This window comes from Pseudomonas sp. KUIN-1, from assembly GCF_009176725.1.
Classification (GTDB): Bacteria; Pseudomonadota; Gammaproteobacteria; order Pseudomonadales; family Pseudomonadaceae; genus Aquipseudomonas; species Aquipseudomonas fragariae.
The window spans coordinates 3666157-3722500 of the sequence record NZ_AP020337.1; the positions used below are offsets into that span (position 1 = coordinate 3666157).

Below are 56344 nucleotides of genomic sequence, written 5' to 3' on the forward strand. Positions count from 1 at the left end.
CGCTGTGCCTGCTGCTCAACCAGGCTGGGGTCATGTGCACAGCTTCGGGGTTGGTACTGGAAATCAGTGCCTCTCAGGAAAGCGTGCGGACAGCACTGGCCAGGATTGCAGAGCTGGATGCAACCGATGTGGAGCCCCTGTTGAAAGATGTGAAGAATCTGATCCGGGAAAAGTGGGACTGGGCCCTGCCAAAATCGCTGTTGATCAAATCATTTGCCTCCAGCCAGCTGGATATACCCAACGCGATTGCGCTTGCCAAGACATTGACGACTTGACGGCAGGCCTCGCGGCTCAGCCCGCGCCGTCTGATATATTGATGCGCATCCTGTATCAATAGATCAACGTTCAAATGCCCATCAATTTCGACCTCAACGACCTCCAGGCATTTCGTGCCGTAGTGGAGAACGGCAGCTTCCGCAAGGCCGCTGAAACCGTGCAGATCACCCAGCCTGCGCTCAGTCGGCGGATAGAAAAGCTCGAGTCTGCACTGAACGTGAAGCTGTTCGAGCGCACCACCCGCAGGGTCAGTCTGACTACGGTCGGCCGCGCATTTCTGCCTCAGGTCGAGCGCATTCTGGACGATCTGGACAGCGCATTGATGACCATCGAAGGCGTCGGCTCCACGCGAATGGGCAGCGTGACGATTGCCTGCGTGCCTTCAGCCGCCTATTACTTCATGCCGCAGGTCATCAGCGCTTTCCATCGGTTGTTTCCGAAAATCAGAATCCGGGTGATGGATGCCAGCGCCAACGAGGTCAACAGCGCAGTTGCCCTGGGCGAAGCCGATTTCGGGGTGAGTTTCAGCGGCAATCTGGCGCCGGAAGTGGACTTCGAACTGCTGCTGCAGGAACGCTACGTAATGGCCTGCAGGCGGGATCACCCGCTGGCTACGTGCGAAAGCGTCAGTTGGGAAGAGATGTACCGCCACGACTACATCGCCCTGGACATCACCTCGGGTAATCGTCTGGTGCTGGATCAGGCGCTGGCACCTTCGCGCCCGCACAAGGAAAGCATCTGCGAAACCCGTCATGTCACAACCATGATCGGCCTGGTGGAAGCGGGCCTTGGCGTGGCTGCGGTGCCCTCCATCGCCATGCCGATGACCGCTCACCCGTTTCTGGTGAGCGTGCCATTGGTTGCGCCCGAGGTGATTCGCAACGTAGGGCTGATCAAGCGTCGTGGCAGGACCTTGACACCGGCAGCCCTCGAGCTGGAGCAACTGGTCAGGAAAATGCCGTCACGTTCAGCGGGGAACTGAATCCAGACCGGTGGACTGCACCGTGGCCTGGGCTTTCGGGGAGGCCAGGTAATCCAGCAACGCTTTCGCTTCTTTCGGGTGCTCGGCATTGACCGGGATGCCCGCGGCATAACGGGTTACCGACTGAACGTCTTCCGGAATCTTCGCCACGAACGTCACGCCGGGAATCGGCAGCAGCTCGGCAACCTGTTGAAAGCCCACTTCGTAGTCGCCCTTGGCAACCACCGAAGCCACCGGGATGCGCTCGATCATCTTGCCCTTCGGCGCGAGTTCCTTCTCGATACCGAGCTTTTTGAAAAGCTCTTTTTCGATGTACACGCCACTGGCGCTGTCGGAGTAAGCCACAGACCTGGCCTTGAGCAGGGTGGCTTTAAGCTCACTGTCGTTGCCGATCGCAGGCTTGGCCGCGCCCTCCTTCACCACCATGCCGATCCGCGAATCAGCCAGTTCGACCCGCGATGCCGGGTCTACCTTGCCTTGCTTGATCAGATCATCCAGCGCATAGCCGACCATGATCACCACATCGGCGTGCTCGCCCCGGGCCAGACGATTCGGGATGGCCTCGGGTGCCTTGCCCATCGATGGGCCGAGAATGGTGTCCAGCGAGTCCCCGGAAGACGCCGCGTATTGCGGTCCGAGCAGTTTGTACGCAGCCGTAAAGCCGCCGGAGGTCATGACCTTGAGCTGTTCAGCCTGCGCCGCCGCACTGACCGCGATACAGCCGAGAAAAAGCGCTGCCAGTTGATGTTTGTATAACGATTTCATAGTGATTTTTCCTTGATTAAACAGCCAGTTGCGGGCGGGTCGAGATGTGCCGGTAGAGCACCAGTGTGGCGCCCAGCGCACAGGCTGCAGCAAATGTCATCCAGTAAGCAGGTGCAGCCTTGTCGCCGGTCAAGTGGATCAACCAGGTCGAGATCGCCGGAGTGAAACCACCGAAAACCGCCGTCGCCAGGCTGTAGGCCAGCGAGAAACCGGCAACACGCACCTCTACCGGCATGATTTCGGTCAGCGCCGGAATCATCGCGCCGTTATACAAGCCGTAGAGGAACGAGAACCACAACAGCACTTCCAGCATATGGCCGAAGCTGGGCGCCAGGGCGAGGAAAGACAGCGCCGGGTACGCACTGATGATGGTCAGCAGGGTCATCGCGACCAACAGTGGCTTGCGCCCGAAACGGTCACTCAACATGCCGCCGACCGGCAGCCAGATAAAGTTGGAGACACCGACCAGCAGCGTCACCAGAAGCGCATCGGCAGTACTCAGGTTGAGTACGGTTTTGCCGAATGTCGGTGCATAGATGGTGATCAGGTAAAAGGTGGTAGTGGTCATCGCCACCATCAGCATTCCGGCAATCACCACACGCCAGTTTTGCAGCAGCGTCGCGAACACCTGTCGCATGGTCGGACGGTGAGAGCGAGTAGCGAACTCTTCGGTTTCCTGCAGGCTGCGGCGCAACAGGAAAATGAACGGGATGATCAGGCAACCGATGGCAAACGGAATTCTCCAGCCCCAGTCGGCAACAGCAGCAGGTGCCATCCATTGGTTCAGGCCGTAACCCAGTGCAGCGGCGACAACGATTGCCACCTGCTGACTACCTGACTGCCAACTGGTGTAGAAGCCCTTGCGGCCGGGTGTCGCCATTTCTGCCAGATACACCGACACCCCGCCCAATTCCGCACCGGCAGAGAAGCCTTGCAGCAAGCGGCCGACCAATACCAAGGCCGGCGCCCACAGGCCGATGCTTGCGTAACCGGGCACCAGAACAATCAGTAACGTGCCACTGGCCATGATCGAAAGCGTCACGATCAGCCCTTTGCGGCGGCCCACGTCATCGATGTAGGCACCGAGAATGACGGCACCCAGCGGACGCATCAGGAAGCCCGCGCCGAAGACCGCGAAGGTCATCATCAGCGAAGCGAACTCACTGCTGGCCGGGAAAAAGGCGGAAGCGATCTGGGTGGCATAGAAGCCGAACAGGAAGAAGTCGAATTGCTCGAGGAAATTACCGGAGGTGACCCGAAATACCGCGCCTGCCTTCGACCGGGAGGATTCTTTTCGTAATGAGGATGAGCCGTGCATCAGTGTTCTCCAGCGATCTTATTAGAGTGTTGTAAGCGCTTGTGAGGAAGGAGTCTGCCGGACACACTTTGAAACGATAAGTGCTATGTTTTCATCGATTGATGCCCGTTGGACATCAATTGAAACTCAAGCGGTTGCGCCCTGACCCCGCATTTGCGGGTCAGCACGCGCCAAACTCACACGCCTGCCCTTGAATTCTTTATCATTGCGCATGTTTTGTTGGCAGAGCCGATCATGAAATTCGCCATCTCCCTTTTTTCCGCCGCCCATGCGCCCTCCTCTCGGCGAGCCTTGCAGTTCGCCAGGGCGGTGCTGGCAGGCGGGCACGAAATTGTCCGGTTGTTCTTCTACCAAGACGGCGTACACAGCGCGTCGGCCAACGTCGTGACGCCGCAGGACGAGCAGGATGTGGCACTGCAGTGGCGTGACTTCATCGTCGAGCACAAGCTGGACGGCGTGGTGTGCATTGCCGCCGCGTTGCGTCGCGGTGTGCTCGACACGCAAGAGGCCGAGCGTTATCAGCGGCCGGCGGCAAACCTGCGCGAGCCGTGGGAATTGTCCGGGCTGGGCCAGTTGCACGATGCCGTGCAATCGGCTGATCGCCTGATCTGCTTCGGAGGGCCATGAGATGCCCAGATCACTGTTGGTTGTCACCCGCCAGTCGCCGTGGTCCGGCCCCGGTGCCCGCGAGGCGCTGGATATCGTACTGGCGGGCGGTGCATTCGATCTGTCGGTGGGCCTGCTGTTTCTGGACGACGGGGTTTTTCAGTTGTCGCCACAGCAGTCGCCCGACGCCCTGCAACAGAAAGACCTGACCGCAAACCTGAAAGCCCTGTCGATGTTCGGTGTCGAAGACCTTTACGTCTGCGGGCAGAGCCTGGTCGAGCGCGGTATCTCCCCGGGCGCATTGAACGAAGAGATCAGCCGATTGACTACGCGCGCGGAGTTGTCAGCGCTTTTTGACCGGTACGACGAGGTGATTACGATCTGATGGCTACTTTGCATGTTCTCTCTCACTCGCCGTTTGCCGACACCCGGCTGGACAGTTGCCTGCGCTTGCTGGGCAAGGATGATGGCGTACTGCTCTGTGGCGATGCCACCTATGCGCTGATGCCGTCGAGTGCGCAGCTGAAAGCCCTTCAGCCTCTGGTCGAATCATCGCAGTTGTTCGCCCTCGACGAAGACCTCCGCGCACGCAATCTGCCTCTCCCTGCCGGAGTCAACAGCATCGACTACCCGGCGTTCGTTGAACTGTCGCTGCGCTTCGACAAGGTCAATACCTGGTTATGAAACAGTTGAACATTGACGGGCGCAGCATCGAACTGGACAAGGATGGTTTTCTACAAGACCTCAGCGACTGGTCGCTGGACGTCGCCCACGCCCTGTCCGCCGAGGAAGGCATCGAGCTGAGTGCCGAGCACCTTGAAATCCTCGAATTGCTGCGCGGCTTTTACGCCGAGTTCCAGCTTTCGCCCGCGACACGGCCGCTGATCAAATACACAGCGCTGAAGCTGGGTGCGGAAAAAGGCAACAGCATGCACCTCAACCGCCTGTTCAACGGCACTCCCGCCAAACTCGCCGCCAAGCTGGCGGGCCTGCCCAAACCGACCAATTGCATATGAATGATTACGCTGCGCTTGTCACTGAAACACCTGAAGAACATCCCTTTGCGACCTTCGTTCGCATTCTGGGCAAAGGCAAACGTGGCGCGCGCAACCTGACTCGCGAGGAAGCACGGGAAGCCATGGGCATGCTGCTCGATGAGAAAGTCGAGGACACCCAGCTCGGGGCTTTTCTGATGCTGCTGCGCCACAAGGAAGAAAGTCCCGAGGAACTGGCAGGGTTTACCGAAGCGGTGCGCGAACGTCTCAACGCTCCCGCCATGCAAGTCGACATCGACTGGCCAACCTATGCCGGGAAAAAGCGTCACCTGCCGTGGTATTTGCTGGCGGCCAAATGCCTGGCGCAAAACGGCGTCAGGATCCTCCTGCACGGCGGCGGCGCGCATACCGCAGGGCGTCTGTACACCGAGCAACTGCTGGACCTGCTGAAGATTCCTCTGTGCCGCAACTGGTCAGCGGTCAAGACCTCGCTCGAGCAAGAACAGCTGGCGTTCATTCCGCTCGCCGACTGGGCACCGCAGTTGCAGCGCATGATCGACCTGCGCAACACGCTGGGGCTGCGCTCGCCCATTCACTCGCTGGCGAGGATTCTCAATCCGCTGCAGGCGCGTTGCGGCCTGCAAAGCATTTTTCACCCGGGCTATCAAAGCGTGCATCGCGATGCCAGCAGCCTGCTCGGCGACAACGCCATCGTGGTCAAAGGTGATGGCGGCGAAATCGAGATCAACCCCGACACCATCAGCCACCTGTACGGCACCACCGGCGGCCAGCCGTGGGATGAAGAATGGCCAGCGCTCTCACCGCGCCGCCACGTAAAACCGGCAACGCTCGACCCGCAGCAGCTGCTGGCCTTGTGGCGAGGAGAAATCGAAGACAGTTACCCGCAACTGGCCTTGATATCGACCATGGCGCTCGCCTTGCGCGGCCTGGGCGTCGATCGCGACGAGGCCTTCGCCCAGGCGCAGGTATTCTGGGATCGCCGCAACATCAATCTGTGACCCGCCGGCCTTTCGACAATGAAAGGCCGTAATCCAGTCGAACCGATGCACCCGCGCTGACCTCCAAGCTCTATCACCTGGAAATGGGAGTCAGACATGGGCCTTCTGGTCGAAGGACACTGGCAAGACCAGTGGTACGAAAGCAGCAAAGATGGCGCATTTCAGCGCGAAAATGCTCAGCGACGCAGTTGGGTCACGCCCGATGGACAGCCGGGACCGTCCGGTGCAGGCGGTTTTGCTGCGCAGGCGGGCCGCTATCACCTGTACGTGTCTCTGGCGTGCCCGTGGGCACACCGCACGCTTATCTTGCGCAAGCTCAAGGGCCTGGAAAGCCTGATCAATGTTTCGGTAGTCAGTTGGCTGATGCTGGAAAACGGCTGGACCTTCGACCAGCAGAAAGGCTCCAGCGGCGATGCACTGGATGACCTGCAGTTCCTTCACCAACGCTACACCGCCGACGACCCTCGGTACACCGGCCGTGTCACCGTTCCGGTGCTGTGGGACAAGCAGCAGCAATGCATCGTCAGCAACGAATCTGCGGAAATCATCCGCATGTTCAATTCTGCATTCGACGAGTTGACCGGCAATACGCTGGATTTCTACCCGCAAGCGCTACGCGCGAGCATTGACGAGCTTAACGAGCAGATCTACCCGAAGGTCAACAACGGCGTATACCGGGCTGGTTTCGCCACCTCGCAGGGCGCGTATGAGGAGGCGTTCGACGATGTGTTCGCTGAACTGGACGTGCTGGAAAACCTGCTCGGCGAAAAGCGTTACCTGACAGGCAAACACCTCACTGAAGCAGACATACGCCTGTTCACCACCATCGTGCGCTTCGATGCGGTGTATTACAGCCACTTCAAATGTAACCTGCGGCGCATCGCGGACTACCCCAATCTCAGCAACTGGCTACGCGAGCTGTATCAGTGGCCGGGGATCGCAGAGACGGTGAGTTTCGAGCACATCAAAGGGCATTACTACGGGAGCCATCGCACCATCAACCCGACCGGCATCATACCGAAGGGGCCCGCACTCGATCTGCAGGCCGATCATGACCGTGAGCGACTGTCCGGTGAAGGTGTCTGGAACAACTGACGTATGGGAAGAAGGGGTGGATAGCCCGGACGGGCTACCCACCATTGGCATCAGAGAGTCGCCTGAGCGCCCTCGAACCACGCCAGCTTTTCACGCAACTTGACCACCTCACCGATGATCACCAGCGTCGGCGCATGAACATCATGCTCGGCGACCAGTTGCGGCAGGTTTGCCAAGGTACCCGTGAACACACGCTGATTGACGGTGGTGCCCTGCTCGACCAGTGCAGCAGGCGTGTCGGCAGAGCGACCGTGCCGGATCAACTGCTCACAGATGACCGGCAAACCGATCAGCCCCATGTAAAACACCAGTGTTTGCGCAGGCGCTACCAGGTCTGACCAAGGCAGATCTGTCGTACCGTTTTTCAAGTGCCCGGTGATAAAACGTACCGATTGCGCGTGATCACGGTGCGTCAGCGGTATACCCGCATACGCCGCGCAACCGCTGGCAGCGGTGATGCCAGGCACCACCTGGAACGGAATGCCATGCGCCGCCAGCTCTTCGATTTCCTCGCCGCCACGGCCGAAGATGAACGGATCACCGCCCTTCAGACGCACCACTCGCTTGCCCTGCTTTGCCAGCGCAACCAGTTGCTGGTTGATCTGTTCCTGCGGAACGGCATGTTCCGCACGGCGCTTGCCAACGTAGACACGCTCGGCATCACGACGGCACAGGTCAAGAATCGTTGGCGCGACCAGGCGGTCGTACAGCACCACATCCGCCTGCTGCATCAGGCGCAAGGCCCGAAAAGTCAGCAAATCCGGATCACCGGGACCCGCACCGACCAGATAGACCTCACCGGTCTCGGGAGGCGGCTCGCCGGCAATCTTGGCGATCAGCATGCGCTCGGCCTCGGCGCCCTGCCCGGCCAGTTGGCGATCGGCGATGGCCCCCTGAAAAACTTCTTCCCAAAACGCCCGACGCTGCTGCACGTTCGGAAACAGGCCTTTGACCTGATTGCGAAAACGAGCGGCCAGCCCGGCGAGCTGACCGTAGGAGGACGGAATCCAGGTTTCCAGCTTGGCGCGAATCAAACGTGCCAGCACCGGCGCATCGCCGCCACTGGACACGGCGATCACCAGCGGCGAGCGGTCGACGATGGCCGGAAAGATCACCGTACACAACGCCGGGGCGTCGACGACGTTGACCGGAACGCAACGCAAGCGGGCATCGCGGGACACCTGAGCGTTGAGCGGCTCATCATCCGTCGCAGCAATAATCAGCACGCAACCATCAAGGTCGCATTCGCTGTAGCCGCGCAGGATCATCTCACCGCCGCTCTGGACAACCAGCTCGCTCAGTTGCGCCTCGATTTCCGGCGCAACCACGCGCAGCACTGCCCCGGCGTCGGCAATCAGACGTGATTTGCGCAGGGCAATTTCACCGCCGCCAACCACCAGCACCCGGCTGCCACGCAGGTTATGGAACAGCGGCAGAAATTCCATTTAACCGATGACCTCAAGGCCGCCCATGTAAGGCTTGAGCACCTCAGGCACACGAATCGAACCGTCCGCCTGCTGATAGTTTTCCAGCACCGCCACCAGTGTGCGGCCTACCGCCAGGCCCGACCCGTTGAGGGTGTGGACCAGCTCCGGCTTGCCGGTTTCCGGGTTGCGCCAGCGAGCCTGCATGCGGCGCGCCTGGAAATCACCGCAGTTGGAGCAGGAAGAGATTTCGCGATATTTGTCCTGGCTCGGAATCCAGACTTCCAGGTCGTAGGTCTTCACCGCACTGAAACCCATATCGCCGGTGCACAGCGCCAGCGTGCGATAAGGCAGTTCAAGCAGTTGCAGGACGCGTTCGGCGTTGCCGGTCAGCGACTCGAGCGCGGCCATGGAGTCGTCAGGCGCAACGATCTGGACCATCTCGACCTTGTCGAACTGGTGCTGGCGGATCATGCCGCGGGTATCACGCCCGGACGCGCCCGCTTCACTGCGGAAGCAAGGGGTATGGGCGACAAACTTGAGAGGCAGCTGTTTGGCGTCGAGGATTTCACCCGACACGATATTGGTCAGCGACACTTCGGCAGTCGGAATCAGGTACAGGTCGGCTTCACCTTCGCGGGAGATCTTGAACAGGTCTTCCTCGAACTTGGGCAGCTGACCTGTGCCCTGCAACGCTGGAGCCTGCACCAGATAGGGCGTGTAGGTCTCTTCGTAGCCGTGCTCGTTGATGTGCAGATTGATCATGAATTGTGCGAGGGCACGGTGCAGACGTGCGATCGGGCCACGCAGCAGCGCAAAGCGCGCGCCGGACAGCTTGGCGGCAGTCTCGAAATCCAGCCAGCCGAACTTCTCGCCCAGCGCAACGTGATCCTTGACCTCGAAATCGAATGACGTCGGCGTACCCCAGCGACGTACTTCGACGTTGCCTTCTTCGTCGGCACCGACCGGCACGGACTCATGAGGCAGGTTCGGAATGCTCAGCACCAGCGCATCCAGTTCGGCCTGAATGCCGTCCAGCTCGACCTTGCCTTCGCTCAGCTCGTTGCCCATGCGCTCGACATCAGCCATCAACGGCGCAATGTCCTCACCGCGCTGCTTGGCCTGACCAATGGATTTGGAACGGGCATTGCGCTCGGCCTGCAGCTGTTCGGTGCGGGTCTGCACTACCTTGCGCTGGGCTTCCAGCGATTCAATGCGCGCCACATCCAGAGTGAAGCCACGGGAAGCCAGGCGATCCGCTACGTCCTGAAGTTGAGTACGTAACAGTTTGGAATCGAGCATATCGTTCTCTCGTCTATCAAAGTCTGGTCAGGGACAGGCCAGCCCAGGTTGCGAGCAGCCCGCCGAATACACTGATACCGGCATAGCCGAGGGCCAGCGGTACCTGCCCGCTTTCCAGCAGGCGCAGCGTATCCAGTGAAAAGGATGAAAAGGTCGTCAGACCGCCTACAAAACCGACAATCAAGCCGGCACGAATTTCGATGGGTACTTCCGGACGCAGCAGGAACAGTCCGTACAGTACACCGATGATCAGGCACCCGACGATGTTGACTGCCAGCGTCGCCGCGTAAAAATAACGTGGCCAGTTGGCGCTGACCCAGGTGCCTGTCGCAAAGCGCAATAATGTACCAGCGATCCCGGCAATCGACACCGCAAGAATAGTCTGAATCATCACTTTCTCCGCTTGCGAGGGCTGGCATCGTCCAATGCGTTCAGATGCCTGAGCTTTTCACCGATCTTGAGCTCCAGACCGCGAGGCACAGGCTGGTAATACTGCCGTGGCTCCAGCTCATCTGGAAAGTAGTCTTCGCCAGCTGCGTAAGCATCAGGCTCATCATGGGCATAGCGATATTCTTCGCCATAACCGAGCTGCTTCATCAGCTTGGTAGGCGCATTGCGCAAGTGCAGCGGAACCTCCAGCGAACCGTGCTCACCCGCTTCACGCATGGCCGCCTTGAACGCCATGTAGACCGCGTTGCTTTTCGGCGCACAGGCGAGATAGACAATGGCCTGTGCGACCGCCAGCTCGCCCTCGGGGCTGCCAAGGCGTTCCTGTACATCCCAGGCGGACATGCACAAGGGCAGCGCACGAGGATCGGCATTGCCGATATCTTCACTGGCCATGCGCACCACGCGGCGCGCCAGATACAGTGGATCACAGCCGCCGTCGATCATCCGCGCAAACCAGTACAGCGCCGCATCGGGATTTGAACCGCGAATCGACTTGTGCAAGGCCGATATCTGGTCATAGAACGCCTCGCCGCCCTTGTCGAAGCGGCGTCGACTGTCACCCAACAGGCTTTGCAGCAGCCCGACGTCGATTTCGCTGCCGTCTTCGGCCAGATCCGAAGCGTTCTCCAGCAGGTTGAGCATGCGCCGACCGTCGCCATCGGCGGCAGACATCAGAATCGCAAACCCCTCATCGCTCAGGGTCAGTTGCCGCTTGCCCAGCCCGCGCTCTTCGGTCAGGGCACGATTGACCAGCTTGCGCAGCGCCGCTTCGTCCAGGCTTTTGAGCACGTAGACACGCGCCCGGGACAACAAGGCGTTGTTGAGTTCGAACGAGGGGTTTTCGGTGGTCGCGCCGATAAAGATCAGCGTACCGTCCTCGACGTAAGGCAGGAAGGCGTCCTGCTGTGACTTGTTGAAGCGGTGCACTTCGTCAACGAACAGGATGGTGCGCTTGCCGTACTGTCCGGCCTGCTGCCTGGCCACTTCCACTGCCTGACGGATTTCCTTGACCCCGGCGAGCACCGCCGAAACCGTCTCGAAGTGCGCGTCCGACACCTTGGCCAGCAGCTTCGCCAGGGTGGTCTTGCCCACGCCGGGCGGCCCCCAGAAAATCATCGAGTGCAGTGCGCCTTGCTCCAGCGCCTCACGCAGAGGCTTGCCGTGGGCAAGTACATGTTCCTGACCGACATATTCATCCAGGTTGGTAGCACGCAAACGTGCAGCCAGAGGCTGGGCTATCGGTTCGCGGCTGAACAGATCCATGGTCAGAAATCGGCCCTTTTACTCTTGAATGACATCAGCGCCCTTGGGAATCTGGAACTGAAACTTGCTGGCTGCGATCGACTCGTTGGCCTTGACCCCGGTGAACAGGATATTGGTGCGCTGCCCGACGCTGTCGATCAACTGCATGTCGTTGATGATGCCGTTGCGAAACGACAGGCGCAGGCTGTCGAACAGCGTGTCCTTGGTTTTGGGCTTGAGCGTGAAATCGATCACGCCACCCGCTTCTTTCGCGGTGATGTCGAAGCTTTCGCTGATCTTCGATACGTCACCGGACAGCAGCAAGGCTGGAGTCTGGGTCAGGCGCTGATCGAGTTTCTTGATCGTGACCTGCTCCAGATCAGGGTCCCACAGCGAAACTTTCTTGCCGTCCGAGACCATCAACTGTTCCTGTGGCGCATCGGTGTGCCAGTTGAACAAGCCGGGGCGCTGCAGGGCCATTTCGCCGGTGGTTTCCTGCAACTGGGTACCGCCACCATCCAGCGTCAGTTGCGAGAAGCGGGCGGTCAGGGTCTGGGATTTCTCCAGCAACTGGGTCAGGCGCGCCACGTCCTTGCTGTCGGCATGGGCGGGGATCATGGAGAAGGTCAGTGCGGTGGCCAACAGCATGCGGATAAGGCGCATTGGATTCCTCTTTGAAGTCGATGATGATGCGACGGCGTGGCGTGCACGCCGTCGCCGCAATACGGGGTGGTAAAAAATCAGTCGCGCACCGGCCCGGGGGCCAGGACTTCACGCGAACCGTTGGTATTCATGGAGGTCACGACCCCTGCCATTTCCATCGCTTCGATCATGCGTGCTGCGCGGTTATAGCCGATCTTCAGCTTGCGCTGTACGGCGGAAATCGATGCACGGCGGCTTTCAAGCACAAACTTGACGGCCTCATCGTAAAGCGCGTCGCTTTCGCTGTCTTCACTGCCCTCGCCACTACCGCCATCAAAGCCGCTGCCGGGCTCTTCGACGCCAGCGAGAATATCGTCGTTGTAGTCCGGGGAACCTCGCAGCTTCCAGGCTTCTACCACACGATGCACTTCTTCGTCGGAAACGAACGCGCCATGCACACGAATCGGCAGGCTGGTGCCTGGCGGCATGTACAGCATGTCGCCGTGGCCCAACAGTTGTTCGGCACCGCCCTGGTCGATGATGGTCCGCGAGTCGATCTTGCTCGACACCTGGAACGCCATACGCGTCGGAATGTTGGCCTTGATCAGGCCGGTGATCACATCCACCGAAGGACGCTGGGTCGCGAGAATCAGGTGGATACCCGCAGCACGCGCTTTCTGGGCGATACGTGCGATCAGCTCTTCGACCTTCTTGCCGACGATCATCATCATGTCGGCGAACTCGTCCACCACTACGACGATGGTCGGCAGCTTGCTCAGCAGCGGCGCTTCGTCATGAATGCTTTCGCGCTTGTACAGCGGATCGGCAAGCGGCTCACCGGCGTCCTGGGCTTCCTTGACCTTCTGATTGAAGCCGGACAGGTTACGCACGCCCATCTTCGCCATCAGCTTGTAACGGCGCTCCATCTCGGCAACGCTCCAGCGCAGGGCGTTGGCGGCGTCCTTCATGTCGGTGACCACCGGACACAACAGGTGCGGAATACCTTCGTAGATGGACAGCTCGAGCATTTTCGGGTCGATCATGATCAGCTTGGCGTCTTCCGGGCCGGACTTGAACAGGATCGACAGGATCATGGCGTTCACACCCACCGACTTACCGGAACCGGTCGTACCGGCTACCAGCAGGTGGGGCATCTTGGCCAGATCGGTAATCACCGGCTTGCCGCCAATGTCGTGGCCCAGCGCCAGGGTGACGGGCGACTTGGCGTTATCGTATTCGGGGGTCGACAACACTTCGGAGAAGCGCACGATCTGGCGGTCTTCGTTGGGGATCTCGATACCGACCGTGGTCTTGCCCGGAATCACCTCGACCACACGCACGCTGGTCACGGCAAGCGAACGCGCAAGGTCCTTGGCGAGGTTGGAAATGCGGCTGACCTTGACGCCGGCGGCTGGCTGGATCTCGTAACGAGTAATCACCGGACCGGGATGGATGGAGTCTACCGACACCTCCACACCGAATTCCTTGAGCTTGATTTCCAGCAGGTGGCCGACAGCCGCCAGAGACTCCGGCGAATAGTTGAGCTGTTTCTTCTCCGCAGGGTCGAGGATGGAAATCGGCGGCAGAGTACCCTCAACTGCGCTGTCCACGAACAACGGGGCCTGCTTTTCCTTCATCACACGCTTGCTGGGCTCTACAGGCTTCGAAGGCGCTGGCGCGATGACTGCGGGCACGTGCTTTTCGCGCTCGGTCATGTGTTTGCTCAACGACGCTTCACGCTCCACCAGACGCTCTCGGGCCTTGGCCTGCTCGCGCCGATCGGGCGCTACAGGCGCGACCACATCGTTGACGCGCATGTCCACTTCACGCAGCTGCGCAACCATCTGCTTGCGCTCGGCGCGGGCAGTCCACCAGCGGTTTGCAGCGCCCTGAAACAGTTCGAACAGGTCGAGGGTGATCTTGCCGGTGACATCCATCACCTTGAACCAGGACAGGTCGGTAAACACGGTCAGACCGAATAGAAACAGGGCGATGAATAGCAAGGTGCTGCCTTGAATATTCAGCGCTTTCTTGGCCAGATCGCCGAGCACTTCGCCCAGTACACCGCCTGCCGAGCCCGGGAAGCCGGCCGAGAAATGGAAGTGGATATGCGCCAGCGCAGCGCCCGCCAGGATCAGGAACACCAGCCCGATCAGACGCCAGGAGAAAAGCCAGCCGCTCCATTGCCAAGGCTCATGGCGATGGCGAAACACCTGCCAGGCCTTGATCGCCAGCAACAGCGGGAAGATGTAGGCGAAATAGCCCAGAATCATGAACAGAATATCGGCACAGAACGCACCTGCACGTCCTGCGGCATTCTGCACCTGTGCCGCATTGCTGCTGGTGTGGCTCCAGCCGGGATCGCTCTGATCGTAGGTCAGCAAGGCCATCATCAGATACAGGCACAGTGCGCCAAAGGCGATCAGGGCCCCTTCCTTGAGCCGGTAGTGCAATTGCTGTCGCCAGAGCGGGACAGCGCTGGGTGCTGGGGTGGATTTCTTCAAAACGCTTTATTTCCTGCGCGGTAGCGCGAACATCTCGTTGATTGACCAGAAACGGCTGTCGGACGGCACTGACTGCTCCCGCATGGACAGGGAGTACAGACAGCGGGAAAGCCTGTCGACAGACGCTTGAATGATAACGCCCAAAACAGGCATTGTACGGTTTTACAGCCACTTGAGTCTGTACGAAAACACACCAGATCCACTTCAGACGGTTCCGCAAGCCGGAACATGCCTTCACCTTCACTGACGATGTTCAATTTGAGCATGCATTACGTTTTGTGACAAAGGCTTATGACGTGTTTCTATCAACAGTCTGCAACTTGAACGGCCACATGGCCGCTGCGCGGCTCGCGCCCTACCGCATGCACAAGGTACGCGCCATAATGACAACCGCTTGTGACCACACCTGTCGCACAGAGTTGCACTCACAGACAGGTGCGCCCTCCCCTTCCGTAAAGTTGTGATGCCATGCTGACCTGGTTGAACCGCAACAGCCTCGATTTTCCCCCATTGGAAAAAGCCCTCCGTGAACCCAACGGTTTGCTCGCCGCAGGCGGAGACTTGTCAGCCGATCGCCTGATCAGCGCCTATCGACACGGCTGCTTTCCCTGGTTTCAGGACGGGCAGCCGATTCTCTGGTGGTCTCCCGATCCGCGCACGGTGCTGTTTCCCGAAGAACTTCATATTTCGCGCAGCCTGGCCAAGGTTCTGCGCCAGTCGCGCTATCGGGTGACCTTCGATCAGGATTTCGCCAGCGTGATCAAGGCCTGCGCCGCCCCTCGCAGTTATGCCAACGAAACCTGGATAACCGGCTCGATGCAGGCGGCCTATGTCGAACTGCACCGCCGCGGTCACGCACATAGCGTCGAGGTCTGGGATCAGGATGAGCTGGTCGGCGGGCTGTACGGCCTGGCAATGGGCCAGCTGTTTTTCGGCGAGTCGATGTTCAGCCGGGCAGACAATGCCTCGAAAGTCGGTTTTGCCACCCTGGTGGAACATTTGACTGCCTGGGGATTTGTCTTGATCGACTGCCAGATGCCCACGCAACATTTGCATAGCTTCGGCGCGCGCTCCATTCCCCGGCAGACCTTCGCCGATTACCTGTCCCGCCATCTGGATCAGCCGACCGACGCCGACTGGTCAGCTAGGCGAGTTTGACAGGCTGGCATACACTCATGGGTAAGGATTCACCATTAGGCGACGACCATGACAGAGCTGGCGAGGCTGAAGTTTTATGCCACTCAACCGCACACTTGCAGTTACCTGCCCGAAGAGCAGGCGACGACCCTGTTTCTGGACCCCAGCCAGCCGATGGACGTACAGGTCTACGCTGACTTGTCGGACATGGGGTTTCGCCGCAGCGGTGACCATCTCTATCGCCCGCACTGCCAGAACTGCAGTGCCTGTGTGCCTGCGCGCATTCCGGTGAACCTCTTCGTACCCGACCGTCAGCAAAAACGCATTCTGAAACGCAATGTCGACATTCAGGTGCAAAGCGCCAAGCCCGCGTTCACTCAGGAATACTTCGATCTTTATCAGCGTTATATTGAACAACGTCATGCTGACGGCGACATGTTTCCGCCGAGCCAGGAGCAATTTTCGACATTCCTGGTTCGCGATCTGCCTTTTTCGCGCTTTTACGAATTTCGTGTCGATCAACGTCTGCTGGCAGTTGCCGTCACCGACCTGCTGCCCAACGGACTTTCCGCGGTCTACACGTTCTACGAACCCGATGAAGAACGCCGCAGTCTGGGCCGTTACGCCATTTTGTGGCAGATCGCCGAGGCTGCCAGACTTCAACTGCAGGCGGTGTACCTGGGCTACTGGATCAAGAACTGCAAAAAGATGAATTACAAGACCCAATATCGCCCCATCGAGCTGCTCACCAATCAAAGATGGGTCACTCTGTATTGAACCCCTTGGCTTAAACTGGTTTTTTCGGGCACAATGCACGCCGCTTTTGCCTGGCGCCACTTGCACCGGGCCACTCATTTGTATACCGAGGGCTTTACTGCATGTCGAAAGAAGACAGCTTCGAAATGGAAGGCACTGTCGTCGACACCCTGCCCAACACCATGTTTCGCGTGGAGTTGGAAAACGGGCACGTCGTAACCGCGCATATCTCCGGCAAGATGCGCAAGAACTACATCCGTATTCTGACCGGTGACAAAGTGCGTGTAGAGCTGACGCCCTACGACCTGAGCAAAGGGCGCATCACCTACCGCGCTCGTTAAACAGGCATTAACAAAAACGCCCGGCATAAGCCGGGCGTTTTTGTATGCCTGTTTTTTACGTCCGATGCCCTCGACCTGCCCCGCATCGATCAATGATGCGGGGCGAGGCGTCGGCTATCAGGCCATTTCCGCCGTGGTTTCGAAATCGAAGGTGATCTCGCCATCCTTGATATCGATGTGAACCACGCCGCCATGCTCTGACAGTTCGCCGAACAGGATCTCTTCGGCGAGTGGCCGTTTGATCTTGTCCTGAATCAGGCGAGCCATCGGTCTGGCACCCATTGCTGCATCGTAACCACCCTGCGCCAGCCAGCTTCTCGCCGCCTCGGACACTTCGAGCAGTACGCGCTTGTCTTCCAGCTGGGCCTGAAGCTCGGTGAGGAACTTGTCGACCACACTCTTGATGACTTCGTGGCTGAGGCGACCGAACTGAATGATGGTATCCAGGCGGTTGCGGAACTCTGGCGTGAAGCTCTTCTTGATCACTTCCATCGCGTCGGACGAATGGTCCTGATGCGTGAAACCGATCGAAGCCCGCGCAGCAGACTCGGCCCCGGCGTTGGTGGTCATGATCACGATCACATTGCGGAAGTCCGCCTTGCGCCCGTTGTTGTCGGTCAGCGTACCGTGGTCCATCACCTGCAGAAGCAGGTTGAAGACTTCCGGGTGAGCCTTTTCGATTTCATCGAGCAACAGCACGCAATGTGGCTGACGGGTAATGGCCTCGGTCAGCAGACCGCCCTGGTCGAAACCGACATAGCCCGGAGGCGCGCCGATCAGACGGGAAACGGTGTGCCGTTCCATATACTCGGACATGTCGAAACGGATCAACTCGACGCCCAGTGCCTTGGCCAGCTGACGAGCGCCTCGGTCTTGCCGACGCCCGTAGGACCGGCGAACAGGAACGAACCGACCGGCTTGTCAGGCGACTTGAGACCTGCGCGAGACAGCTTGATCGCCGTCGACAACGAGTCGATCGCCGCATCCTGTCCGAATACAGTGAGCTTGAGATCGCGCTCCAGGTTACGCAGCAGTTCCTTGTCGGAGCTGTTGACGTGTTTTGGCGGAATACGCGCGATCTTGGCAACGATGTCTTCAACCTCGGGCACATCGATACGTTTGGCGCGCTTTTCGACCGGCTGCAGACGCTGGTACGCACCCGCTTCATCAATCACGTCAATGGCCTTGTCAGGCATATGACGGTCGTTGATGTAGCGCGATGCAAGCTCGGCGGCAGCGCGCAGGGCTTCGTCGCTGTATTCGATGCTGTGATGCTGCTCGAAACGGCTTTTCAGGCCACGCAGGATACCGATGGTGTCCTCGACCGAAGGCTCGGACACATCGACTTTCTGGAAACGACGCGCCAAGGCACGATCCTTCTCGAAAATCCCGCGAAACTCCTGGAAGGTGGTCGAACCGATGCAACGGATCTCGCCGGAAGACAGCAGCGGCTTGAGCAGGTTGGAAGCATCCATTACCCCGCCAGAAGCCGCGCCGGCACCGATGATCGTGTGGATCTCGTCAATGAACAGGATCGCCTGGGGACGCTTGCGCAGCTCGTTGAGCAACGCCTTGAAGCGCTTCTCGAAATCGCCGCGGTATTTCGTCCCGGCCAGCAACGCGCCCAGGTCGAGCGAGTAGACGACACTGTTGGCAAGCAGGTCAGGCACCTGATTGTCGACGATGCGTTTGGCCAGACCTTCGGCGATGGCCGTTTTACCGACACCCGCTTCACCGACCAGCAAAGGATTGTTCTTGCGACGACGAGCCAGAATCTGTGCCACCCGCTCGACTTCGCTTTCGCGGCCGACCAGTGGGTCGATGCGTCCCTGACGCGCCAACTCGTTCAGATTGCTGGCATAGGCATCCAGAGGATTGCCTGAGGAAGATGCTTCACCGCCCTCGTCGTCCTGCATATCCTGCTCACCTTCAGAAGAGTGTTCGCCATGCCCTGGCACCTTGGAGATACCGTGGGCGATATAGTTGACGACATCGATCCGGGCCACGCTCTGCTGTTTAAGCAGAAATACGGCCTGGCTTTCCTGCTCACTGAAAATCGCAACCAGCACATTGGCGCCGGTCACTTCGCGCTTGCCGGAGCTCTGCACATGGAAGACTGCCCGTTGCAGCACGCGCTGGAACCCGAGCGTCGGTTGTGTCTCGCGATCCTCGTCATGAACGGGGATCAGCGGGGTGGTGGAGTCGATGAACTCCTGCAGATCATGCTTGAGTTTATCGAGGTTTGCGCCGCAGGCACGCAGGACAGTGGCTGCAGCCTCATTATCCAATAGAGCCAGCAGGAGATGCTCGACCGTCATGAACTCATGACGCTTCGAACGTGCCTCCTTGAAGGCAAGATTGAGGGTGACTTCGAGCTCACGGTTTAACATAGCTTCACCTCATACCCAAGTGGTCGGCGTTTAACCGTCCTTCTCGATCTCACAGAGTAGCGGATGCTGGCTCTCCCTGGCGTATTGATTGACCTGCATTGCCTTGGTCTCGGCGATGTCGCGGGTAAACAATCCGCAGACTGCCCGTCCCTCTGTATGGACGGCCAGCATGACTTTGGTGGCCAGCTCACGATTCAGGTTAAAAAACACCTCGAGCACTTCTACGACGAAATCCATCGGGGTGTAGTCATCGTTGAATAAAACCACCTTGTACATCGGTGGCGCCTGCAGGGTCGGCTTGGCGTCCTGCACCGCAATGCCCGCCGAGTCGTCCTCGTGCGACTGCGGATCATCCTGATTGAATGTTAGTCGAATCTTGCTGAATGCATGCATGGAAAGAAATGTTCGTTTGAGGGCGGATTGAGCAATTTAGTCGCAGTCTGGACGGTTTTTAAATGGGCTGCCACATGACCTTGACTATCAGCTAAACGGTGTTACAAACAATAGAGCCCACATTGGGTAAAAAGGGTCCGCGCAGTCAACCAAAATTTTTTTGGGTGGGGAGCGGATTGAAGTGGATGATACTCCTGACGGAGTCCTTTGCAGAGGGAGATGGTGATGATTGAAGGAAAAGTCAAGTGGTTCAACAATGCAAAAGGGTTTGGGTTCATAAACGCTGAAGGCAAGAGTGACGAGGATCTGTTCGTTCATTTCTCGGCCATCGAAATGGACGGTTACAAAACTCTCAAGGCTGGCCAGAAAGTCAGATTTGAAGTCGCCCACGGCCCAAAAGGGCTTCAGGCGATAAAAATCAACAGCTCGGAAGAAAAAAAGCAGGATCCGGCAAAAGATACCCAGCCGCTGCTTCAGCAGGACCACGCTCACGCGGACGCCTGATGCTCGTGTTGAAAAAATCAGTTGATGTATAACGGCAGCCATCAGAGCCCGCCGAATTGGCAGAAGCATGCAATGAGCTTTGCCGGACACGTAAAGAGACAGAGACATTGGTCTGCTTTATACCCGTCGCGCTCCCCGGGGTATCGTATTAGCGGTTATTGCACCGCGGATGCCCAGACTCCAATCCAGAACGTTCACTTCGTTTATCCCGAGCCATCCTGAGCAACGAAACTCTGCCCTTCCCCATCTGACCCCCCCCCTCAAGGCGTGCAGGCCCACATGCAAGCATTCCCGACACCGGCCTGAAAGACCGCGCGTTCGACCAACGGCGGATATTCATTTTTCGATAGCTCGCATAGCATTAATGCGTGGTGCCAATGGTTTGATATACTCGCGCCGTGACCGCAGAGTCATCAAGGCCGACCCGTCTGGATTCTGACCCTCGGCCTTCCTTATGCGTCGGGCTGCTACCTGACCCGACAGCTTGACGCTCGACTGATGCACCCAACATCACCGCGAATAAACCTCGACCTGGCTCATGGCCGAACCGTGGGCAAGCGCGCCTACAATGCGCGTATCGAGATTTTGTGCATGCTCAGCAAAAGAGAGTTAATACGAATGTCCAACCGCTCGAAGATCATCTACACCTTCACCGACGAAGCTCCGGCCCTCGCCACCTACTCCCTGCTGCCCATTATCGAAGCGTTCACAGCGACCTCCGATATCGACGTGGAAACACGCGACATTTCTCTGGCGGGCCGTGTTCTTTCCAGCTTCCCGGAATTGCTTGCCGACAAAAAAGTGCCGGATCATCTCGCCGAGCTGGGCAAACTGGCTACCACGCCAGAGGCCAATATCATCAAGCTGCCTAACATAAGCGCCTCGGTCCCGCAATTGAAGGCGACCATCAAGGAGCTTCAGAATCAGGGCTACAACATTCCTGACTACCCTGAAAACCCTGCCACTGACGCGGAAAAAGAAACCCGCGCACGCTACGACAAGACCAAGGGCAGCGCCGTGAACCCGGTTCTGCGCGAAGGCAATTCCGATCGCCGCGCCCCGCTGTCGGTCAAGAATTATGCGCGCAAGCACCCGCACAAGATGGGCGCCTGGTCGGCTGACTCCAAGGCTCACGTTGCACACATGAGCAACGGCGACTTCTACGGCAGCGAAAAAGCCGCCGAGATCGCGGCCGACAATACCGTTAAGATCGAACTCGTCGCTCAGGACGGCACCACCACCGTCCTGAAGGAAAAAACCGCCGTCAAGGCTGGCGAAGTCGTCGACTGCTCGGTCATGAGCGCCAAGGCCCTGCGCAGCTTCATTGCTGCCGAAATCGAAGACGCCCGCAAGCAGGGCGTGCTGTTTTCGGTGCACTTGAAAGCCACCATGATGAAGATCTCCGACCCGATCATGTTTGGCCAGATCGTCGACGAGTTCTATAAGGATGCGCTGACCAAGCACGCTGATACGCTCAAGCAGATCGGCTTCAGCCTGAACAACGGCATCGGCGACCTGTACGAGCGCATCACTGCCCTGCCCGCTGACAAGCAGGCAGAGATCAAGGCTGACATCGAAGCGGTCTACGCCGTTCGCCCACAGCTGGCGATGGTCAATTCCGACAAGGGCATCACCAACCTGCACGTGCCGAGCGACGTCATCGTCGACGCCTCGATGCCGGCAATGATCCGTGACTCCGGCAAGATGTGGGGCACAGACGGTCAGTTGCACGATGCCAAGGCCGTCATTCCGGATCGCTGCTACGCCACCATCTATCAAGCGGTCATCGAAGACTGCAAGAAAAATGGCGCATTCGACCCGACCACCATGGGCAGCGTACCGAACGTCGGCCTGATGGCTCAGAAGGCCGAAGAGTATGGCTCCCACGACAAGACGTTCCACATTCAGACCAACGGCGTGGTTCGCGTAACCGACATCCAGGGCAACCTGCTGATGGAACAGAACGTCGAAGCCGGCGATATCTGGCGCATGTGTCAGGCCAAGGACGCACCGATCCAGGACTGGGTGAAACTGGCCGTCAACCGTGCCCGCGCCAGCAACACCCCGGCTATCTTCTGGCTGGACTCATCCCGCGCCCACGACAGCGTGATGATCGAAAAAGTGCGCAAGTACCTAGGCGACCACGACACCTCGGGCCTGGATATCCAGATCCTGTCACCTGTCGACGCGATGAAGCTGACCCTGGAACGCACGCGCGCAGGCAAGGACACCATTTCGGTGACCGGCAACGTTCTGCGCGACTACCTGACTGACCTGTTCCCGATCATGGAACTGGGCACCAGCGCGAAGATGCTGTCGATCGTTCCGCTGATGAACGGCGGCGGTCTGTTCGAAACAGGCGCCGGTGGGTCGGCTCCGAAGCACGTGCAGCAGTTCGTCGAGGAAAACTTCCTGCGCTGGGATTCGCTGGGCGAATTCCTGGCCCTGGCGGCGTCCCTCGAGCATCTGGGCCATGCCTACAACAATCCGAAAGCGCTGGTTCTGTCCAAGACCCTCGATCAGGCCACTGGCGAGTTCCTGGACCGTAACAAGTCGCCTTCGCGCAAGGTCGGCGGTATCGATAACCGCGGCAGCCACTTCTACCTGACCCTGTTCTGGGCCCAGGCACTGGCTGCTCAGAACGACGACGCAGACCTCAAGGCGCAGTTCGCGCCGCTGGCCAAGACCCTGACCGACAACGAAGAAAAAATCGTTGCCGAGCTGAACGCCGTTCAGGGCAAGCCGGTGGACATTGGCGGCTACTACTTCCCTAACCCGGAAGTCACCAGCAAGGCCATGCGCCCGAGCGCCACGCTCAACGCGGCCATCGCCGCGCTGTAAGAGGCAATCCAAGGCGGCGCATAAAAAATGCACCGTCTCACAAAAAAATCTCCGGCCTGTTGCCGGGGATTTTTTTATCCATGGAAAATGTCAGCTACCTGTGTAAGCCCGGGCACCAGGGAGATGCCTGCTCAAGCACACCACCACCCCGCTCAGCCTTTCAGCGTGCGCGAAAGAAAGTCGCGAATGTATTCGGCGACCTCCGGCGCGTGTGTTTCCAATGCAAAGTGGCCTGCATCCAGCAGATGCACCTCAGCAGCCGGGACGTCCTTGCGATAAGCATGCGCGCCCGGAGGTATAAACGCCGGATCGTGCTTGCCCCAGACCGCCAGCAAGGGAGGCTGATATTTGCGCAGGTATTCCTGAAACGAGGGGTAAGCCGCTACGTTACTGCGGTAGTCAAGAATCAGGTCAAGCTGGATTTCCTCTGCGCCCGGCCGCGCCATATACAGGATGTCGAGGTTGTAGCCATCGGGAGAAAGCTTTTCAGGATCGGCTCCCGTACCGTATTGCCAGTCCCGGATGACTTGCGGTGACAACGAGGCGCGACAGGCTTCGCGATTGGCTGCCGAAGGCTCGCGCCAATAGGCTTGCCACGGGCCCCATTGATCGCTGAATCCTTCCAGATAGGCATTGCCGTTCTGACTGATGATTGCAGTAACCTTCTCCGGGTTCGCCGCTGCGAGCCGCAAGCCTGTCGGTGCGCCATAGTCGAATAGGTATAACGCGTATTTCTTCAGGCCCAGTGCCTCGGTAAAGCCCTCGATCACCGTGTAAAGGTTTTCGAATGTGTAATCGAACTGCCCGCGCGGTGGTGCTTTGGTATTGCCGAAACCGGGCAGATCGGGAGCGATCAGGCGGTACTGACTCGCCAACAATGGCATCAGGTCACGAAACATGTGGCTGGAACTCGGAAACCCATGGAGCAGCAGAAGCACCGGGGCGTCCCTGGGTCCGACTTCGCGATAGAACACATTTACGTCTCCTACCTGCTGAGTGTGAAACGTCACGCGGAAAGCATCATCACTGTTCATTGCATTTTCCCTGAGAGGTTTATTGCTTGCAGAAGCGGCGCTCACCAACGACGCCCCGAGAGCAGAAGCAGCGCCTATCGCGGACGCTTGTAAAACCTTGCGCCGACTGACACCGGATGGGGCGTTTTCAGCGTCGACTGAACCGAAATTTTTCATAGGAGAGTCTGACCGGGCTGGATGAATGAGTTGCTATCCTAGTCATTGCATGTAAGCTGCAGAATCACCGTAAAAATCAATTCACCATTTCAATTTCTGAAATACTGATACGACTCCACATCTCTCGTGGCAGGCAGGCGGACCATGGACCGTATTCAGGAAATGACGCTTTTTGCCGGACTTGCCGAGCAAACCAGTTTTGCCGGGGTAGCCCGCCACTTTGGCCTGTCGACCGCCACGGTAACCCGGGCTGTCGCGAGTCTGGAGAGTCGCCTGGGCATCCTTCTGGTGGTGCGCACCACTCGCAACATGCGGCTCACCGAGGCGGGCCAGCGCTTCGCCGCAGATTGCCGCCGACTGCTTGCCGACCTTGATGAGGCTGAAAGCGCGGCGGGCGGCTTGCATGCGTTGCCAGGCGGCCTGCTGACGGTCACCGCACCTCAGATGTTCGGCGCGCTGCATGTCGTGCCCGTAATGACGAGCTTTCTCGAGCGGTTTCCGGCTGTGGACATCCGTGCCATTCTGGTCGACCGGGTCGTGTCCATGCTCGATGAGGGCGTCGACGTGGCCGTCAGGATCGGCACCCTGCCCGATTCGTCTCTTACCGCAATCCAGACAGGTAGCGTGCGGCGTATGGTTTGCGCATCCCCTGGCTATCTCGAAAAGCACGGAGTTCCGCAGCATCCCGACGATTTGCGACAGCATTCGACAGTTTCGACCAGCACCGCCGAACGCTCGCCTCACTGGCTTTTCCGGATCGACGACAAGCATTACTCAGTAGACGTCGCATCGAGACTCAGCCTGACGTCGTATCAGGCGGCTATCAGCGCAGCATTGCAGGACTGGGGACTGACCCAGGTGCCGTACTATCAGATACGCGAGCACCTGCAGGAAGGCAGGCTCAAGTGTGTTCTGGACACGTTCGAAATAATGCCGGAACCGGTTCACGTTGTTTACCTGGAGGGCCGTCGTCGCTCATCCAAAGTGCGAGCCTTTGTGGACTTCTGCGTCAGCGCGCTGAGGCATGATCTGCAGTTCGAACACCCATAAGCTGCTAAGGCTGACTCAATCCCCTGCAAGGAGCCCCATTATCATGACCTGGCAAGCCCACGTTACCGTCGCCACCATCGTCGAAGATCAAGGCCGCTTTCTTTTTGTCGAAGAAATCAAAGGCGGACGCGCCGTACTCAACCAACCCGCCGGGCACCTCGACCCGAACGAAAGCCTGCAACGCGCCGCCGTGCGTGAAACCCTGGAAGAAACCGGCTGGGACGTCGAATTGAGCAGCGTGGTGGGCATCTACCTGTACACCGCGCCGAGCAATGGCGTGACCTACCAGCGAATCTGCTTTGCCGCCAAGGCCCTGCGCCACCATCCGGAATATCAACTCGATGAAGGCATCGTCGGCGCAGTCTGGCTGACTCGCGATGAACTGGTGGCCCAGCAGGAGCGCTGGCGCAGCGAGTTGGTATTGCGTTGCCTGGACGACTACCTCGATGGCGAACGTTTCAGTCTCGACCTGCTGCGCGACAAGGCGTGAGACTCGACGCCCTCAGCCTGATAGAATCGCGTCCTTTTACAGGTCAGCCGTTGAATCCCCATGCGTGATCCAGCCCCCTCGAACTCAGAAATGAAGCGCGTCATAGTCGGCATGTCCGGCGGCGTGGACTCTTCCGTTTCCGCCGTACTGCTCATGGAGCAGGGTTATCAGGTGGAAGGCTTGTTCATGAAGAACTGGGAAGAAGACGACGGAACGGAATACTGCACCGCCCGCGAAGACCTGGCAGATGCCCAGGCCGTGTGCGACAAGATCGGCATCAAGCTGCACACGGCGAACTTCGCAGCCGAGTACTGGGACAACGTTTTCGAGCACTTCCTCGAAGAGTACAAGGCCGGGCGCACGCCGAATCCGGACATCCTGTGTAACCGCGAAATCAAGTTCAAGGCGTTTCTCGACTACGCACTGATGCTCGGCGCCGACCTTATTGCTACCGGTCATTACGTACGTCGCCGCGATATCGATGGACGTACCGAACTGCTCAAAGGCCTGGACCCGAACAAGGACCAGAGCTACTTCCTGCACGCCGTTGGCGGCGAGCAGATTGCCCGCACGCTGTTCCCAGTTGGCGAGCTGGAAAAACCGGAAGTGCGTGCCATTGCCGAAAAGCACGGCCTGGCCACTGCCAAGAAGAAGGATTCCACCGGCATCTGCTTCATTGGCGAGCGCCGCTTCACCGACTTTCTGCGTCAGTACCTGCCTGCCCAGCCCGGTGAGATCAAGACCACCGAAGGCGAAGTCATCGGTCGTCACAGCGGCCTGATGTACCACACCATCGGCCAGCGTCAGGGCCTGGGCATTGGCGGTCTCAAGGACGCCAGCGACGATCCGTGGTACGTGCTGGTCAAGGACCTGGAAAACAATGAACTGATCGTCGGCCAGGGCAACGATCATCCCTGGCTGTTTTCCCGTGCGCTGGTCTCTTCGGAAATCTATTGGGTCAACCCGATCGATCTGAGCAGCCCGCGCAGGCTCACCGCGAAGGTCCGTTACCGCCAGGGCGACCAGCCATGCACGCTGGAAAAGACCGCTGACGGTTACCGCGCCACATTCGATGACCCACAACGCGCCGTCACCCCCGGCCAGTCCGTGGTGTTCTACGACGGCGAAATCTGTCTGGGCGGCGGCGTGATCGAAATTGCCGAACCCTGGACCACCAAGGACAAGCGTTGATGAGCCCGACTCAGGAACAACTGATCGCTCTGGGCGGTGTATTCCAGGCCGCCGTGCTGGTCGACCGGATCGCCAAGACCGGTCAGATCAGCGAAGCGGCCCTGAGCTGCATGCTCGGCAGCCTGCTGGTGGTCGACCCCAAGGATACGCTTGACGTTTACGGCGGCGACGACCTCAACCTGCACGAAGGCTATCGCGCCATGGCCAGCGCCCTGGAGCGTGACCCGGCAACCTTGCAACGCGAACCGTTGCGCTACGCCCTGTCGATGCTCGGCCTCGAACGCCAGTTGGCCAAGCGCGATGACCTGCTTGAAGTGATCGGCAAACGCATTCCGGTCATTCAGTCCCAGGTCGAGCATTTCGGCATCGCCCACGAGAACGTGATTGCCGCGACCGGCGCACTGTATCAGGACACCCTGAGCACCTTGCGCCAGCGCATTCAGGTACAAGGCGACATGCGCAACCTGCAGCAGCCGAACAATGCCTCGAAGATTCGCGGCATTCTGCTGGCCGGTATTCGCTCTGCCCGGCTGTGGCGGCAAGTTGGCGGTCATCGCTGGCAACTGGTGTTCAGCCGCCGCAAGTTGTTGAAAGAACTCTATCCATTGCTGCACGGCTGACCCGCCGCGCGCCAATGACCTTCACCACCCCAGGCACGACGCTGTCTACGCTGGTCAGCGGGCTCCGGTCCGACTGACTTTTCATGTATGATATGCGCCCTTTTCGTCGCCCGACTGTCCGAGAGCATCCCATGCAGCTTTCTTCGCTCACTGCGGTTTCCCCTGTTGATGGCCGCTACGCCGGCAAAACCCAGGCCTTGCGCCCTATTTTCAGCGAATATGGCCTGATCCGTTTCCGCGTGATGGTTGAAGTTCGCTGGCTCCAGCGTCTTGCGGCTCACCCGCAGATCACCGAAGTCCCGGCCTTCTCCGCGCAAGCCAACGCCATCCTGGATGCCCTGGCTGAAGACTTCTCCGTGGAGCATGCCGAGCGCGTCAAGGAAATCGAGCGCACCACCAATCATGACGTGAAGGCTGTGGAGTATCTGCTCAAGGAGCAGGCTGCCAAATTGCCAGAGCTGGAAAAGATCAGTGAGTTCATCCACTTCGCCTGCACCAGCGAAGACATCAACAACCTGTCTCACGCATTGATGCTGCGCGAGGGCCGCGACACTGTCGTGCTGCCGCTGATGCGCCAGATCGCCGACGCCATCCGCGAGCTGGCGATTCGCTTCGCAGACGTGCCGATGCTGTCCCGCACCCACGGCCAGCCCGCCTCCCCAACCACACTGGGCAAGGAACTGGCCAACGTCGTCTACCGCCTCGAGCGCCAGATCAGCCAGATCGCGGCAGTCCCGTTGCTCGGCAAGATCAACGGCGCAGTCGGCAACTACAATGCCCACCTCTCTGCCTACGCAGACATCGACTGGGAAGCCAACGCGCGCGCCTTCATCGAAGACGAACTGGGACTGGGCTTCAACCCCTACACCACGCAGATCGAACCGCACGACTACATTGCCGAGCTGTTCGATGCCATTGCGCGCTTCAACACCATCCTGATCGACTTCGACCGTGACATCTGGGGCTACATCTCGCTGGGCTATTTCAAACAGCGCACCATCGCTGGCGAAATCGGCTCCTCGACCATGCCGCACAAGGTCAACCCGATCGACTTCGAAAACTCCGAAGGCAACCTGGGCATCGCCAACGCACTGTTCCAGCATCTGGCGAGCAAGCTGCCTGTCTCTCGCTGGCAGCGTGACCTGACCGACTCCACCGTGCTGCGCAACCTGGGCGTCGGCTTTGCCCACAGCGTCATTGCCTACGAAGCCAGCCTCAAGGGCATCAGCAAGCTGGAACTGAACGAACAGCGCATTGCCGCCGATCTGGACGCATGCTGGGAAGTTCTGGCAGAGCCGATTCAGACTGTCATGCGTCGGTACAACATCGAAAACCCGTACGAAAAACTGAAAGAACTGACCCGCGGCAAGGGCATCGGTCCTGAAGCGTTGCAGACTTTCATCGACGGTCTGGATATGCCCGACGAAGCCAAGGCCGAGCTCAAGAAGCTCACGCCAGCCAATTACATCGGTAACGCAGCCGCTCAGGCCAAGCGCATCTGACACGCAAAAAAATTGCACACGCCCGGCTGTGCCGGGCGTTTTCATTTCAAGGGCTTACACATGAATCCTGATATTCCTCTACAACTTCTGGGCGGCATCAGTGCTCGCGTTTTCCTGCGTGACTACTGGCAGAAAAAACCGCTGCTGATCCGCCAGGCTCTGCCGGACTTTCAAAGCCCGATCGACGCGGACGAGCTTGCCGGCCTCGCCCTGGAAGAAGAAGTGGAGTCGCGCCTGGTCATCGAAAACGGCGAGCGTCCGTGGGAGCTGCGTCGTGGCCCGTTCGCTGAAGACGAGTTCAGCAAGCTGCCCGAGCGCGACTGGACGCTGCTGGTCCAGGCCGTGGACCAATTCGTTCCGGAGGTCAGCGAGCTGCTGGAAAACTTCCGCTTTCTGCCCAGCTGGCGGATTGACGACGTGATGATCAGCTACGCAGCCCCTGGCGGCAGCGTAGGTCCGCATTTCGACAACTATGATGTGTTCCTGCTGCAGGGACACGGCAAACGCCACTGGCAGATCGGCCAGATGTGCGATGCGGAAAGCCCGCTGCTGCAGCATGCCGATCTGCGCATCCTTGCCGAATTCGAGAAGACCGAAGAGTGGACGCTGGAACCGGGCGACATGCTTTATCTGCCGCCGCGCCTGGCGCACTGCGGCGTCGCCGTCGACGACTGCCTGACCTACTCGGTCGGTTTCCGGGCGCCAAGCGCTGCCGAAGTCCTGACTCACTTCACCGACTTCCTCAGCCAGTTTATCCCGGACGAAGAGCGCTATACCGATGCTGATGCCCAGCCGGTCAGCGACCCCCATCAGATCCAGCATGACGCGCTCGATCGCCTGAAAACGCTGCTGGCCGAGCACATGAGTGACGAACGCCTGCTGCTGACCTGGTTCGGCCAGTTCATGACCGAGCCGCGCTACCCGGAACTGGTAACCGGCCCCGAGCTCGACGAACAGGACCTGCTCGACAGCCTCGAGCAGGGCGCGGTGCTGATTCGCAACCCGAGCGCACGGCTGGCCTGGTCTGAAGTCGATGACGATCTGCTACTGTTTGCCAGTGGCCAGAGCCGCCTGCTGCCGGGCAGCCTGCGTGACCTGCTCAAACTGATCTGTGCCGCCGATGCGTTGCACAGCGAAAACCTCGGCCAATGGTTGGCCGATGACGAGGGGCGCAATTTGCTTTGCGAACTCGTAAAACAAGGAAGCCTGGGATTTGCCGATGAATAAAGTCACTGTAGCTGTCGCCCAATGGCAGAAGAACAACGCCGATATCCGGCGCATACGCGATTCGGTATTCATTGCCGAACAATCGGTGCCGCCGGAACTGGAGTGGGATGCCGAAGACGCAGGTGCCGTGCACTTTCTTGCGTACGAGGGTGAATATGCGGTGGGCACTGCCCGACTGCTGCCCGATGGCGAGATCGGTCGCCTGTCAGTCCTGAGAGACTGGCGTGGCCTGAAGGTAGGTGAGGCTCTGTTGGATGCCGTGATCCATGAAGCCGAACAGCGTGGCCTCAAGCCGCTCAAGCTGAGCGCTCAGGTGCAGGCCGTCGAGTTTTATCAGCGCTTCGGCTTTTCGGTTATCAGCGACGAGTTTCTCGAAGCCGGCCTGCCACACGTCGATATGCTCCGCGAAGCGTGATCAACGCCGTTATGTAGGCGCTCACCGCGGCACTACATAATGATCGCCCTGCCCTTTTTCGCTAGACCCTCTCAAGGTCGAACCGAAAAGCGGCAGGGCTTTTTTATGCCTGACCATTCAGCTTGATTGCCTGCAGCCGACACAGTGGCACAATCATGCTTTACGCGCTTACCGCGGAGAATGAACATGTCAGTACGCAACTTGCTCAATGCAGCGCTCACCTCGATGCTGATCGCCTTCAGCGCTCACGTCTTTGCGGCGACTGAAGTCGTCCCGCTCAACTACCGCACCAGTGCCGATCTGTTGCCGGTCGCCAAATCCTTTCTGGGCGACGAAGGCACCGTCAGTGCCTATGGCAATCAACTGATCGTGAACGCAGAGTCCCGCAAGATCGAAGAACTTCGCACCTTGATCTCGCAACTCGATACCGCGCCGAAACGCTTGCTGATCAGCGTCGACACCAGCGACAGCGCGACGCGCAGCAGCAGCGGCTCGCGAGTGATCGAGTACGGTACCGCCAGCCGTGAAGGCGGCGTGCAACAAGTGCAAACCAGCGAAGGCACTCCTGCACTCATCCAGGTTGGCCAGAGCGTACCGCTGACCTCCTCCTCCACGGACACGTACGGATACTCCCGAAGCGACACCGAGTACCGCAACGTAACCCAAGGGTTCTACGTCACGGCCAGCGTGACCGGCGACACGGTTCACCTGAGCATCAGCACCAATCATGATCGCATGAGCCAAGAGCGCCCTGACGCTATCAAGGTGCAAAGTACCGACAGCCAGGTCAGCGGTAGGCTCGGCGAATGGATCACGCTGGCGAGCAACAGCAACGAATCCGTCGCTGATCAGAGTGGCCTGGCGCAGCGCTATTCCACCCAGGGTCGCGACGACATGATTTTGCGCGTAAAGGTTGAAACCCTCGAATAGCCTGCCCGGGCTGAAAACCCAATACTTACGGGCCTTTTGATGACTGGCCGGTCGACTTCTCACAAATATGTAGTGATTTAAAAAAAGCACTACAAAACGTTTGACGCCCCCAGAAGTGCGAGGCATGATTGCCTCGCTCCCGCTAATCAGAGGCTTTGCAAAAAGCCTTCGAGTCGCCGCTCTCAATCACCCCGCAGAGCCGATTCGTGTCCGCACCGCCCACAAGGCAGTTTGACGAGGTTGCGACTGGAACGAAGTTGTCCCGAGGGACGGAAGCGTAAACGGTAACCCGGCAAGGCCAACGGTGATGCACAACGCCACTGCAGGTCCGACTGTCCACCTGACAGCCTCATGTCCGGACGCCCGCTCTCCCCTCGAGCACATCGTTCACCCGTCGCGACCCACGTAACGTGCGGCTTCAAGCAAAACCCCGGATCAGCGAGCAGCCATCTACCGTGCCTTCGATAAACGAGGCGTTTTGGCGGAGCAGGACTTTCCAGCGAGACCTACTTCTAGAGGTTTATCACCATGGCACTGACACGCGAACAACAAATAGCGGCTCTCGAGAAAGACTGGGCTGAAAATCCGCGCTGGACAAACGTGACCCGTACTTACTCCGCTGCAGATGTGGTCCGCCTGCGCGGCTCGGTTCAACCCGAACACACCTTTGCACGACTGGGTGCAGACAAGCTGTGGAATCTGGTGACCCAGGGTGCCAAACCGTCCTTCCGGCCGGACAAGGATTTCGTCAATTGCATGGGCGCCCTCACCGGTGGCCAGGCCGTGCAGCAGGTCAAGGCCGGCATTCAGGCCATCTACCTGTCCGGCTGGCAGGTCGCTGCCGACAACAACTCTGCCGAGTCCATGTACCCGGATCAGTCGCTGTACCCGGTCGACTCGGTGCCGACCGTGGTCAAGCGCATCAACAACTCGTTCCGCCGTGCCGACCAGATTCAGTGGAAAGCCGGCAAGGCGCCGGGTGACGAAGGCTACATCGACTACTTCGCTCCGATCGTCGCAGATGCGGAAGCCGGATTCGGCGGCGTACTCAATGCCTATGAGCTGATGAAAAGCATGATCGAAGCCGGCGCCGCCGGGGTGCACTTCGAAGATCAACTGGCGTCGGTGAAGAAATGCGGCCACATGGGCGGCAAGGTACTGGTCCCGACTCAGGAAGCCATACAGAAACTGGTCGCTGCACGCCTGGCCGCCGACGTGGCCGGTGTACCGACCATCATTCTGGCCCGGACTGACGCCAACGCTGCCGACTTGCTGACATCCGATTGCGATCCGTACGACAAGCCATTCGTGACCGGCGAACGAACCCATGAGGGGTTCTACAAGGTTCGCGCCGGCCTCGATCAGGCCATCGCGCGCGGCCTGGCGTACGCGCCTTACGCTGATCTGATCTGGTGCGAAACAGCCAGGCCGGACCTCGACGAGGCACGCCGCTTCGCCGAAGCGATCAAAAAGCAATACCCCGATCAGTTGCTGTCCTACAACTGCTCGCCGTCCTTCAACTGGAAGAAAAACCTCGACGACGCAACCATCGCCAGGTTTCAGCGCGAGCTCTCGGCCATGGGCTACAAGCACCAGTTCATCACCCTGGCGGGCATTCACAACATGTGGCACAGCATGTTCAACCTGGCGCACGACTACGCCCGCAATGACATGACCGCCTATGTGAAGCTGCAGGAACAGGAGTTCGCCGACGCTGCCAAGGGCTACACCTTCGTGGCTCACCAGCAGGAAGTGGGCACGGGCTATTTCGATGACATGACGACCGTGATCCAGGGTGGCGTATCGTCGGTAACCGCACTGACCGGCTCAACCGAAGAAGAGCAATTCCACTGACACACCGCGCAACGCGTTGAAAATACAGGCCGTCCGTAAGGGCGGTCTGTCTGTTGTGTCAGAGGGTTCCGGTATTGACTTCGGACAATATGCAGTTGCCGAGTGGATGCTATAAAAGGCGCACTTTATAAGCAGTCCCGTCACCCACTATGCGCCGACTACCGTACTTTGAACTATCAAGGCCTCTTCAAATGATATTAATTATCATTCAAATTGCCTTTTATTCCTTTTCGTCATCAAGAAACATAATTAACGAAAACCCTGCTGACGCCCGCCTCACAGGCCCTGCAGCCTTCCCGACAGGTCTCGGGCGATTGATTCCGTAAATAAATTTGATGTAGAAAATTTACTTGCCAACTGTTTGCACATAAAATCAATCCGTTGACCGCACTGCGACATTTCGTCACTGCCTCGACTCTTTATCAAGCACAGAGACCTTTGCTCTCTAACAAGGACTGACAGCATGCCCGAATCGACAGGTCTGATTGCCCACAACTGGGGCTTCGCCATTTTCCTTTTGGGTGTTGTCGGCCTTTGTGCCTTCATGCTCGGTCTGTCCAGCCTGCTCGGAAGCAAGGCCTGGGGCCGCAGCAAGAACGAACCTTTCGAATCCGGCATGCTGCCCACCGGCAGTGCGCGTCTGCGTCTCTCCGCAAAATTCTATCTGGTCGCGATGCTTTTCGTGATCTTTGACATTGAAGCCCTCTTTCTCTTTGCCTGGTCTGTGTCCGTCCGCGAAAGCGGCTGGACCGGATTCGTCGAAGCTCTCGTTTTCATAGCAATTCTGTTGGCAGGTCTTGTCTACCTATGGCGGGTTGGCGCTCTTGACTGGGCTCCTGAAGGTCGCCGTAATCGGCAAGCGAAGCTGAAACAATGAGGCTTTGGCGATGCAATATAATCTCACCAGGATCGACCCGGACGCTCCTAACGAGCAGTACCCCATCGGCAAACGGGAAACCGTTTCCGATCCGTTAGAAGATCAAGTCCACAAAAACATCTACATGGGCAAGCTGGAAGACGTGCTGAGCGGTGCGGTCAACTGGGGGCGTAAAAACTCCCTGTGGCCCTACAACTTCGGCCTGTCGTGCTGCTATGTGGAAATGACCACCGCTTTCACGGCCCCCCACGACATCGCGCGCTTTGGCGCTGAAGTCATCCGGGCGTCGCCACGGCAGGCGGATTTCATGGTTATTGCCGGTACCTGCTTCATCAAGATGGCGCCGATCATCCAGCGTCTCTACGAGCAAATGCTCGAACCCAAGTGGGTCATTTCCATGGGTTCGTGTGCCAACTCCGGTGGCATGTACGACATCTACTCAGTGGTCCAGGGGGTGGACAAATTCCTTCCCGTGGATGTCTACGTGCCCGGCTGCCCGCCCCGCCCCGAAGCGTTTCTGCAAGGCTTGATGCTGTTGCAGGAATCCATCGGCAAGGAGCGTCGCCCTCTTTCCTGGGTCGTTGGCGATCAAGGCGTATACCGCGCCGAGATGCCATCGCAAAAGGAACAGCGCCGCGAACAGCGTATTCAGGTGACCAACCTGCGCAGCCCCGACGAAGTCTGATCCAGCCCGTTCTTCTTATAAAAAAGACAAGAACCGGGGTTGATTCTGTACGTTGACCGAAGTGATTGAGACCTATGACTGCAGACAACGCTCTGTACATCCCGCCTTACAAGGCTGACGACCAAGATGTCGTCGTTGAACTGAATAACCGTTTTGGTGCCGAGGCTTTCACTGCCCAGCCGACTCGCACCGGTATGCCCGTGCTGTGGGTCGAGCGCGCCCGACTGTTTGAAATTCTGACGTTCCTGCGCAACGTGCCCAAACCCTACTCCATGCTCTATGACCTGCATGGCGTGGACGAGCGGCTGCGCACAAACCGTCGTGGTCTGCCCGGCGCAGACTTCACCGTGTTCTATCACCTGCTGTCGATCGAGCGAAACAGCGACGTGATGATCAAGGTAGCGCTTTCCGAAAGCGACCTGAGCGTACCGACCATCACCAGCATCTGGCCGAACGCCAACTGGTACGAGCGTGAAGTCTGGGACATGTTCGGTATCGATTTCCCGGGCCACCCGCACCTGAGCCGCATCATGATGCCGCCGACCTGGGAAGGCCATCCGCTGCGCAAGGACTTCCCTGCCCGTGCGACGGAATTCGACCCGTACAGCCTGACCCTTGCCAAACAGCAACTGGAAGAGGAAGCCGCACGCTTCCGTCCGGAAGACTGGGGCATGAAACGCTCTGGCGCCAACGAGGACTACATGTTCCTCAACCTGGGGCCGAACCACCCTTCCGCTCACGGTGCGTTCCGTATCATTCTGCAACTGGACGGTGAAGAAATCGTCGATTGCGTTCCGGACATCGGCTACCACCACCGTGGTGCCGAGAAGATGGCCGAACGTCAGTCCTGGCACAGCTTCATTCCCTACACCGACCGTATCGATTACCTGGGCGGGGTGATGAACAACCTGCCTTATGTGCTCTCGGTCGAGAAGCTGGCAGGCATCAAGGTGCCGGAAAAGGTCGACGTCATCCGCATCATGATGGCCGAGTTCTTCCGTATCACCAGTCACCTGCTGTTCCTGGGAACCTACATTCAGGACGTGGGCGCCATGACACCGGTGTTCTTCACGTTCACCGACCGCCAGAAAGCCTACACCGTGATCGAAGCCATTACCGGCTTCCGTCTGCACCCTGCCTGGTACCGCATCGGCGGGGTCGCTCACGACCTGCCGCGTGGCTGGGAAAAACTGGTCAAGGACTTCGTCGACTGGCTGCCCAAGCGTCTCGACGAATACACCAAGGCGGCCCTGCAAAACAGTATTCTCAAGGGTCGTACCATTGGCGTCGCCGCCTACAACACCAAGGAAGCCCTCGAGTGGGGCGTCACCGGTGCAGGCCTGCGCTCCACCGGTTGCGACTTCGACCTGCGCAAGGCTCGCCCTTACTCGGGCTACGAGAACTTCGAATTCGAAGTGCCACTGGCCGCCAACGGCGATGCCTATGACCGCTGCATGGTCCGCGTCGAAGAGATGCGCCAGAGCATCAAGATCATCGACCAGTGCATGCGCAACATGCCGGAAGGCCCGTACAAGGCGGATCACCCGCTGACCACGCCGCCGCCGAAAGAGCGCACCCTGCAGCACATCGAAACCCTGATCACGCACTTCCTGCAGGTTTCGTGGGGCCCGGTCATGCCGGCCAACGAATCCTTCCAGATGATCGAAGCGACCAAGGGTATCAACAGCTATTACCTGACGAGCGACGGCGGCACCATGAGCTACCGTACCCGGATCCGCACCCCGAGTTACCCGCACCTGCAGCAGATCCCTTCGGTGATCAAAGGCAGCATGGTCGCGGACTTGATCGCGTACCTGGGTAGTATCGATTTCGTTATGGCCGACGTGGACCGCTAAGCATGAATAGCCCGCTAATCCAGACTGACCGTTTCGCCCTGAGCGAAACCGAGCGCTCGGCCATCGAGCATGAGATGCATCATTACGAGGACCCGCGCGCGGCGTCCATCGAAGCCCTGAAAATTGTTCAGAAGGAACGTGGCTGGGTGCCTGACGGTGCCATTTACGCGATCGGCGACCTGCTGGGCATCCCCGCCAGCGACGTCGAAGGCGTTGCCACCTTCTACAGCCAGATCTTTCGCCAGCCGGTCGGGCGTCACATCATTCGTGTCTGCAACAGCATGGTGTGTTTCATCGGCGGCCACGAAAACGTGGTCGACGAGATCAAGAACTCACTGGGCATCGGCCTGGGTCAGACCACCGCCGACGGTCGTTTCACACTGCTGCCGGTCTGCTGCCTCGGCAACTGTGACAAGGCGCCGGCCGTGATGGTCGACGACGACACTTTCGGCGATGTACAGCCTGCTGGCGTTGCCAAGATGCTGGAGGGTTACCTATGACCATCACTTCCTTCGGCCCTGCCAACCGCATTGCGCGCACGGCAGAAACCCATCCGCTGACCTGGCGTCTGCGCGACGACGGCGAACCGGTCTGGCTCGACGAGTACCAGACCAAGGACGGCTACGCTGCAGCGCGCAAGGCGCTGACGCAGCAGGCGCCTGACGATATCGTCCAGTCGGTCAAGGATTCCGGCCTCAAGGGCCGCGGTGGCGCAGGCTTCCCCACGGGGGTGAAGTGGGGCCTGATGCCCAAAGACGAGTCCATGAACATCCGCTACCTGCTGTGCAACGCGGACGAGATGGAGCCCAATACCTGGAAAGACCGCATGCTGATGGAGCAACTGCCCCATTTGCTGGTCGAGGGCATGCTGATCAGTGCCCGCGCGCTGAAAGCCTATCGCGGCTATATCTTCCTGCGCGGCGAATACGTCACCGCAGCCAAGCACCTCAATCGCGCAGTGGCTGAAGCCAAGGCCGCCGGTTTGCTGGGCAAGAACATTCTCGGCACCGGGTTCGACTTCGAACTGTTCGTGCACACGGGTGCCGGTCGCTACATCTGCGGTGAAGAAACCGCACTGATCAACTCGCTGGAAGGCCGCCGCGCCAACCCGCGTTCCAAGCCGCCCTTCCCTGCTGCGGTGGGCGTGTGGGGCAAGCCGACTTGTGTGAACAACGTCGAGACTTTGTGCAACGTGCCTGCCATCGTCAACAACGGCAACGACTGGTACAAGTCGCTGGCTCGCGAAGGCAGTGAAGACCACGGCACCAAGCTGATGGGTTTCTCCGGCAAGGTCAAAAACCCCGGTTTGTGGGAACTGCCCTTCGGCGTACAGGCTCGCGAACTGTTCGAGGACTACGCCGGCGGCATGCGCGATGGTTTCAAGCTCAAGTGCTGGCAACCCGGAGGCGCCGGTACGGGTTTCCTGCTGCCGGAGCATCTGGACGCGCAGATGTACGCAGGCGGTATCGCCAAGGTCGGCACCCGGATGGGTACGGGGCTGGCGATGGCGGTCGACGATTCGGTCAACATGGTCTCGCTGCTGCGCAACATGGAAGAGTTTTTCGCTCAGGAGTCCTGTGGCTTCTGCACGCCATGCCGCGACGGCTTGCCATGGAGCGTGAAGATGCTTCGCGCCATCGAGAACGGTCAGGGTCAGCCGGGGGATATCGAAACCCTGCTGGGTCTGGTCAATTTCCTCGGCCCTGGCAAGACCTTCTGTGCCCATGCACCGGGCGCTGTTGAACCCTTGGGCAGTGCGATCAAGTATTTCCGTTCCGAGTTCGAAGCCGGTATCGCGCCAGCCAGCGCAGCCACGCTCGTTCCGGGCAAAAGTCCGACAGTGGTCGGCGCATAACAAGACACAACGGTCGGCGGCTGTTCGGGCTGCCGTCCTCGTACCTGCTGACGCCCTCCGGGCTGAACGATACGGGTACTACCGAGATTCCATTAGCCACGCCCGCTGACAACGGGCCAACGAAGACCTTTGAACCATGGCTACTATTCACGTAGACGGCAAAGCGCTCGAAGTCGATGGTGCAGACAACCTGTTACAGGCATGTCTGTCGCTGGGCCTCGATATCCCTTATTTCTGCTGGCACCCCGCCCTTGGCAGCGTTGGCGCCTGTCGCCAGTGCGCGGTCAAGCAGTACACGGACGAGAACGACACACGCGGTCGTATCGTCATGTCCTGCATGACGCCAGCCACCGACAACACCTGGATCTCCATCGAAGATGATGAATCCAAGGCCTTCCGGGCCAGTGTCGTCGAATGGCTGATGACCAACCACCCGCATGACTGCCCGGTCTGCGAAGAAGGCGGTCACTGCCACCTGCAAGACATGACCGTGATGACCGGCCACAACGAGCGCCGTTATCGCTTCACCAAGCGTACCCACCAGAATCAGGAGTTGGGGCCGTTCATCGCGCACGAGATGAACCGCTGCATCGCCTGTTATCGCTGTGTACGCTTTTATAAAGACTACGCGGGCGGCACCGACCTGGGCGTCTACGGTGCCCATGACAACGTGTACTTCGGTCGCGTTGAAGACGGCACGCTGGAAAGCGAGTTCTCCGGCAACCTCACCGAGGTCTGCCCGACCGGTGTGTTCACGGACAAGACCCACTCCGAGCGCTACAACCGCAAGTGGGACATGCAGTTCTCTCCAAGCATCTGCCATGGCTGTTCCAGCGGCTGCAACATCAGCCCGGGTGAACGCTACGGTGAATTGCGCCGCATCGAAAACCGTTACAACGGTTCGGTGAACCAGTACTTCCTCTGCGACCGCGGACGTTTCGGCTACGGCTACGTCAACCGCAAGGACCGCCCGCGTCAGCCATTGCTCGTCGACGGCCAGGTCAAACTGAGCCTGGACGAGGCGCTGGACAAGGCGGCGGACCTGCTGCGCGGCCGTAACATCGTCGGCATCGGTTCTCCTCGCGCAAGCCTCGAAAGCAACTACGCACTGCGTGAGCTGGTCGGCGCCGAGCATTTCTACAGCGGTATCGAAGCCGGTGAGCTGGAGCGTATCAGGCTGATTCTCAAGGTCCTGAACGACAGTCCGCTGCCGATCCCGACCCTGCGTGACATCGAAGATCACGATGCCATCTTCGTCCTCGGCGAAGACCTGACCCAGACAGCAGCGCGTATGGCCCTGGGCTTGCGCCAGGCCGTCAAAGGCAAGGCTGAAGACATGGCAGCGGCGATGAAAGTCCAGCCGTGGCTCGACGCAGCCGTGAAGAACATCGGTCAGCACGAGCTCAATCCGCTGTTCATCGCCAGCCTCGCCGAAACCCGTCTCGACGACGTGGCAGAAGAATGCGTACATGCAGCGCCCGATGACCTGGCGCGTATCGGTTTTGCCGTGGCCCACGCCCTGGACGCCAGCGCACCGGCCGTCGAAGGCCTGGACAGCGAGGCGCTGGAACTGGCGCAACGCATTGCCGACGCACTGCTGGCTGCCAAACGACCGCTGATCATTTCCGGCAGCTCGCTGGGTTCGACAGCGCTGATCGAAGCCGCTGCCAACATCGCCAAGGCCTTGAAGCTGCGCGACAAGCAGGGTTCCATCAGCCTGATCGTGCCTGAAGCCAACAGCATGGGCCTGGCGATGTTCGGCGGCGAGTCCGCAGATGCCGCGCTGCAAGCCGTGATCTCCGGCAAGGCCGACGCTATCGTAGTGCTGGAAAACGATTTGTATCGTCGTCTGGACGCCAAGATCGTCGACGCCGCGCTGAGCGCTGCGAAAGTCGTGATCGTCGCTGACCATCAGAAAACCCCGACCAGCGACCGTGCCCATCTGATTCTGCCAGCAGCCAGCTTCGCTGAAGGCGACGGCACACTGGTCAGCCAGGAAGGCCGCGCCCAGCGCTTCTTCCAGGTCTTCGATCCGACCTATCTGGATGCCAGCATTCTGGTCCACGAAGGCTGGCGCTGGTTGCATGCCCTGCGTGCCACCTTGCTGAACAAGCCGGTCGACTGGACGCAACTCGACCACGTCACCGAAGCCTGCGCCGGCAGCACGCCGCAACTGGCGGGTATCGTCAACGCCGCGCCGTCTGCATCGTTCCGCATCAAGGGCCTGAAACTGGCTCGCGAACCGCTGCGTTATAGCGGCCGTACAGCGATGCGAGCCAACATCAGCGTGCATGAGCCGCGCACCTCGCAAGACATCGACACCGCGTTCTCTTTCTCCATGGAAGGCTACTCGGGCTCGGCCGAGCCTCGTCAGCAGGTGCCATTCGCCTGGTCGCCGGGCTGGAACTCGCCGCAGGCCTGGAACAAGTTTCAGGACGAAGTCGGCGGTCATTTGCGTGCCGGCGATCCGGGCACTCGCCTGATCGAAAGCCAGGGCGATGGTCTGTCATGGTTCTCCAGCGTGCCACGCGCGTTCTCTCCAGAACGCGGCACCTGGCAGGTCGTGCCGTTCTTCCACCTGTTCGGCAGCGACGAAACCTCGTCTCTGGCCGCGCCGGTTCAGGAACGCATCCCGCAGGCCTATGTCGCCCTGGCCAAATCCGAAGCCGATCGTCTCGGCGTCAACGACGGTGCCCTGCTCTCCTTGAGCATCGGCGGCGAAACGCTGACCTTGCCGCTGCGCATCAGCGAAGAACTGGGCGCGGGTCTTGTGGCATTGCCGGCAGGACTGCCCGGCATTCCGCCAGCACTCTTCGGCAAATCCGTTGACGGTCTGCAGGAGGCAGCGCAATGACCTGGTTTACCCCTGATGTGATCGACGCAATCATCGCGGTGGTCAAGGCCATCGTGGTGTTGCTGGCCGTCGTGATTTGCGGTGCCCTGCTGAGTTTCATCGAGCGTCGTCTGCTGGGTTGGTGGCAGGATCGTTATGGCCCGAACCGCGTGGGTCCGTTCGGCATGTTCCAGATCGCAGCCGACATGTTGAAAATGTTCTTCAAGGAAGACTGGACCCCACCGTTCGCCGACAAGGTGATCTTCACCCTGGCGCCAGTGGTTGCCATGAGCGCCTTGCTGATCGCCTTTGCGGTCATCCCGATCACCCCGACCTGGGGCGTCGCGGATCTGAACATCGGTCTGTTGTTCTTCTTCGCCATGGCCGGTCTGTCCGTGTATGCGGTGCTGTTCGCCGGCTGGTCGAGCAACAACAAGTTCGCCCTGCTGGGCAGCCTGCGTGCTTCGGCACAAACCGTGTCCTACGAAGTGTTCATGGGTCTTGCGCTGATGGGCATCGTGGTTCAGGTCGGCTCTTTCAACATGCGCGACATCGTTGAATATCAGGCGCAGAACCTGTGGTTCATCATTCCGCAGTTCTTCGGCTTCTGTACGTTCTTCATCGCAGGCGTCGCGGTGACTCACCGCCACCCGTTCGACCAACCGGAAGCCGAGCAGGAACTGGCTGACGGCTACCACATTGAATATGCCGGCATGAAATGGGGCATGTTCTTCGTGGGCGAATACATCGGGATCATCTTGATCTCGGCGCTGCTGGTGACGCTGTTCTTCGGTGGCTGGCACGGTCCGTTCGACATTCTGCCATCGCTGGCTTTCTTCTGGTTCGCCTTGAAAACCGCGTTTTTCATCATGCTGTTCATTCTGCTGCGCGCCTCCATCCCGCGCCCGCGTTATGACCAGGTCATGGATTTCAGCTGGAAGTTCTGTCTGCCGCTGACCCTGATCAATTTGCTGGTGACTGCTGCGATTGTGTTGTTAAACACACCGGCAGGCTCGGTTCAGTGAGGATTTGACCCATGTTCAAATATATTGGTGACATCGTTAAAGGTACGGGTACCCAGTTGCGCAGTATGGTCATGGTCTTCGGCCACGGCTTTCGCAAGCGCGACACCCTGCAATATCCCGAAGAGCAGGTTTATCTCCCTCCTCGCTATCGCGGTCGCATCGTACTGACCCGCGACCCCGATGGCGAAGAGCGCTGCGTAGCGTGCAACCTGTGTGCAGTAGCCTGTCCGGTTGGCTGTATTTCGTTGCAGAAAGCCGAGACAGAGGACGGACGCTGGTATCCCGACTTCTTCCGCATCAACTTCTCGCGTTGCATCTTCTGCGGCCTGTGCGAAGAAGCCTGCCCGACTACCGCAATCCAGCTTACGCCGGACTTCGAGATGGCCGAGTTCAAGCGTCAGGATCTGGTGTACGAGAAGGAAGATCTGCTGATCTCCGGTCCTGGCAAGAACCCTGACTACAACTTCTATCGCGTTGCCGGTATGGCCATTGGCGGCAAGCCCAAGGGCTCCGCACAGAACGAAGCCGAGCCGATCAACGTCAAGAGCTTGCTGCCTTAAGGAAGTAAAGATGGAATTCGCTTTCTACTTCGCATCCGGTATCGCTGTTGTGTCCACCCTGCGGGTGATCACCAACACGAACCCGGTGCACGCCCTGCTCTACCTGATCATCTCGCTGATCGCCGTAGCAATGACGTTCTTCAGCCTCGGCGCGCCGTTCGCCGGTGTGCTGGAAGTCATTGCCTACGCGGGCGCGATCATGGTCCTGTTCGTGTTTGTGGTGATGATGCTCAACCTCGGCCCGGCCTCGGTTCAGCAGGAACGTGCCTGGCTCAAACCCGGCATCTGGATAGGCCCGGTCATTCTCGGCGCGCTGTTGCTGGCCGAGTTGCTGTATGTGCTGTTCGCCAACCCGACCGGCGCTGGTGTCGGTCACACCACGGTCGACGCCAAGGCAGTCGGCATCAGCCTGTTCGGGCCCTATCTGCTGGTGGTGGAACTCGCCTCGATGCTGCTGCTTGCAGCAGCCATCACGGCCTTCCATCTGGGCCGCAACGAGGCCAAGGAGCCAAGCCAATGAATGCTATCCCTCTTGAGCACGGTCTGGCGGTCGCCGGGGTCCTGTTCTGTCTGGGTCTGGTCGGCCTGATGGTGCGCCGTAATATTCTCTTCGTGTTGATGAGCCTGGAAATCATGATGAACGCCGCTGCACTGGCATTCGTCGTTGCCGGCAGTCGCTGGGGACAACCGGACGGGCAGGTGATGTTCATCCTGGTGATCAGCCTTGCGGCAGCCGAGGCCAGTATCGGCCTGGCGATCCTGATGCAACTGTATCGCCGCTTCCACACTCTCGATATCGATGCTGCCAGCGAGATGCGCGGATGAATCTTCTCTTTCTGACTTTCGTATTCCCCCTCATCGGCTTTCTGCTGCTGTCGTTCTCCCGTGGACGCATCTCGGAAAACCTCGCTGCGCTGATCGGCGTCGGCTCCATCGGCCTGTCAGCCATTGTCACTGCCTGGGTCATCTGGCAGTTCAACGTGGCACCCCCCGAAGGCGGTCACTACACCCAGGTGCTGTGGCGCTGGATGGACGTCGATGGCTTCCAGCCCAACTTCGCACTGTATCTGGACGGGCTGTCCGTCACGATGCTGGGCGTCGTGGTTGGCGTCGGCTTCCTGATCCACCTGTTCGCGTCCTGGTACATGCGCGGTGAAGCGGGCTATTCGCGCTTCTTCTCCTACACCAACCTGTTCATTGCCAGCATGCTGTTCCTGATCCTGGGCGACAACCTGCTGTTCATCTACTTCGGTTGGGAAGGCGTAGGGCTGTGCAGCTACCTGTTGATCGGTTTCTATTACAGCAACCGCAACAACGGCAACGCAGCGCTCAAAGCGTTCATCGTCACCCGTATCGGTGACGTATTCATGGCTATCGGTCTGTTCATCCTGTTCCAGCAACTGGGCACGCTCAATGTGCAGGAACTGCTGGTCAGGGCGCCGGAACACTTCAAGGTCGGCGATTTCTGGATCGTGCTGGCGACGTTGATGCTGCTGGGCGGTGCGGTCGGTAAATCCGCCCAGCTGCCACTGCAAACCTGGCTGGCTGACGCGATGGCCGGTCCTACTCCGGTTTCGGCGCTGATCCACGCAGCGACCATGGTCACGGCGGGCGTTTACCTGATCGCGCGTACTCACGGCCTGTTTGCACTGGCACCCGACATTCTGCATCTGGTCGGGATTGTCGGCGGCGTCACGCTGGTTCTGGCGGGTTTCGCCGCATTGGTGCAGACCGACATCAAGCGTATCCTCGCCTACTCGACCATGAGCCAGATCGGCTACATGTTCCTGGCACTGGGCGTCGGCGCCTGGGAAGGCGCGATCTTCCACCTGATGACCCACGCCTTCTTCAAGGCGCTGCTGTTCCTTGCTTCCGGTGCGGTGATCGTTGCCTGCCACCACGAGCAGAACATCTTCAAGATGGGCGGTCTGTGGAAGAAACTGCCATTGGCCTACGCCAGCTTCATCGTCGGTGGCGCTGCTCTTTCCGCTCTGCCGCTGCTGACGGCGGGCTTCTACTCCAAGGACGAAATTCTCTGGGAAGCATTTGCCAGCGGTAACAACGGTTTGCTGTATGCCGGCCTGGTGGGCGCGTTCATGACGTCGCTGTACACCTTCCGCCTGATCTTCATCGCGTTCCACGGAGAAGCCAAGACCGAAGCACACGCAGGTCACGGCATCGCTCACTGGCTGCCACTGTCGGTGCTGATCGTGCTGTCGACGTTCATCGGCGCGCTGATCACTCCGCCGCTGGCCGGTGTGCTGCCGCAGAGCGTCGGCCATGCCGGTGGCGAAGCCAAGCACAGTCTGGAGATCGCCTCCGGCGCCATCGCGCTGGCCGGTATCCTGCTGGCAGCGTTGCTGTTCCTCGGCAAGCGCCGCCTGGCAACGGCTATCGCCAACAGCGCTCCGGGCCGTTTCCTCTCGGCCTGGTGGTTCGCGGCATGGGGCTTCGACTGGATCTACGACAAGCTGTTCGTCAAGCCGTATCTGGCAATCAGCCATGTACTGCGTAGTGATCCGTTCGACCGCACCATCGGCTTGATCCCACGTCTGGTCAAAGGCGGTCATGACACCATGAGCCGCACCGAGACCGGCCAGTTGCGTTGGTATGCTGCCTCGATCGCCGTGGGTGCCGTTCTGGTACTCGGTGCCGTCGTTCTGGTTGCGATCTGATATGAACCTTGCGAATTTGCGAAAGGAATTGAGCCCGTCATGATTCTGCCCTGGCTAATCCTGATCCCCTTCATCGGCGGCCTGCTGTGCTGGCTGGGTGAGCGCTTCGGCTCTACCCTGCCGCGCTGGATTGCGTTGCTGACAATGACCCTGGAACTGGTTCTCGGCCTCTGGCTGTGGGCTACCGGCAACTTCGGCTACGCGCCGGTGCCGGGTGCCGATCCGACCTGGACCCTGGAATTCCACCACCCGTGGATCACCCGCTTCGGCATCGATGTGCATCTGGCACTCGATGGCCTGTCGCTGCTGATGATCCTGCTGACCGGCCTGCTAGGCGTGCTGTCGGTGCTCTGCTCGTGGAAGGAAATCCAGCGCAAGGTCGGTTTCTTCCACCTTAACCTGATGTGGATTCTGGGCGGTGTCGTCGGCGTGTTCCTGGCCATCGACCTGTTCATGTTCTTCTTCTTCTGGGAAATGATGCTGGTGCCGATGTATTTCCTCATCGCGCTCTGGGGTCACAGCTCTTCGGATGGCAAGAAAACCCGTATCTACGCGGCCACCAAGTTCTTCATCTTCACTCAGGCCAGTGGCCTGATCATGCTGGTGGCGATCCTGGGTCTGGTGCTGGTGCACTTCAATCAGACCGGCGTGATCACCTTTGCCTACGCCGACCTGCTGAAGACCAAACTGGCACCAGGCACCGAGTACATCCTGATGCTGGGCTTCTTCATAGCCTTCGCCGTCAAGCTGCCGGTGGTGCCATTGCACTCCTGGCTGCCGGATGCGCATGCCCAGGCACCGACTGCAGGCTCCGTCGACCTGGCGGGTATCCTGCTGAAGACTGCGGCTTACGGCCTGCTGCGTTTTGCCCTGCCGCTGTTCCCCAACGCATCGGCCGAGTTCGCACCGATTGCAATGACGCTGGGCCTGGTCGGTATCTTCTACGGCGCATTCCTGGCGTTTGCCCAGACCGACATCAAGCGTCTGATCGCATTCTCCAGCGTTTCGCACATGGGCTTCGTACTGATCGGTATCTACTCGGGCAGCCAGCAAGCGCTGCAAGGCGTACTGATCCAGATGATCGCCCACGGTCTATCGGCTGCGGCACTGTTCATTCTCAGTGGCCAGTTGTACGAGCGCCTGCACACCCGCGACATGCGTGAGATGGGCGGTCTGTGGTCACGCATCGCCTACATCCCGGCCATCAGCCTGTTCTTTGCCGCCGCCTCTCTGGGTCTGCCGGGCACCGGCAACTTCGTCGGCGAGTTCCTGATTCTGCTGGGCAGCTTTGCCAGCTCACCCTGGATCACGGCGATTGCCACTTCCGGTCTGGTATTTGGTTCTGTCTACTCGCTGATCATGATCCACCGCGCCTACTTCGGCCCGTCGAAGTCCGACGAGGTTCTGAAGGGCATGGACGGACGGGAAATGATCATGGTGCTGGGCCTTGCCGTGCTGCTGGTCGTGCTCGGGGTATTCCCGCAGCCGTTCCTCGACACATCGGCGGCGACCATGCACGGCGTGCAGCAATGGCTAGGCACTGCCTTCACTCAACTCGCTTCGGCCCGGTAAGAGCGCTATGGACCTGACGATTCAACACTTTATTGCGCTTGCGCCACTGCTGATCACCAGCCTTACCATTGTCGTGGTGATGCTTGCGATCGCATGGCGCCGCAATCACTCGCAAACGTTCCTGCTTTCGGTAGCAGGCCTCAACCTGGCCCTGCTGTCGATTTATCCGGCATTGAAAGTCGCCCCTCTGGTCGTGACGCCACTGCTGCATATCGACAACTTTGCCTGCCTGTACATGGCGATCATCCTCGCCTCTACCCTCGCTTGCGTGACCATGGCGCACGCCTATCTAGGTGACGGCAAGGCCGGGTATCCGGGCAATCGCGAAGAGCTTTACCTGCTGATCCTGCTGGCAGCTGCCGGTGGACTGGTTCTGGTCAGCGCTCAGCATCTGGCGGGGCTGTTCATCGGCCTGGAACTGCTGTCGGTGCCGGTCTACGGGTTGGTGGCTTATGCCTTCTTCAACAAGCGTTCGCTGGAAGGCGGCATCAAGTACATGGTCCTGTCGGCTGCAGGCTCGGCGTTCCTGCTGTTCGGTATGGCGCTGCTGTACGCAGAGGCAGGCTCGCTGAGCTTCGACGGTATCGGCAAGGCCATCGCGGCAACCGGCATGCCGAGCCCGATTGCCAGCCTGGGTCTGGGCATGATGGTCGTCGGCCTGGCCTTCAAGCTGTCACTGGTGCCGTTCCACTTGTGGACCCCGGACGTTTACGAAGGCGCCCCTGCGCCGGTCGCTGCCTTCCTGGCAACTGCCAGCAAGGTGGCAGTGTTCGCGGTACTGGTGCGTCTGTTCCAGATTTCCCCGGCAGCCAGCAGCGGTGTCTTGCATGATGTACTGGCAGTCATCGCCGTCGCGTCGATCCTCGTCGGCAACCTGCTGGCGCTGACTCAGACCAACCTCAAGCGTCTGCTGGGCTACTCCTCCATCGCCCACTTCGGTTACCTGATGATTGCGCTGGTGGCCAGCAAGGGCATGGCGGTCGAGGCGATCGGCGTCTACCTGGCGACTTACGTCCTGACCTCGCTGGGCAGCTTCGGTGTGATCACCATGATGTCTTCGCCTTACAGCGGACGTGATGCCGACGCGATGTTCGAATACCGTGGACTGTTCTGGCGTCGCCCTTACCTGACGGCAGTCATGACCCTGATGATGCTGTCGCTGGCAGGTATCCCGCTCACCGCAGGTTTCATCGGCAAGTTCTATATCATCGCCACTGGTGTCGAATCGCAGTTGTGGTGGCTGATCGGGGCTCTGGTAATCGGTAGCGCCATCGGCGTGTTCTACTACCTGCGCGTGATGGTCACCATGTATCTGGTCGACAACAAGCTTCCTCGCCATGATGCAGCCATCAACTGGGCACAGCGCACGGGCGGCGTGATGCTGCTGGCCGTTGCGATCCTGACCTTCGTGCTGGGTGTGTATCCGCAACCGCTGCTCGATCTGGTGCTCAATGCCGGTCTGCACGTAGCAGGCTGATCCAGCGCAAACAAAAAGCCCTGCTCTCGAGCAGGGCTTTTTTTGTCTTCGAAAACGGCTAATGCCTGACGTCATGGGCAAACGTGGCAATGCGTCCTTGCAATGTCAGCCTGGCAGTTTCACGGGCTTCTTGGCGCCGCTGAACAATCCCCAGCTGGACATGAACAGCGCCGCCACCAGAGGCCCGATCACAAAGCCGTTCAGACCAAAGACCGACATGCCGCCCAGCGTGGAAATAAGGATCAGGTAGTCCGGCATTTTGGTGTCCTTACCCACCAGGATCGGACGCAGGACGTTATCCACCAGACCGATCACCAGGACGCCAAACAAGCCCAGTACCACACCTTGCCAGATCATGCCGCTAAGCAGGAAGTAGATCGCCACTGGCGCCCAGACAATCCCGGCTCCCACCGCAGGCAACAGCGACAGGAACGCCATGATCACCGCCCAGAGCAACGCACTCGGGATGTCCAGCACCCAGAAGATGAAGCCACCCAGCGCACCTTGCGTCACCGCGACCACCACGTTGCCTTTGACGGTGGCACGTACCACTCGGGTGAACTTGAGCTGCAGACGACGCTTCTGCTGTTCGCCCAACGGGAAGGCCGTGCGGATCTTGCGTACCAGCTCCTGTCCGTCGCGCAGGAAGAAGTACAGCAGGTAAAGCATGATGAAGACGCTGACGACAAAGTCGAAGGTGCCCTGCCCGAAACTGAATGCCTGCGTCGCCAGGTACTGACTGCCCTGCATCGCGCCCTTGGCGATCTTGTCGCGTAACCCCTCCAGGTCGCCCATGCCCAGACGATCGAGCAGCGCCTGCATGGAGTGCGGCAACAGGTCCTTGAACTCGGCCAGATAACCGGCGATATCCAGTTGCCCGGTCTCGACGTTCTTGTACAGCGTGGTGCCCTCCTGAACCAGCAAGGCGCTGATCACGATCACCGGCAGAATCGCGATGACCAGACAGATCGTCAGGGTGCACAGGGAAGTGAGATTGCGTGACCAGTTGAACTTGATCTGCAACTTGCGCTGCACAGGCGCGAAGATGATTCCAAGGATGACCGCCCAGAATACTGCGCCATAGAACGGCAGCAGAATCCATATGAAGGCAATGGTCACCAGTACCAGTAGCAGAATGAGGGTTTTGTATTGCAGCGTGGTTTCGTTCATGTCCTGTCCATGTCATTAGACCGCGCATCGCGCCCGGTCTAGAGCTTAGTCAGCACGCGAGCGCACGAGTGCCATCTTCCATGAAGGCAATATGACGGCGATGCCAGTCGCGAGTGATGGCAGGGGTTCAAGCCCCTGCCAGACAGGCATCAGACCCGGACCTGATCGACCAGACTGTCCAGGCGCGCGCCCGGTTTTGCCAGGCTGCGGGAGGTCTCTGCGCTTTGCCGGGCTTCATCGGCGACGCTCTCGACAGCAGCCGCGAGCTGATGAACGCTGCGATTGATTTCTCTGAAAGATACGGGCTGACGTACTACGGGGCAGTCCGTTCTGGCAGGTCTATGCGTACCCGCAATCCCCCTGCCGGGCTCTCCTGCAATTGCAATTGACCGCCCCACGCTTCGACGATGTCGCGCACGATGCCCAGGCCCAGCCCGTGGCCGGTAATCTGCTCGTCAAGACGAGCGCCACGACTGAACACTTCTGCGCGTTGCGCCTCGGGAATACCAGGGCCATCGTCATCCACCAACAGGCAGAAGCCCTGAGCCTGACTCAAAATGTTCAGACGTACCTCGCTGTCGGCCCATTTGCAGGCGTTGTCCAGCAGGTTGCCGAGCAGCTCGAGAATGTCCTCTCGATCCCACGGCAGGTACATGCCCGCCTCGACATCGTTGATCAACTGGAGGTGAGCACCATGGATCATGCCCAGCGTGGAGAAAAGCCCGGGCAGTTCGGCATCACAATCGAAGCGGGCTCCCGGTAGAGCGTCACCGGAGAGGCGCGCGCGATTGAGCTCACGCTCCAGACGCAGACGGATATTTTCCAGCTGTTCCTGCAGGGTCCTGCGCAAGGCCGGGTTGGCGTCCAACTGTCCGCTGAGGGCCAGGCTGAGCAACACCGCAAGTGGTGTCTTCAAGGCATGTCCCAGATTACCCAGCGCATTGCGCGAGCGCTTCAGGCTGTCTTCAGTATGCGCGAGCAAGTGGTTGATCTGCGCCACCAGCGGCTCGAGTTCGAGGGGAACCTGATTGTCCAGCTGTGAACGCTGGCCCTGCTGAAGCTGAAAAATCTGCTCGCGAACGGTTTCAAGCGGACGAAGCGCTCTTCGCACGGTGATGCGTTGCAACACCAGTACCAGGATCAGCGCGGCAAGCCCGAGCCCCAGCCCGATCTGCTGCATGAGACGAAAACTTGCCCTGACCGGCGTGTAATCCTGGGCGACGGTGATTGAAACCCGCTTGCCGAACTTGCGGTATTCGCTGGTCAGCATCAATAGCGATTGCCCGGTCTTGCCGAGCTCAAGATTGGCATGCAAACCCACCCCGGGCTGGGGCAGCTCGAAATCCCACAGGGAGCGGGAGCGCCAGTGTCCCTGCGGCAAGTCCATACGGAAATAATGGCCAGACAACGGACGCTGGTAGGCACCCGACAGGCGATGGTCATCCAGTTGCAGCCCGGCAGGACCTCGCACCAGCGCTACCAGCAGGTTTTCACTCTCGTTGCGCAGACCTGACTCCAGGTAGCGTTGCAAGCCCACTTCGAACAGCCACAGACTGGTCTGTGCCATCACCAGACCGACAACGACCATGACGGCGATCAGACCCAGACTCAGACGTCGCTGTATGGACTTCAACCGCCGGCTCCGCCGTACAGATAGCCTTGGCCGCGGCGTGTCTCGACAACTGCACGGCCCAGCTTGCGCCTCAGGTGATTGACATGGACTTCAATGACATTGGAATCACGCTCGTTTTCGCCATCGTACAAATGTTCCGACAGATGGCTTTTCGAGAGAATCTGTCCCGGGTGGAGCATGAAATAACGCAGCAGACGAAACTCAGCCGAGGTGAGCTGGATATCCACGCCATCCCGGCTGACGCATTGCCGGCCTTCATCCAGATTAAGACCGGCCGATTCCAGCGTGGGCTGGTTGGCCAGCCCGTGCGAACGTCGCAACAGCGCCTGAATACGCAGCTGCAGCTCTTCAGGATGAAAAGGCTTGGTCAGGTAATCATCAGCGCCTGCCTTCAAACCTTCTATACGCTCTGACCAGGAACCCCGCGCGGTCAGAATCAACACAGGGGTCGCCAGACCTTTGCTGCGCCACTGCTGAAGAACCTCGAGCCCTGGCATGCCGGGTAAGCCCAGATCCAGAACAATCAAGTCATACGGCTCGCTTGCTCCTTGATAAACCGCATCGCGCCCGTCAGCCAGCCAGTCGACCGCATAGCCTTGACGCCCCAGCGCAGCGAGCAGCTCATCGGCCAGGGGAACGTGGTCTTCAACCAGTAGCAGGCGCATCAGTCATCATCCTCGTCTTTCAACAATCGGCTATCACGCGCATCGAACTTGAGCTCGCGAACAACGCCCTCAGGGGTCAGCAATTCAAATTCATACACGTACACATTATTCTTTTCCTCAAGCTCGGCCTCCAGCAAACGAGAGCCCGGATGAAGGCCCATCGCGCGCTCAATGAACTGTTCAAGAGGCAATATGACTCCGCGCTGCCGCAAACTGAGCGCTTCATCCTGATTCAGATCTCTGGCGTACACAAAGGAGCAGGTCAGGCTCAAACCAAGGATGACACAGAGACGCTTGTCGACATTCATTAGTTGTCCTGATGATTCCTGTAGACCTGGCCCGTGGCGGCGTCCATTTCGAGAACCCACTCGATACCCTGTTTGTCACGCAGCTCGACATTGTAAACGTACCTGCCGTATATGTTCTTGAACTGCGTGCCAATGATACGGGCATCGGGGTGTTTGCTCAGCGCTTTGGCATCGAGCTTTTCAGCCGAATGAAGCGTACCTGCATCACTGAGACGCAGCACTTCCTGTGGGTCGACCTCACGCGCCTGAATGAAACAGGACGTCAAACCAAATGTAAGGGCCGCCAGCAGGGTCGTCAGCGTTTTCATAGGGGTATCCATAGCGATCGGTGCTTCTATGGCGTCCACCTTAACCGGTACAACTTAACTCAAACTGAATAGATCTGGCCGAGTGCCACCAAGCGCTCCTGGCATGGAGTTTCAGGCCATTGCTGTTAAACTCCCCGATTGCATTTATCGCGTTAGCGATCGCCATTTTTCCGGGGCCAATACACAGTGGAAATTTTCAAAGAGTTTACCTTCGAGTCAGCACACCGCCTCCCCCACGTTCCGGAGGGGCACAAGTGTGGACGTCTGCACGGCCATTCGTTTCGTGTCGGCATTCATCTGGCCGGAAAGGTTGATCCCCATACCGGCTGGATCCGGGACTTCTCGGAAATCAAGGCGATCTTTAAGCCGCTGTATGAACGCCTCGATCATAACTACCTGAATGACATCCCGGGCCTTGATAATCCAACCAGCGAAAACCTGGCGAAATGGATCTGGAATGAATTAAAGCCTCTGCTCCCGGAGCTGTCGGCAGTCCGTATTCACGAGACCTGCACCAGCGGATGTGAATACCGCGGCGACTGATTGCCCTGACAATAAAAAACCACCTCAGCGGTGGTTTTTTTGTGCCTGTAGACCGGCAGCACGTATTGAATGAGGCACTTCACATGCCGGATTTCTGTTAGCCGAAAAAACAAAAACCCTCAACGCGTAAGCGATGAGGGTTTCTGGAATTCAATCTTGACGATGACCTACTCTCACATGGGGAAACCCCACACTACCATCGGCGATACATCGTTTCACTACTGAGTTCGGGATGGGATCAGGTGGTTCCAATGCTCTATGGTCGTCAAGAAATTCGGGTACCGAATCGTGCCGTGCGGCGCGCTTCAGCAAATCGGGTATGTGATATCAAGCTGTTTCAGGTGTCGTTCGTGACGCAAACTTTCGGTTCGTGTCATCTTCACAGTCACCGCAATCTGGTCATTCGACGCAAATTGCTTGGGTGTTATATGGTCAAGCCTCACGGGCAATTAGTATTGGTTAGCTCAACGCCTCACAGCGCTTACACACCCAACCTATCAACGTCGTAGTCTTCGACGGCCCTTCAGGGAACTCAAGGTTCCAGTGAGATCTCATCTTGAGGCAAGTTTCCCGCTTAGATGCTTTCAGCGGTTATCTTTTCCGAACATAGCTACCCGGCAATGCCACTGGCGTGACAACCGGAACACCAGAGGTTCGTCCACTCCGGTCCTCTCGTACTAGGAGCAGCCCCTCTCAAATCTCAAACGTCCACGGCAGATAGGGACCGAACTGTCTCACGACGTTCTAAACCCAGCTCGCGTACCACTTTAAATGGCGAACAGCCATACCCTTGGGACCGGCTTCAGCCCCAGGATGTGATGAGCCGACATCGAGGTGCCAAACACCGCCGTCGATATGAACTCTTGGGCGGTATCAGCCTGTTATCCCCGGAGTACCTTTTATCCGTTGAGCGATGGCCCTTCCATACAGAACCACCGGATCACTAAGACCTACTTTCGTACCTGCTCGACGTGTCTGTCTCGCAGTCAAGCGCGCTTTTGCCTTTATACTCTACGACCGATTTCCGACCGGTCTGAGCGCACCTTCGTACTCCTCCGTTACTCTTTAGGAGGAGACCGCCCCAGTCAAACTACCCACCATACACTGTCCTCGATCCGGATAACGGACCTGAGTTAGAACCTCAAAGTTGCCAGGGTGGTATTTCAAGGTTGGCTCCACGCAGACTGGCGTCCACGCTTCAAAGCCTCCCACCTATCCTACACAAGCAAATTCAAAGTCCAGTGCAAAGCTATAGTAAAGGTTCACGGGGTCTTTCCGTCTAGCCGCGGATACACTGCATCTTCACAGCGATTTCAATTTCACTGAGTCTCGGGTGGAGACAGCGCCGCCATCGTTACGCCATTCGTGCAGGTCGGAACTTACCCGACAAGGAATTTCGCTACCTTAGGACCGTTATAGTTACGGCCGCCGTTTACCGGGGCTTCGATCAAGAGCTTCGCTTGCGCTAACCCCATCAATTAACCTTCCGGCACCGGGCAGGCGTCACACCCTATACGTCCACTTTCGTGTTTGCAGAGTGCTGTGTTTTTAATAAACAGTCGCAGCGGCCTGGTATCTTCGACCGGCAGGGGCTTACGCAGTAAATGCTTCACCTCCACCGGCGCACCTTCTCCCGAAGTTACGGTGCCATTTTGCCTAGTTCCTTCACCCGAGTTCTCTCAAGCGCCTTGGTATTCTCTACCCAACCACCTGTGTCGGTTTGGGGTACGGTTCCTGGTTACCTGAAGCTTAGAAGCTTTTCTTGGAAGCATGGCATCAACCACTTCGTGTTCTAAAAGAACACTCGTCATCAGCTCTCGGCCTTAAGATCCCGGATTTACCTAAGATCTCAGCCTACCACCTTAAACCTGGACAACCAACGCCAGGCTGGCCTAGCCTTCTCCGTCCCTCCATCGCAATAACCAGAAGTACAGGAATATTAACCTGTTTTCCATCGACTACGCTTTTCAGCCTCGCCTTAGGGACCGACTAACCCTGCGTCGATTAACGTTGCGCAGGAAACCTTGGTCTTTCGGCGTGGGTGTTTTTCACACCCATTGTCGTTACTCATGTCAGCATTCGCACTTCTGATACCTCCAGCAAGCTTCTCAACTCACCTTCACAGGCTTACAGAACGCTCCTCTACCGCATCATCAAAAGATGATACCCGTAGCTTCGGTGCATGGTTTGAGCCCCGTTACATCTTCCGCGCAGGCCGACTCGACTAGTGAGCTATTACGCTTTCTTTAAAGGGTGGCTGCTTCTAAGCCAACCTCCTAGCTGTCTAAGCCTTCCCACATCGTTTCCCACTTAACCATGACTTTGGGACCTTAGCTGACGGTCTGGGTTGTTTCCCTTTTCACGACGGACGTTAGCACCCGCCGTGTGTCTCCCATGCTCTGCACTTGTAGGTATTCGGAGTTTGCATCGGTTTGGTAAGTCGGGATGACCCCCTAGCCGAAACAGTGCTCTACCCCCTACAGTGATACATGAGGCGCTACCTAAATAGCTTTCGAGGAGAACCAGCTATCTCCGAGCTTGATTAGCCTTTCACTCCGATCCACAGGTCATCCGCTAACTTTTCAACGGTAGTCGGTTCGGTCCTCCAGTTAGTGTTACCCAACCTTCAACCTGCCCATGGATAGATCGCCCGGTTTCGGGTCTATTCCCAGCGACTAGACGCCCTATTAAGACTCGCTTTCGCTACGCCTCCCCTATTCGGTTAAGCTCGCCACTGAAAATAAGTCGCTGACCCATTATACAAAAGGTACGCAGTCACCCAACAAAGTGGGCTCCCACTGCTTGTACGCATACGGTTTCAGGATCTATTTCACTCCGCTCTCCGCGGTTC

General features: G+C 58.8%; 51 protein-coding genes, 2 rRNA genes and 1 pseudogene (2 of these 54 running past the window's edge). 36 read left to right on the top strand and 18 right to left on the bottom strand.

Going from position 1 to position 56344, the window contains the following annotated elements:
* Together KUIN1_RS16185 and KUIN1_RS16190 are read left to right on the top strand one after the other, a co-directional pair.
* A protein-coding gene (locus KUIN1_RS16185) for a DEAD/DEAH box helicase (protein ID WP_024652454.1) crosses the window boundary here: on the top strand, positions 1–275 show its final stretch. The gene continues 1909 nt to the left of window position 1, outside the view; only the last 275 of its 2184 coding nucleotides appear in the window; its start codon lies off the left edge, out of view; the stop codon is at positions 273–275.
* Positions 276–349: 74 nt separating this feature from the next.
* On the top strand, positions 350–1258 hold the full coding sequence (locus tag KUIN1_RS16190) for a LysR family transcriptional regulator (protein ID WP_011268260.1): 909 nt from the start codon (positions 350–352) through the stop codon (positions 1256–1258).
* Here the strand turns inward: KUIN1_RS16190 and KUIN1_RS16195 are convergent.
* Positions 1244–2023 (bottom strand): substrate-binding domain-containing protein, encoded by a 780-nt coding sequence (locus KUIN1_RS16195; RefSeq protein WP_024642106.1) that lies wholly within the window; start codon positions 2021–2023, stop codon positions 1244–1246. The two genes, KUIN1_RS16190 and KUIN1_RS16195, sit on opposite strands and share 15 nt — an antisense overlap.
* Positions 2024–2039: 16 nt before the next feature.
* A complete protein-coding gene (locus KUIN1_RS16200; RefSeq protein ID WP_011268262.1) occupies positions 2040–3341 on the bottom strand; it encodes an MFS transporter in 1302 nt (433 codons plus the stop codon).
* Positions 3342–3575: 234 nt separating this feature from the next.
* Here KUIN1_RS16200 and tusD point away from each other — a divergent pair, with 234 nt between their 5' ends.
* The 6 genes from tusD (at position 3576) to KUIN1_RS16230 (ending at position 7056) form a co-directional block, all read left to right on the top strand.
* Positions 3576–3968: a sulfurtransferase complex subunit TusD gene (tusD, locus tag KUIN1_RS16205; protein WP_011268263.1), complete on the top strand. Its 393-nt coding sequence runs from the start codon at positions 3576–3578 to the stop codon at positions 3966–3968.
* A gap of 1 nt (position 3969) precedes the next feature.
* Positions 3970–4332 carry a sulfurtransferase complex subunit TusC gene (gene tusC / locus KUIN1_RS16210; RefSeq protein WP_024642107.1) on the top strand — a complete coding sequence of 121 codons (363 nt, stop codon included), beginning with the start codon at positions 3970–3972 and terminating at the stop codon, positions 4330–4332.
* The gene (gene tusB, locus KUIN1_RS16215; RefSeq protein ID WP_024642108.1) at positions 4332–4631 is read left to right on the top strand and encodes a sulfurtransferase complex subunit TusB; all 300 of its coding nucleotides are present in this window, start codon (positions 4332–4334) and stop codon (positions 4629–4631) included. Before tusC ends, tusB begins: the two co-directional genes overlap by 1 nt.
* Positions 4628–4963, top strand: a complete 336-nt coding sequence (locus KUIN1_RS16220; RefSeq protein ID WP_003317943.1) for a TusE/DsrC/DsvC family sulfur relay protein — start codon at positions 4628–4630, stop codon at positions 4961–4963. The genes tusB and KUIN1_RS16220 overlap by 4 nt, the downstream gene beginning before the upstream one ends.
* Positions 4960–5961 carry a glycosyl transferase family protein gene (locus KUIN1_RS16225; protein WP_024639668.1) on the top strand — a complete coding sequence of 334 codons (1002 nt, stop codon included), beginning with the start codon at positions 4960–4962 and terminating at the stop codon, positions 5959–5961. Before KUIN1_RS16220 ends, KUIN1_RS16225 begins: the two co-directional genes overlap by 4 nt.
* Positions 5962–6057: 96 nt before the next feature.
* Complete coding sequence (locus KUIN1_RS16230; RefSeq protein ID WP_103714642.1) at positions 6058–7056, top strand: glutathione S-transferase family protein; 999 nt, start codon at positions 6058–6060, stop codon at positions 7054–7056.
* A 50-nt stretch (positions 7057–7106) separates the two neighbouring features.
* On the opposite strand, the gene cysG is transcribed toward KUIN1_RS16230, so the two are convergent.
* The 6 genes from cysG to ftsK form a co-directional block, all read right to left on the bottom strand.
* Complete coding sequence (gene cysG, locus KUIN1_RS16235) at positions 7107–8501, bottom strand: siroheme synthase CysG (protein ID WP_003405073.1); 1395 nt, start codon at positions 8499–8501, stop codon at positions 7107–7109.
* Positions 8502–9782, bottom strand: coding sequence for a serine--tRNA ligase (serS, locus tag KUIN1_RS16240; RefSeq protein WP_003317946.1), 1281 nt, complete (start codon positions 9780–9782; stop codon positions 8502–8504).
* Between the two features lie 16 nt (positions 9783–9798).
* Entirely contained in the window at positions 9799–10173 is a 375-nt protein-coding gene (crcB, locus tag KUIN1_RS16245; RefSeq protein WP_011268268.1) for a fluoride efflux transporter CrcB, read from the bottom strand.
* Positions 10173–11495, bottom strand: coding sequence for a replication-associated recombination protein A (locus KUIN1_RS16250; protein WP_003405078.1), 1323 nt, complete (start codon positions 11493–11495; stop codon positions 10173–10175). The genes crcB and KUIN1_RS16250 overlap by 1 nt, the downstream gene beginning before the upstream one ends.
* A gap of 18 nt (positions 11496–11513) precedes the next feature.
* Positions 11514–12137, bottom strand: a complete 624-nt coding sequence (lolA, locus tag KUIN1_RS16255; RefSeq protein WP_003405079.1) for an outer membrane lipoprotein chaperone LolA — start codon at positions 12135–12137, stop codon at positions 11514–11516.
* A gap of 77 nt (positions 12138–12214) precedes the next feature.
* On the bottom strand, positions 12215–14620 hold the full coding sequence (ftsK, locus tag KUIN1_RS16260; RefSeq protein WP_003405080.1) for a DNA translocase FtsK: 2406 nt from the start codon (positions 14618–14620) through the stop codon (positions 12215–12217).
* Between the two features lie 468 nt (positions 14621–15088).
* Between ftsK and aat the strand changes: the two genes are divergently transcribed.
* The 3 genes from aat to infA all read left to right on the top strand — a co-directional run bounded on the left by aat (position 15089) and on the right by infA (position 16854).
* Positions 15089–15778 carry a leucyl/phenylalanyl-tRNA--protein transferase gene (aat, locus tag KUIN1_RS16270; RefSeq protein WP_003405081.1) on the top strand — a complete coding sequence of 230 codons (690 nt, stop codon included), beginning with the start codon at positions 15089–15091 and terminating at the stop codon, positions 15776–15778.
* 48 nt (positions 15779–15826) lie between these two features.
* Positions 15827–16534 (top strand): arginyltransferase, encoded by a 708-nt coding sequence (locus KUIN1_RS16275; protein WP_003405082.1) that lies wholly within the window; start codon positions 15827–15829, stop codon positions 16532–16534.
* A 101-nt stretch (positions 16535–16635) separates the two neighbouring features.
* Complete coding sequence (infA, locus tag KUIN1_RS16280; protein WP_002553999.1) at positions 16636–16854, top strand: translation initiation factor IF-1; 219 nt, start codon at positions 16636–16638, stop codon at positions 16852–16854.
* Between the two features lie 117 nt (positions 16855–16971).
* On the opposite strand, the pseudogene clpA reads toward infA, so the two are convergent.
* Together clpA and clpS are read right to left on the bottom strand one after the other, a co-directional pair.
* Positions 16972–19244, bottom strand: a pseudogene (gene clpA, locus KUIN1_RS16285) (ATP-dependent Clp protease ATP-binding subunit ClpA).
* A 30-nt stretch (positions 19245–19274) separates the two neighbouring features.
* Positions 19275–19637, bottom strand: coding sequence for an ATP-dependent Clp protease adapter ClpS (clpS, locus tag KUIN1_RS16290; RefSeq protein ID WP_003405085.1), 363 nt, complete (start codon positions 19635–19637; stop codon positions 19275–19277).
* A gap of 219 nt (positions 19638–19856) precedes the next feature.
* Here clpS and cspD point away from each other — a divergent pair, with 219 nt between their 5' ends.
* Both cspD and KUIN1_RS16300 read left to right on the top strand, forming a co-directional pair.
* On the top strand, positions 19857–20141 hold the full coding sequence (cspD, locus tag KUIN1_RS16295; RefSeq protein ID WP_024639673.1) for a cold shock domain-containing protein CspD: 285 nt from the start codon (positions 19857–19859) through the stop codon (positions 20139–20141).
* A 618-nt stretch (positions 20142–20759) separates the two neighbouring features.
* Positions 20760–22982, top strand: a complete 2223-nt coding sequence (locus tag KUIN1_RS16300; protein WP_011268270.1) for an NADP-dependent isocitrate dehydrogenase — start codon at positions 20760–20762, stop codon at positions 22980–22982.
* A gap of 152 nt (positions 22983–23134) precedes the next feature.
* On the opposite strand, the gene KUIN1_RS16305 is transcribed toward KUIN1_RS16300, so the two are convergent.
* Positions 23135–24016, bottom strand: a complete 882-nt coding sequence (locus tag KUIN1_RS16305; RefSeq protein ID WP_003405090.1) for an alpha/beta fold hydrolase — start codon at positions 24014–24016, stop codon at positions 23135–23137.
* 300 nt (positions 24017–24316) lie between these two features.
* Here KUIN1_RS16305 and KUIN1_RS16310 point away from each other — a divergent pair, with 300 nt between their 5' ends.
* The 22 genes from KUIN1_RS16310 (at position 24317) to nuoN (ending at position 48866) form a co-directional block, all read left to right on the top strand.
* Positions 24317–25222, top strand: coding sequence for a LysR family transcriptional regulator (locus KUIN1_RS16310; RefSeq protein ID WP_011268271.1), 906 nt, complete (start codon positions 24317–24319; stop codon positions 25220–25222).
* Between the two features lie 43 nt (positions 25223–25265).
* Positions 25266–25712: an NUDIX hydrolase gene (locus KUIN1_RS16315; RefSeq protein WP_011268272.1), complete on the top strand. Its 447-nt coding sequence runs from the start codon at positions 25266–25268 to the stop codon at positions 25710–25712.
* A 60-nt stretch (positions 25713–25772) separates the two neighbouring features.
* Entirely contained in the window at positions 25773–26903 is a 1131-nt protein-coding gene (gene mnmA / locus KUIN1_RS16320; RefSeq protein WP_011268273.1) for a tRNA 2-thiouridine(34) synthase MnmA, read from the top strand.
* Positions 26903–27523 carry a high frequency lysogenization protein HflD gene (gene hflD / locus KUIN1_RS16325; RefSeq protein WP_003405097.1) on the top strand — a complete coding sequence of 207 codons (621 nt, stop codon included), beginning with the start codon at positions 26903–26905 and terminating at the stop codon, positions 27521–27523. Before mnmA ends, hflD begins: the two co-directional genes overlap by 1 nt.
* Positions 27524–27654: 131 nt before the next feature.
* On the top strand, positions 27655–29025 hold the full coding sequence (purB, locus tag KUIN1_RS16330; RefSeq protein WP_116886248.1) for an adenylosuccinate lyase: 1371 nt from the start codon (positions 27655–27657) through the stop codon (positions 29023–29025).
* Positions 29026–29085: 60 nt separating this feature from the next.
* Positions 29086–30252, top strand: a complete 1167-nt coding sequence (locus tag KUIN1_RS16335; protein ID WP_003405098.1) for a ribosomal protein uL16 3-hydroxylase — start codon at positions 29086–29088, stop codon at positions 30250–30252.
* Positions 30245–30667 (top strand): GNAT family N-acetyltransferase, encoded by a 423-nt coding sequence (locus KUIN1_RS16340; RefSeq protein ID WP_003405100.1) that lies wholly within the window; start codon positions 30245–30247, stop codon positions 30665–30667. The genes KUIN1_RS16335 and KUIN1_RS16340 overlap by 8 nt, the downstream gene beginning before the upstream one ends.
* A gap of 186 nt (positions 30668–30853) precedes the next feature.
* Positions 30854–31597: a secretin N-terminal domain-containing protein gene (locus tag KUIN1_RS16345; RefSeq protein WP_003405102.1), complete on the top strand. Its 744-nt coding sequence runs from the start codon at positions 30854–30856 to the stop codon at positions 31595–31597.
* A 528-nt stretch (positions 31598–32125) separates the two neighbouring features.
* Positions 32126–33451: an isocitrate lyase gene (aceA, locus tag KUIN1_RS16350; RefSeq protein ID WP_011268275.1), complete on the top strand. Its 1326-nt coding sequence runs from the start codon at positions 32126–32128 to the stop codon at positions 33449–33451.
* A 463-nt stretch (positions 33452–33914) separates the two neighbouring features.
* Entirely contained in the window at positions 33915–34328 is a 414-nt protein-coding gene (locus KUIN1_RS16355) for an NADH-quinone oxidoreductase subunit A (RefSeq protein WP_002554011.1), read from the top strand.
* Positions 34329–34338: 10 nt separating this feature from the next.
* Positions 34339–35013, top strand: a complete 675-nt coding sequence (locus KUIN1_RS16360; protein WP_003405105.1) for a NuoB/complex I 20 kDa subunit family protein — start codon at positions 34339–34341, stop codon at positions 35011–35013.
* 74 nt (positions 35014–35087) lie between these two features.
* Entirely contained in the window at positions 35088–36869 is a 1782-nt protein-coding gene (gene nuoC / locus KUIN1_RS16365; RefSeq protein ID WP_011268276.1) for an NADH-quinone oxidoreductase subunit C/D, read from the top strand.
* A 2-nt stretch (positions 36870–36871) separates the two neighbouring features.
* Positions 36872–37369 carry an NADH-quinone oxidoreductase subunit NuoE gene (nuoE, locus tag KUIN1_RS16370; protein WP_003371730.1) on the top strand — a complete coding sequence of 166 codons (498 nt, stop codon included), beginning with the start codon at positions 36872–36874 and terminating at the stop codon, positions 37367–37369.
* The gene (gene nuoF, locus KUIN1_RS16375; RefSeq protein WP_003405108.1) at positions 37366–38724 is read left to right on the top strand and encodes an NADH-quinone oxidoreductase subunit NuoF; all 1359 of its coding nucleotides are present in this window, start codon (positions 37366–37368) and stop codon (positions 38722–38724) included. The genes nuoE and nuoF overlap by 4 nt, the downstream gene beginning before the upstream one ends.
* 136 nt (positions 38725–38860) lie before the next feature.
* Positions 38861–41578: an NADH-quinone oxidoreductase subunit NuoG gene (gene nuoG, locus KUIN1_RS16380; protein ID WP_152092126.1), complete on the top strand. Its 2718-nt coding sequence runs from the start codon at positions 38861–38863 to the stop codon at positions 41576–41578.
* Positions 41575–42582 carry an NADH-quinone oxidoreductase subunit NuoH gene (nuoH, locus tag KUIN1_RS16385; protein WP_003405110.1) on the top strand — a complete coding sequence of 336 codons (1008 nt, stop codon included), beginning with the start codon at positions 41575–41577 and terminating at the stop codon, positions 42580–42582. Before nuoG ends, nuoH begins: the two co-directional genes overlap by 4 nt.
* A gap of 11 nt (positions 42583–42593) precedes the next feature.
* Complete coding sequence (gene nuoI, locus KUIN1_RS16390) at positions 42594–43142, top strand: NADH-quinone oxidoreductase subunit NuoI (protein WP_003405112.1); 549 nt, start codon at positions 42594–42596, stop codon at positions 43140–43142.
* A 10-nt stretch (positions 43143–43152) separates the two neighbouring features.
* Positions 43153–43662: an NADH-quinone oxidoreductase subunit J gene (nuoJ, locus tag KUIN1_RS16395; protein ID WP_003317979.1), complete on the top strand. Its 510-nt coding sequence runs from the start codon at positions 43153–43155 to the stop codon at positions 43660–43662.
* Complete coding sequence (gene nuoK / locus KUIN1_RS16400; protein WP_003317980.1) at positions 43659–43967, top strand: NADH-quinone oxidoreductase subunit NuoK; 309 nt, start codon at positions 43659–43661, stop codon at positions 43965–43967. Before nuoJ ends, nuoK begins: the two co-directional genes overlap by 4 nt.
* Entirely contained in the window at positions 43964–45817 is a 1854-nt protein-coding gene (gene nuoL / locus KUIN1_RS16405) for an NADH-quinone oxidoreductase subunit L (protein WP_010427021.1), read from the top strand. Before nuoK ends, nuoL begins: the two co-directional genes overlap by 4 nt.
* Before the next feature lie 39 nt (positions 45818–45856).
* Positions 45857–47389 (top strand): NADH-quinone oxidoreductase subunit M, encoded by a 1533-nt coding sequence (nuoM, locus tag KUIN1_RS16410; protein ID WP_002554022.1) that lies wholly within the window; start codon positions 45857–45859, stop codon positions 47387–47389.
* Between the two features lie 7 nt (positions 47390–47396).
* A complete protein-coding gene (nuoN, locus tag KUIN1_RS16415) occupies positions 47397–48866 on the top strand; it encodes an NADH-quinone oxidoreductase subunit NuoN (RefSeq protein WP_024642923.1) in 1470 nt (489 codons plus the stop codon).
* 105 nt (positions 48867–48971) lie between these two features.
* Here nuoN and KUIN1_RS16420 read toward each other — a convergent pair whose 3' ends face one another.
* The 5 genes from KUIN1_RS16420 to KUIN1_RS16445 form a co-directional block, all read right to left on the bottom strand.
* On the bottom strand, positions 48972–50036 hold the full coding sequence (locus tag KUIN1_RS16420) for an AI-2E family transporter (RefSeq protein WP_003405122.1): 1065 nt from the start codon (positions 50034–50036) through the stop codon (positions 48972–48974).
* Positions 50037–50349: 313 nt separating this feature from the next.
* The gene (locus KUIN1_RS16430) at positions 50350–51669 is read right to left on the bottom strand and encodes a sensor histidine kinase (RefSeq protein WP_024642924.1); all 1320 of its coding nucleotides are present in this window, start codon (positions 51667–51669) and stop codon (positions 50350–50352) included.
* A complete protein-coding gene (locus KUIN1_RS16435) occupies positions 51666–52334 on the bottom strand; it encodes a response regulator transcription factor (protein ID WP_003405126.1) in 669 nt (222 codons plus the stop codon). The genes KUIN1_RS16430 and KUIN1_RS16435 overlap by 4 nt, the downstream gene beginning before the upstream one ends.
* Positions 52334–52642 (bottom strand): PepSY domain-containing protein, encoded by a 309-nt coding sequence (locus tag KUIN1_RS16440; protein WP_003317989.1) that lies wholly within the window; start codon positions 52640–52642, stop codon positions 52334–52336. The genes KUIN1_RS16435 and KUIN1_RS16440 overlap by 1 nt, the downstream gene beginning before the upstream one ends.
* The gene (locus tag KUIN1_RS16445; protein WP_024639678.1) at positions 52642–52950 is read right to left on the bottom strand and encodes a PepSY domain-containing protein; all 309 of its coding nucleotides are present in this window, start codon (positions 52948–52950) and stop codon (positions 52642–52644) included. The genes KUIN1_RS16440 and KUIN1_RS16445 overlap by 1 nt, the downstream gene beginning before the upstream one ends.
* 186 nt (positions 52951–53136) lie before the next feature.
* Here KUIN1_RS16445 and queD point away from each other — a divergent pair, with 186 nt between their 5' ends.
* The gene (gene queD, locus KUIN1_RS16450; RefSeq protein WP_024639679.1) at positions 53137–53493 is read left to right on the top strand and encodes a 6-carboxytetrahydropterin synthase QueD; all 357 of its coding nucleotides are present in this window, start codon (positions 53137–53139) and stop codon (positions 53491–53493) included.
* Positions 53494–53647: 154 nt separating this feature from the next.
* On the opposite strand, the gene rrf is transcribed toward queD, so the two are convergent.
* A 5S ribosomal RNA gene (gene rrf, locus KUIN1_RS16455) occupies positions 53648–53763 on the bottom strand.
* 158 nt (positions 53764–53921) lie between these two features.
* Positions 53922–56344, bottom strand: a 23S ribosomal RNA gene (locus KUIN1_RS16460); it runs 471 nt beyond the window's last position.

Coding starts and splice junctions, on each gene's coding strand:
- KUIN1_RS16360 (WP_003405105.1), top strand. CDS start 34,339: ATGCAATATAATCTCACCAGGATCGACCCGGACGCTCCTAACGAGCAG.
- KUIN1_RS16305 (WP_003405090.1), bottom strand. CDS start 24,016: ATGAACAGTGATGATGCTTTCCGCGTGACGTTTCACACTCAGCAGGTA.
- nuoF (WP_003405108.1), top strand. CDS start 37,366: ATGACCATCACTTCCTTCGGCCCTGCCAACCGCATTGCGCGCACGGCA.
- tusC (WP_024642107.1), top strand. CDS start 3,970: ATGCCCAGATCACTGTTGGTTGTCACCCGCCAGTCGCCGTGGTCCGGC.
- KUIN1_RS16440 (WP_003317989.1), bottom strand. CDS start 52,642: ATGAATGTCGACAAGCGTCTCTGTGTCATCCTTGGTTTGAGCCTGACC.
- KUIN1_RS16275 (WP_003405082.1), top strand. CDS start 15,827: ATGACAGAGCTGGCGAGGCTGAAGTTTTATGCCACTCAACCGCACACT.
- KUIN1_RS16345 (WP_003405102.1), top strand. CDS start 30,854: ATGTCAGTACGCAACTTGCTCAATGCAGCGCTCACCTCGATGCTGATC.
- KUIN1_RS16225 (WP_024639668.1), top strand. CDS start 4,960: ATGAATGATTACGCTGCGCTTGTCACTGAAACACCTGAAGAACATCCC.
- KUIN1_RS16220 (WP_003317943.1), top strand. CDS start 4,628: ATGAAACAGTTGAACATTGACGGGCGCAGCATCGAACTGGACAAGGAT.
- infA (WP_002553999.1), top strand. CDS start 16,636: ATGTCGAAAGAAGACAGCTTCGAAATGGAAGGCACTGTCGTCGACACC.
- purB (WP_116886248.1), top strand. CDS start 27,655: ATGCAGCTTTCTTCGCTCACTGCGGTTTCCCCTGTTGATGGCCGCTAC.
- nuoJ (WP_003317979.1), top strand. CDS start 43,153: ATGGAATTCGCTTTCTACTTCGCATCCGGTATCGCTGTTGTGTCCACC.
- KUIN1_RS16190 (WP_011268260.1), top strand. CDS start 350: ATGCCCATCAATTTCGACCTCAACGACCTCCAGGCATTTCGTGCCGTA.
- hflD (WP_003405097.1), top strand. CDS start 26,903: ATGAGCCCGACTCAGGAACAACTGATCGCTCTGGGCGGTGTATTCCAG.
- nuoM (WP_002554022.1), top strand. CDS start 45,857: ATGATTCTGCCCTGGCTAATCCTGATCCCCTTCATCGGCGGCCTGCTG.
- KUIN1_RS16310 (WP_011268271.1), top strand. CDS start 24,317: ATGGACCGTATTCAGGAAATGACGCTTTTTGCCGGACTTGCCGAGCAA.
- nuoG (WP_152092126.1), top strand. CDS start 38,861: ATGGCTACTATTCACGTAGACGGCAAAGCGCTCGAAGTCGATGGTGCA.
- aceA (WP_011268275.1), top strand. CDS start 32,126: ATGGCACTGACACGCGAACAACAAATAGCGGCTCTCGAGAAAGACTGG.
- nuoN (WP_024642923.1), top strand. CDS start 47,397: ATGGACCTGACGATTCAACACTTTATTGCGCTTGCGCCACTGCTGATC.
- KUIN1_RS16355 (WP_002554011.1), top strand. CDS start 33,915: ATGCCCGAATCGACAGGTCTGATTGCCCACAACTGGGGCTTCGCCATT.
- nuoK (WP_003317980.1), top strand. CDS start 43,659: ATGAATGCTATCCCTCTTGAGCACGGTCTGGCGGTCGCCGGGGTCCTG.
- tusD (WP_011268263.1), top strand. CDS start 3,576: ATGAAATTCGCCATCTCCCTTTTTTCCGCCGCCCATGCGCCCTCCTCT.
- nuoI (WP_003405112.1), top strand. CDS start 42,594: ATGTTCAAATATATTGGTGACATCGTTAAAGGTACGGGTACCCAGTTG.
- KUIN1_RS16250 (WP_003405078.1), bottom strand. CDS start 11,495: ATGGATCTGTTCAGCCGCGAACCGATAGCCCAGCCTCTGGCTGCACGT.
- lolA (WP_003405079.1), bottom strand. CDS start 12,137: ATGCGCCTTATCCGCATGCTGTTGGCCACCGCACTGACCTTCTCCATG.
- crcB (WP_011268268.1), bottom strand. CDS start 10,173: ATGATTCAGACTATTCTTGCGGTGTCGATTGCCGGGATCGCTGGTACA.
- nuoH (WP_003405110.1), top strand. CDS start 41,575: ATGACCTGGTTTACCCCTGATGTGATCGACGCAATCATCGCGGTGGTC.
- KUIN1_RS16300 (WP_011268270.1), top strand. CDS start 20,760: ATGTCCAACCGCTCGAAGATCATCTACACCTTCACCGACGAAGCTCCG.
- KUIN1_RS16230 (WP_103714642.1), top strand. CDS start 6,058: ATGGGCCTTCTGGTCGAAGGACACTGGCAAGACCAGTGGTACGAAAGC.
- KUIN1_RS16335 (WP_003405098.1), top strand. CDS start 29,086: ATGAATCCTGATATTCCTCTACAACTTCTGGGCGGCATCAGTGCTCGC.
- KUIN1_RS16435 (WP_003405126.1), bottom strand. CDS start 52,334: ATGCGCCTGCTACTGGTTGAAGACCACGTTCCCCTGGCCGATGAGCTG.
- nuoL (WP_010427021.1), top strand. CDS start 43,964: ATGAATCTTCTCTTTCTGACTTTCGTATTCCCCCTCATCGGCTTTCTG.
- cspD (WP_024639673.1), top strand. CDS start 19,857: ATGGTGATGATTGAAGGAAAAGTCAAGTGGTTCAACAATGCAAAAGGG.
- KUIN1_RS16200 (WP_011268262.1), bottom strand. CDS start 3,341: ATGCACGGCTCATCCTCATTACGAAAAGAATCCTCCCGGTCGAAGGCA.
- mnmA (WP_011268273.1), top strand. CDS start 25,773: ATGCGTGATCCAGCCCCCTCGAACTCAGAAATGAAGCGCGTCATAGTC.
- nuoC (WP_011268276.1), top strand. CDS start 35,088: ATGACTGCAGACAACGCTCTGTACATCCCGCCTTACAAGGCTGACGAC.
- KUIN1_RS16420 (WP_003405122.1), bottom strand. CDS start 50,036: ATGAACGAAACCACGCTGCAATACAAAACCCTCATTCTGCTACTGGTA.
- serS (WP_003317946.1), bottom strand. CDS start 9,782: ATGCTCGATTCCAAACTGTTACGTACTCAACTTCAGGACGTAGCGGAT.
- clpS (WP_003405085.1), bottom strand. CDS start 19,637: ATGCATGCATTCAGCAAGATTCGACTAACATTCAATCAGGATGATCCG.
- KUIN1_RS16340 (WP_003405100.1), top strand. CDS start 30,245: ATGAATAAAGTCACTGTAGCTGTCGCCCAATGGCAGAAGAACAACGCC.
- KUIN1_RS16445 (WP_024639678.1), bottom strand. CDS start 52,950: ATGAAAACGCTGACGACCCTGCTGGCGGCCCTTACATTTGGTTTGACG.
- KUIN1_RS16315 (WP_011268272.1), top strand. CDS start 25,266: ATGACCTGGCAAGCCCACGTTACCGTCGCCACCATCGTCGAAGATCAA.
- nuoE (WP_003371730.1), top strand. CDS start 36,872: ATGAATAGCCCGCTAATCCAGACTGACCGTTTCGCCCTGAGCGAAACC.
- aat (WP_003405081.1), top strand. CDS start 15,089: ATGCTGACCTGGTTGAACCGCAACAGCCTCGATTTTCCCCCATTGGAA.
- KUIN1_RS16195 (WP_024642106.1), bottom strand. CDS start 2,023: ATGAAATCGTTATACAAACATCAACTGGCAGCGCTTTTTCTCGGCTGT.
- cysG (WP_003405073.1), bottom strand. CDS start 8,501: ATGGAATTTCTGCCGCTGTTCCATAACCTGCGTGGCAGCCGGGTGCTG.
- tusB (WP_024642108.1), top strand. CDS start 4,332: ATGGCTACTTTGCATGTTCTCTCTCACTCGCCGTTTGCCGACACCCGG.